The 54718-nt window shown below is 37.5% G+C and carries 72 protein-coding genes and 1 pseudogene (2 of these 73 only partly in view); 62 read left to right on the top strand and 11 right to left on the bottom strand.

Annotation, left to right across the window (positions count from 1 at the left end; genetic code table 11):
• Positions 1-272: the 3' end of a GGDEF domain-containing protein gene (locus tag A3223_RS08295; protein WP_084109903.1), read on the top strand. It extends 781 nt beyond the left edge of the window; only the last 272 of its 1053 coding nucleotides appear in the window; the start codon falls outside the window, past its left edge; it ends in the stop codon at positions 270-272.
• A 26-nt stretch (positions 273-298) separates the two neighbouring features.
• Here the strand turns inward: A3223_RS08295 and A3223_RS08290 are convergent, their stop codons facing one another.
• From A3223_RS08290 to A3223_RS08280, 3 genes are read right to left on the bottom strand one after another with little or no spacing between them, the layout of a single operon-like run.
• Positions 299-1582, bottom strand: a complete 1284-nt coding sequence (locus tag A3223_RS08290) for a TRAP transporter large permease (protein WP_084109902.1) — start codon at positions 1580-1582, stop codon at positions 299-301.
• A 10-nt stretch (positions 1583-1592) separates the two neighbouring features.
• A complete protein-coding gene (locus A3223_RS08285) occupies positions 1593-2135 on the bottom strand; it encodes a TRAP transporter small permease (RefSeq protein ID WP_021084026.1) in 543 nt (180 codons plus the stop codon).
• Positions 2135-3127 (bottom strand): DctP family TRAP transporter solute-binding subunit, encoded by a 993-nt coding sequence (locus A3223_RS08280; RefSeq protein WP_002941552.1) that lies wholly within the window; start codon positions 3125-3127, stop codon positions 2135-2137. The genes A3223_RS08285 and A3223_RS08280 overlap by 1 nt, the downstream gene beginning before the upstream one ends.
• 445 nt (positions 3128-3572) lie before the next feature.
• Here A3223_RS08280 and sodB point away from each other — a divergent pair, with 445 nt between their 5' ends.
• On the top strand, positions 3573-4190 hold the full coding sequence (sodB, locus tag A3223_RS08270; protein WP_021091088.1) for a superoxide dismutase [Fe]: 618 nt from the start codon (positions 3573-3575) through the stop codon (positions 4188-4190).
• A gap of 544 nt (positions 4191-4734) precedes the next feature.
• Here the strand turns inward: sodB and A3223_RS08265 are convergent.
• Positions 4735-5901 carry a MalY/PatB family protein gene (locus tag A3223_RS08265; protein ID WP_084109900.1) on the bottom strand — a complete coding sequence of 389 codons (1167 nt, stop codon included), beginning with the start codon at positions 5899-5901 and terminating at the stop codon, positions 4735-4737.
• Positions 5902-6000: 99 nt separating this feature from the next.
• On the opposite strand from A3223_RS08265, the gene A3223_RS08260 reads away from it, so the two are divergent.
• The 3 genes from A3223_RS08260 to tpx all read left to right on the top strand — a co-directional run bounded on the left by A3223_RS08260 (position 6001) and on the right by tpx (position 8352).
• Positions 6001-6456, top strand: a complete 456-nt coding sequence (locus tag A3223_RS08260) for a DIP1984 family protein (protein ID WP_084109899.1) — start codon at positions 6001-6003, stop codon at positions 6454-6456.
• 214 nt (positions 6457-6670) lie between these two features.
• Positions 6671-7813 (top strand): trans-sulfuration enzyme family protein, encoded by a 1143-nt coding sequence (locus A3223_RS08255; protein ID WP_084109898.1) that lies wholly within the window; start codon positions 6671-6673, stop codon positions 7811-7813.
• A gap of 14 nt (positions 7814-7827) precedes the next feature.
• Complete coding sequence (gene tpx / locus A3223_RS08250) at positions 7828-8352, top strand: thiol peroxidase (protein ID WP_084109897.1); 525 nt, start codon at positions 7828-7830, stop codon at positions 8350-8352.
• Between the two features lie 45 nt (positions 8353-8397).
• Here tpx and A3223_RS08245 read toward each other — a convergent pair whose 3' ends face one another.
• The 4 genes from A3223_RS08245 to A3223_RS08230 form a co-directional block, all read right to left on the bottom strand.
• A complete protein-coding gene (locus tag A3223_RS08245) occupies positions 8398-8949 on the bottom strand; it encodes a ribonuclease HII (RefSeq protein ID WP_084109896.1) in 552 nt (183 codons plus the stop codon).
• On the bottom strand, positions 8949-9803 hold the full coding sequence (locus A3223_RS08240) for an S-adenosylmethionine tRNA ribosyltransferase (protein WP_084109895.1): 855 nt from the start codon (positions 9801-9803) through the stop codon (positions 8949-8951). Before A3223_RS08240 ends, A3223_RS08245 begins: the two co-directional genes overlap by 1 nt.
• Positions 9804-9881: 78 nt before the next feature.
• Positions 9882-10976, bottom strand: a complete 1095-nt coding sequence (locus A3223_RS08235; RefSeq protein WP_084109894.1) for an ATP-binding protein — start codon at positions 10974-10976, stop codon at positions 9882-9884.
• Positions 10939-13995 carry an Eco57I restriction-modification methylase domain-containing protein gene (locus A3223_RS08230; protein ID WP_084109893.1) on the bottom strand — a complete coding sequence of 1019 codons (3057 nt, stop codon included), beginning with the start codon at positions 13993-13995 and terminating at the stop codon, positions 10939-10941. The genes A3223_RS08235 and A3223_RS08230 overlap by 38 nt, the downstream gene beginning before the upstream one ends.
• Before the next feature lie 257 nt (positions 13996-14252).
• Between A3223_RS08230 and rpsJ the strand changes: the two genes are divergently transcribed.
• The 43 genes from rpsJ to A3223_RS08015 all read left to right on the top strand — a co-directional run bounded on the left by rpsJ (position 14253) and on the right by A3223_RS08015 (position 40481).
• Positions 14253-14561 (top strand): 30S ribosomal protein S10, encoded by a 309-nt coding sequence (gene rpsJ, locus A3223_RS08225; RefSeq protein WP_009295257.1) that lies wholly within the window; start codon positions 14253-14255, stop codon positions 14559-14561.
• Positions 14562-14581: 20 nt separating this feature from the next.
• Entirely contained in the window at positions 14582-15160 is a 579-nt protein-coding gene (rplC, locus tag A3223_RS08220) for a 50S ribosomal protein L3 (RefSeq protein WP_002941563.1), read from the top strand.
• The gene (gene rplD, locus A3223_RS08215; protein ID WP_084109892.1) at positions 15157-15771 is read left to right on the top strand and encodes a 50S ribosomal protein L4; all 615 of its coding nucleotides are present in this window, start codon (positions 15157-15159) and stop codon (positions 15769-15771) included. Before rplC ends, rplD begins: the two co-directional genes overlap by 4 nt.
• 1 nt (position 15772) lies before the next feature.
• The gene (locus tag A3223_RS08210; protein ID WP_084109891.1) at positions 15773-16054 is read left to right on the top strand and encodes a 50S ribosomal protein L23; all 282 of its coding nucleotides are present in this window, start codon (positions 15773-15775) and stop codon (positions 16052-16054) included.
• A 1-nt stretch (position 16055) separates the two neighbouring features.
• Positions 16056-16889 carry a 50S ribosomal protein L2 gene (gene rplB / locus A3223_RS08205; RefSeq protein WP_084109890.1) on the top strand — a complete coding sequence of 278 codons (834 nt, stop codon included), beginning with the start codon at positions 16056-16058 and terminating at the stop codon, positions 16887-16889.
• A 2-nt stretch (positions 16890-16891) separates the two neighbouring features.
• Positions 16892-17173, top strand: a complete 282-nt coding sequence (gene rpsS, locus A3223_RS08200) for a 30S ribosomal protein S19 (RefSeq protein ID WP_002941639.1) — start codon at positions 16892-16894, stop codon at positions 17171-17173.
• An 11-nt stretch (positions 17174-17184) separates the two neighbouring features.
• Positions 17185-17517 carry a 50S ribosomal protein L22 gene (gene rplV / locus A3223_RS08195; protein WP_002941544.1) on the top strand — a complete coding sequence of 111 codons (333 nt, stop codon included), beginning with the start codon at positions 17185-17187 and terminating at the stop codon, positions 17515-17517.
• Position 17518: 1 nt separating this feature from the next.
• Entirely contained in the window at positions 17519-18217 is a 699-nt protein-coding gene (gene rpsC, locus A3223_RS08190; RefSeq protein ID WP_002941650.1) for a 30S ribosomal protein S3, read from the top strand.
• 2 nt (positions 18218-18219) lie between these two features.
• On the top strand, positions 18220-18645 hold the full coding sequence (gene rplP / locus A3223_RS08185; RefSeq protein ID WP_021091116.1) for a 50S ribosomal protein L16: 426 nt from the start codon (positions 18220-18222) through the stop codon (positions 18643-18645).
• Positions 18632-18826, top strand: a complete 195-nt coding sequence (gene rpmC / locus A3223_RS08180; protein ID WP_002941625.1) for a 50S ribosomal protein L29 — start codon at positions 18632-18634, stop codon at positions 18824-18826. The genes rplP and rpmC overlap by 14 nt, the downstream gene beginning before the upstream one ends.
• 1 nt (position 18827) lies before the next feature.
• The gene (gene rpsQ / locus A3223_RS08175; protein ID WP_021091107.1) at positions 18828-19079 is read left to right on the top strand and encodes a 30S ribosomal protein S17; all 252 of its coding nucleotides are present in this window, start codon (positions 18828-18830) and stop codon (positions 19077-19079) included.
• Entirely contained in the window at positions 19079-19447 is a 369-nt protein-coding gene (gene rplN, locus A3223_RS08170; protein ID WP_021091075.1) for a 50S ribosomal protein L14, read from the top strand. Before rpsQ ends, rplN begins: the two co-directional genes overlap by 1 nt.
• Positions 19447-19683: a 50S ribosomal protein L24 gene (gene rplX, locus A3223_RS08165; protein WP_084109889.1), complete on the top strand. Its 237-nt coding sequence runs from the start codon at positions 19447-19449 to the stop codon at positions 19681-19683. The genes rplN and rplX overlap by 1 nt, the downstream gene beginning before the upstream one ends.
• Before the next feature lie 5 nt (positions 19684-19688).
• On the top strand, positions 19689-20234 hold the full coding sequence (gene rplE / locus A3223_RS08160) for a 50S ribosomal protein L5 (RefSeq protein WP_002941643.1): 546 nt from the start codon (positions 19689-19691) through the stop codon (positions 20232-20234).
• Between the two features lies 1 nt (position 20235).
• Positions 20236-20421, top strand: coding sequence for a type Z 30S ribosomal protein S14 (locus tag A3223_RS08155; protein WP_002941532.1), 186 nt, complete (start codon positions 20236-20238; stop codon positions 20419-20421).
• Between the two features lie 9 nt (positions 20422-20430).
• Positions 20431-20826, top strand: coding sequence for a 30S ribosomal protein S8 (gene rpsH, locus A3223_RS08150; protein ID WP_021091129.1), 396 nt, complete (start codon positions 20431-20433; stop codon positions 20824-20826).
• A gap of 188 nt (positions 20827-21014) precedes the next feature.
• Positions 21015-21551, top strand: a complete 537-nt coding sequence (gene rplF / locus A3223_RS08145; protein WP_021091127.1) for a 50S ribosomal protein L6 — start codon at positions 21015-21017, stop codon at positions 21549-21551.
• Positions 21552-21561: 10 nt separating this feature from the next.
• A complete protein-coding gene (gene rplR, locus A3223_RS08140) occupies positions 21562-21918 on the top strand; it encodes a 50S ribosomal protein L18 (RefSeq protein ID WP_021091120.1) in 357 nt (118 codons plus the stop codon).
• Positions 21919-21933: 15 nt separating this feature from the next.
• Complete coding sequence (rpsE, locus tag A3223_RS08135; RefSeq protein ID WP_002941646.1) at positions 21934-22377, top strand: 30S ribosomal protein S5; 444 nt, start codon at positions 21934-21936, stop codon at positions 22375-22377.
• Between the two features lie 15 nt (positions 22378-22392).
• On the top strand, positions 22393-22794 hold the full coding sequence (rplO, locus tag A3223_RS08130) for a 50S ribosomal protein L15 (RefSeq protein ID WP_021089212.1): 402 nt from the start codon (positions 22393-22395) through the stop codon (positions 22792-22794).
• Positions 22794-24056 carry a preprotein translocase subunit SecY gene (gene secY / locus A3223_RS08125; protein ID WP_054197277.1) on the top strand — a complete coding sequence of 421 codons (1263 nt, stop codon included), beginning with the start codon at positions 22794-22796 and terminating at the stop codon, positions 24054-24056. The genes rplO and secY overlap by 1 nt, the downstream gene beginning before the upstream one ends.
• 1 nt (position 24057) lies before the next feature.
• Complete coding sequence (gene map, locus A3223_RS08120) at positions 24058-24816, top strand: type I methionyl aminopeptidase (protein WP_021091100.1); 759 nt, start codon at positions 24058-24060, stop codon at positions 24814-24816.
• A gap of 34 nt (positions 24817-24850) precedes the next feature.
• The gene (gene infA / locus A3223_RS08115; protein ID WP_002848031.1) at positions 24851-25069 is read left to right on the top strand and encodes a translation initiation factor IF-1; all 219 of its coding nucleotides are present in this window, start codon (positions 24851-24853) and stop codon (positions 25067-25069) included.
• Positions 25070-25258: 189 nt separating this feature from the next.
• Positions 25259-25372, top strand: a complete 114-nt coding sequence (rpmJ, locus tag A3223_RS08110; RefSeq protein ID WP_002941545.1) for a 50S ribosomal protein L36 — start codon at positions 25259-25261, stop codon at positions 25370-25372.
• A gap of 3 nt (positions 25373-25375) precedes the next feature.
• Positions 25376-25744, top strand: coding sequence for a 30S ribosomal protein S13 (rpsM, locus tag A3223_RS08105; protein ID WP_002941610.1), 369 nt, complete (start codon positions 25376-25378; stop codon positions 25742-25744).
• 22 nt (positions 25745-25766) lie between these two features.
• The gene (gene rpsK / locus A3223_RS08100; RefSeq protein ID WP_021091081.1) at positions 25767-26159 is read left to right on the top strand and encodes a 30S ribosomal protein S11; all 393 of its coding nucleotides are present in this window, start codon (positions 25767-25769) and stop codon (positions 26157-26159) included.
• A gap of 25 nt (positions 26160-26184) precedes the next feature.
• Entirely contained in the window at positions 26185-26811 is a 627-nt protein-coding gene (gene rpsD, locus A3223_RS08095) for a 30S ribosomal protein S4 (protein ID WP_054197275.1), read from the top strand.
• 14 nt (positions 26812-26825) lie between these two features.
• Positions 26826-27842, top strand: a complete 1017-nt coding sequence (locus A3223_RS08090) for a DNA-directed RNA polymerase subunit alpha (protein WP_084109888.1) — start codon at positions 26826-26828, stop codon at positions 27840-27842.
• An 11-nt stretch (positions 27843-27853) separates the two neighbouring features.
• Positions 27854-28210, top strand: coding sequence for a 50S ribosomal protein L17 (rplQ, locus tag A3223_RS08085; RefSeq protein ID WP_002941584.1), 357 nt, complete (start codon positions 27854-27856; stop codon positions 28208-28210).
• A gap of 282 nt (positions 28211-28492) precedes the next feature.
• Entirely contained in the window at positions 28493-29494 is a 1002-nt protein-coding gene (locus A3223_RS08080; RefSeq protein WP_084109887.1) for a hypothetical protein, read from the top strand.
• A gap of 122 nt (positions 29495-29616) precedes the next feature.
• Positions 29617-30225, top strand: a complete 609-nt coding sequence (locus A3223_RS08075) for a hypothetical protein (RefSeq protein ID WP_084109886.1) — start codon at positions 29617-29619, stop codon at positions 30223-30225.
• Positions 30222-30971, top strand: a complete 750-nt coding sequence (locus A3223_RS08070) for an ABC transporter permease (protein ID WP_084109885.1) — start codon at positions 30222-30224, stop codon at positions 30969-30971. The genes A3223_RS08075 and A3223_RS08070 overlap by 4 nt, the downstream gene beginning before the upstream one ends.
• Positions 30968-31660, top strand: a complete 693-nt coding sequence (locus A3223_RS08065; RefSeq protein WP_084109884.1) for an ABC transporter ATP-binding protein — start codon at positions 30968-30970, stop codon at positions 31658-31660. Before A3223_RS08070 ends, A3223_RS08065 begins: the two co-directional genes overlap by 4 nt.
• A gap of 76 nt (positions 31661-31736) precedes the next feature.
• Positions 31737-32654, top strand: a complete 918-nt coding sequence (locus A3223_RS08060; RefSeq protein WP_084109883.1) for an NrtA/SsuA/CpmA family ABC transporter substrate-binding protein — start codon at positions 31737-31739, stop codon at positions 32652-32654.
• A 207-nt stretch (positions 32655-32861) separates the two neighbouring features.
• The gene (locus A3223_RS08055) at positions 32862-33137 is read left to right on the top strand and encodes a NifU family protein (protein ID WP_021091089.1); all 276 of its coding nucleotides are present in this window, start codon (positions 32862-32864) and stop codon (positions 33135-33137) included.
• Positions 33124-33678: a histidine kinase gene (locus tag A3223_RS08050; protein WP_084109882.1), complete on the top strand. Its 555-nt coding sequence runs from the start codon at positions 33124-33126 to the stop codon at positions 33676-33678. The genes A3223_RS08055 and A3223_RS08050 overlap by 14 nt, the downstream gene beginning before the upstream one ends.
• Positions 33656-34939, top strand: coding sequence for a UDP-N-acetylmuramoyl-L-alanyl-D-glutamate--2,6-diaminopimelate ligase (locus A3223_RS08045; RefSeq protein WP_084109881.1), 1284 nt, complete (start codon positions 33656-33658; stop codon positions 34937-34939). Before A3223_RS08050 ends, A3223_RS08045 begins: the two co-directional genes overlap by 23 nt.
• 2 nt (positions 34940-34941) lie before the next feature.
• Positions 34942-35289: an aspartate 1-decarboxylase gene (panD, locus tag A3223_RS08040; RefSeq protein ID WP_002941539.1), complete on the top strand. Its 348-nt coding sequence runs from the start codon at positions 34942-34944 to the stop codon at positions 35287-35289.
• 3 nt (positions 35290-35292) lie between these two features.
• Positions 35293-35607 (top strand): YbaB/EbfC family nucleoid-associated protein, encoded by a 315-nt coding sequence (locus A3223_RS08035; protein ID WP_021091096.1) that lies wholly within the window; start codon positions 35293-35295, stop codon positions 35605-35607.
• Positions 35604-36713, top strand: coding sequence for a DUF7488 domain-containing protein (locus A3223_RS08030; protein WP_009295270.1), 1110 nt, complete (start codon positions 35604-35606; stop codon positions 36711-36713). Before A3223_RS08035 ends, A3223_RS08030 begins: the two co-directional genes overlap by 4 nt.
• On the top strand, positions 36710-37609 hold the full coding sequence (locus A3223_RS08025) for a polyprenyl synthetase family protein (RefSeq protein WP_084109880.1): 900 nt from the start codon (positions 36710-36712) through the stop codon (positions 37607-37609). The genes A3223_RS08030 and A3223_RS08025 overlap by 4 nt, the downstream gene beginning before the upstream one ends.
• Positions 37610-37718: 109 nt before the next feature.
• The gene (gene tkt, locus A3223_RS08020; protein ID WP_084109879.1) at positions 37719-39629 is read left to right on the top strand and encodes a transketolase; all 1911 of its coding nucleotides are present in this window, start codon (positions 37719-37721) and stop codon (positions 39627-39629) included.
• Positions 39630-39686: 57 nt separating this feature from the next.
• Positions 39687-40481: an undecaprenyl-diphosphate phosphatase gene (locus A3223_RS08015; protein ID WP_084109878.1), complete on the top strand. Its 795-nt coding sequence runs from the start codon at positions 39687-39689 to the stop codon at positions 40479-40481.
• Positions 40482-40581: 100 nt separating this feature from the next.
• Here the strand turns inward: A3223_RS08015 and A3223_RS08010 are convergent, their stop codons facing one another.
• The 3 genes from A3223_RS08010 to moaC are packed head-to-tail and all read right to left on the bottom strand — an operon-like array spanning position 40582 to position 42548.
• On the bottom strand, positions 40582-41820 hold the full coding sequence (locus A3223_RS08010; RefSeq protein ID WP_084109877.1) for a hypothetical protein: 1239 nt from the start codon (positions 41818-41820) through the stop codon (positions 40582-40584).
• A 10-nt stretch (positions 41821-41830) separates the two neighbouring features.
• Positions 41831-42097 carry an HP0495 family protein gene (locus A3223_RS08005; RefSeq protein WP_021091143.1) on the bottom strand — a complete coding sequence of 89 codons (267 nt, stop codon included), beginning with the start codon at positions 42095-42097 and terminating at the stop codon, positions 41831-41833.
• Positions 42072-42548, bottom strand: a complete 477-nt coding sequence (moaC, locus tag A3223_RS08000) for a cyclic pyranopterin monophosphate synthase MoaC (protein WP_178140250.1) — start codon at positions 42546-42548, stop codon at positions 42072-42074. The genes A3223_RS08005 and moaC overlap by 26 nt, the downstream gene beginning before the upstream one ends.
• Before the next feature lie 418 nt (positions 42549-42966).
• Between moaC and A3223_RS07995 the strand changes: the two genes are divergently transcribed.
• From A3223_RS07995 to A3223_RS07935, 14 genes and pseudogenes are all read left to right on the top strand, one after another.
• Entirely contained in the window at positions 42967-43785 is an 819-nt protein-coding gene (locus tag A3223_RS07995) for an ATP-dependent protease (protein WP_084109876.1), read from the top strand.
• Positions 43786-43797: 12 nt separating this feature from the next.
• On the top strand, positions 43798-46386 hold the full coding sequence (gene nosZ / locus A3223_RS07990) for a Sec-dependent nitrous-oxide reductase (RefSeq protein WP_084109875.1): 2589 nt from the start codon (positions 43798-43800) through the stop codon (positions 46384-46386).
• Positions 46387-46468: 82 nt separating this feature from the next.
• Positions 46469-47224, top strand: coding sequence for a cytochrome C (locus tag A3223_RS07985; protein WP_072595072.1), 756 nt, complete (start codon positions 46469-46471; stop codon positions 47222-47224).
• Positions 47217-48473, top strand: a complete 1257-nt coding sequence (locus A3223_RS07980) for a nitrous oxide reductase family maturation protein NosD (protein ID WP_084109874.1) — start codon at positions 47217-47219, stop codon at positions 48471-48473. The genes A3223_RS07985 and A3223_RS07980 overlap by 8 nt, the downstream gene beginning before the upstream one ends.
• Positions 48466-49143 carry a 4Fe-4S dicluster domain-containing protein gene (locus tag A3223_RS07975; RefSeq protein WP_084109873.1) on the top strand — a complete coding sequence of 226 codons (678 nt, stop codon included), beginning with the start codon at positions 48466-48468 and terminating at the stop codon, positions 49141-49143. Before A3223_RS07980 ends, A3223_RS07975 begins: the two co-directional genes overlap by 8 nt.
• Complete coding sequence (locus A3223_RS07970) at positions 49140-49688, top strand: c-type cytochrome (RefSeq protein WP_084109872.1); 549 nt, start codon at positions 49140-49142, stop codon at positions 49686-49688. Before A3223_RS07975 ends, A3223_RS07970 begins: the two co-directional genes overlap by 4 nt.
• Complete coding sequence (locus A3223_RS07965) at positions 49688-50149, top strand: c-type cytochrome (protein WP_084109871.1); 462 nt, start codon at positions 49688-49690, stop codon at positions 50147-50149. Before A3223_RS07970 ends, A3223_RS07965 begins: the two co-directional genes overlap by 1 nt.
• A gap of 2 nt (positions 50150-50151) precedes the next feature.
• The gene (locus A3223_RS07960; RefSeq protein ID WP_084109870.1) at positions 50152-51051 is read left to right on the top strand and encodes a NapH/MauN family ferredoxin-type protein; all 900 of its coding nucleotides are present in this window, start codon (positions 50152-50154) and stop codon (positions 51049-51051) included.
• A gap of 9 nt (positions 51052-51060) precedes the next feature.
• On the top strand, positions 51061-51714 hold the full coding sequence (locus A3223_RS07955) for an ABC transporter ATP-binding protein (protein ID WP_084109869.1): 654 nt from the start codon (positions 51061-51063) through the stop codon (positions 51712-51714).
• Positions 51707-52534: an ABC transporter permease gene (locus A3223_RS07950; RefSeq protein ID WP_084109868.1), complete on the top strand. Its 828-nt coding sequence runs from the start codon at positions 51707-51709 to the stop codon at positions 52532-52534. The genes A3223_RS07955 and A3223_RS07950 overlap by 8 nt, the downstream gene beginning before the upstream one ends.
• A gap of 135 nt (positions 52535-52669) precedes the next feature.
• Positions 52670-53077: a tetratricopeptide repeat protein gene (locus A3223_RS07945; RefSeq protein WP_084109867.1), complete on the top strand. Its 408-nt coding sequence runs from the start codon at positions 52670-52672 to the stop codon at positions 53075-53077.
• A 399-nt stretch (positions 53078-53476) separates the two neighbouring features.
• Complete coding sequence (locus A3223_RS07940; protein ID WP_257639278.1) at positions 53477-54271, top strand: PepSY-associated TM helix domain-containing protein; 795 nt, start codon at positions 53477-53479, stop codon at positions 54269-54271.
• 45 nt (positions 54272-54316) lie between these two features.
• Positions 54317-54577 carry a PepSY-associated TM helix domain-containing protein gene (locus A3223_RS09870; protein WP_307781517.1) on the top strand — a complete coding sequence of 87 codons (261 nt, stop codon included), beginning with the start codon at positions 54317-54319 and terminating at the stop codon, positions 54575-54577.
• Positions 54558-54718, top strand: a pseudogene (locus tag A3223_RS07935) (TonB-dependent siderophore receptor) (it continues 1953 nt past the right edge of the window). The gene A3223_RS09870 and the pseudogene A3223_RS07935 overlap by 20 nt, the downstream one beginning before the upstream one ends.

Genomic DNA, 54718 nt, shown 5'->3' with positions numbered 1-54718 from the left:
GCGGAGAAGAATTTTTAGCAGTCGTCTTGGGCGTAAAAAAAGATGCAGCTGTAAGTATCGTAGAGCGTGTGAGAGAGACTTTGAGTAAAAATATAGTTGAGTTTGAAAACATAAAGATCAACGCAACTATGACTTTTGGAGTAGTTGCTCATGATGGTACGGGAGAATTTAGCTTAGAAAAGATGATAAAACAAGCTGATAATCTACTTTATGCTGGTAAGCGAAGTGGTAAAAATATCGTTATGAGTGCGGATTACGACCCAAAAGTATAAATTTTAGAGGCAAGAGCCTCTAAAATTTAATTTCCATACATTATGTTTGGCAACCAAAGTGAGATTTGCGGTATATATGTAACCAAGATAAGGCCAAAGAACAAGGTTAGCGTCCATGGCAAGCATGCCATGATGACCTCTTTTAAGTTCATATTTGTAAGACCGCTTGCGACAAATAAATTTAGTCCAACAGGCGGGGTCACCATACCTATCTCCATATTTACAACCAAGATGATACCAAAGTGAATAGGATCGACGCCTAGTTGCGTAGCTATCGGAAGCAAGAGCGGCACCATAATCATGATAACGCTTGAAGGCTCCATAAACTGACCCATGATAAAGAGCAAGATATTTACAAATATCAAGAACCCTATCATGCCGATATTTGCATCAAGTATCATCGAAGCGATCGCTTGTGGGATCTGCTCGCTAGTTAGCAAATATGCAAAAACAACGGCGTTTGCGATGATAAAAAAAATCATAGCTGTTGTAAGGGCTGAGTCTAGGCAGATATCCCAAAGGTCTTTTATCTTTATATCTCTATATATGAAAAGTGAGATAAATAGCGCATAAACAGCACTTGCCGCAGCAGCTTCAGTCGGAGTGAATATACCTCCATAAATTCCGCCAATGACCACGACGACTATTAAAAGAGCCCAAAATGCTTTTGCAAATTTTTGCACTCTTACTTTAAATGGCTCAGCCTTAGTCGCTTTAAAGCCAAGCTTTTTTGCTCCGACATAGGTTTGCACGAGCATAAAAGCTCCAAGCATAAGACCAGGCACGACGCCCGCCATAAAGAGCTTGCCGATACTAACCTCAGCAGTTACGCCATAAACTATCATAACAACTGAAGGTGGGATCAAAATTCCAAGCGAGCCAGCCGTAGTTATGCCGCCCACTGCGTACTCTTTTGGATAGCCAGCCTCTTTTATAGCTGCAAACATAATTGAGCCAATAGCTACAACCGTCGCAGGTGAGCTTCCAGATACCGCTGCAAATATAATGCAGGCAAATATCGCACTCATAGGCAAGCCACCTGGCAAGTGTCCGACCATAGACTTTGCAAAGTCGATGATACGTCTTGCTGAGCCACCTTTACTTAGTAAATTTCCAGCCAAGATAAACATCGGTATCGCCATTAGCGAAAATTTATTGATGCCATCAAAAATTAGCTGTGGGATCGTAGCGATGTCGATATCTGTAAAAAATATCATTGTTAAAACGGTGCTTGTGCCTAGCGAAACCGCGACTGGCACACCTATTAGCATCAGTGCAAAAAGCAGGATAAATAAAAATGCTATTGTCATCTTTTTCTCCTTAGTCTTTGACTACGCTACCATGAGCTAGCTCGTGCGCTTCGTTGCTTACGACCTTTGCTGCAGGAGTTAGAGCTACTTTGATAGCTTTTTCAGCAGAGCGGTAGCTAGCTGTGACAAAGGCTATTGGAAGCACTAGCATAGGGACCCATTGAGGTATGCCAAGGTCTATTATCATCTGCTCGATCTCGTGTAAAATTTTAAGATAATCCACCGAATAAACCGCGATAAATATCAAAAAGACAGTTGTTAAGATGTGCGAAAAGAGCAGGCACGCTTTCGCAAGCGCTGGTGGAAATTTCTCCACCAAGATAGTTACGCTCACGTGGATGCCCTTGTTAAAGCCATACGCTGCGGCAAAAAACGCCGACCAAATGAAGAGGTAGTTTGATAGCTCGCTCGCCCATGACCAGCTTTTGTCGAAAAAGTATCTGGCCACGACGTTGGCAAAGGCTAGTAGCGTTCCACTAGCTAGCCCTAAAACGGCGATAGTCTTATTTAGCGATACTATCAATATATCAAGAGCGTTAATGAAATTTTTCATTATTTTGTCTCGATTGTTTTTTCTATAAGCTCTTTGCCGATGACATCGTAAAATTTAGGATAGATAGCCTGCATAGTCTTCTCCCACTCAGCTTTTTGCGCGTCGTCGATCTTGAAAATTTCTAGCTTTTTAGTCTCTGCTATATATTTTTCAAGCTCGGCTATGACGTGAGCGTCCTCTTTAGCTGTCTCTTCTCTCTCGTAAGCTGTAGCCTCGCTTAGAGCTTGTTTTACATTTGCTTTTAGATCATCTGGTAGTTTGTTCCAAAATTTATCACTCATAACGACTAGATAGCCTAGATATCCGTGGTGTGAAAGCGTAAGCGAGCTTTGAACCTCGTGAAATTTAGAGTTATAGAAATTTGATAGTGGGTTTTCAGTCGCATCAACTACGCCTTGCTGAAGCGCAGAATAAACCTCTGAAAATGGCAGAACTTGTGGATTGCCACCGATCGCTTTGATCTGCTCTTCAAGCACTTTTGAGCTTTGGATTCTAAATTTTTGTCCTTTTGCATCTTCTGGCACAAGGATCGGTTTTTTGCTTGAGCTAAAGTGCTTAAATCCAGCATCCCAGTAATCAAGCGCTACAAAGCCTTTTTTAGTCACAAGACCTTTTAGCTCCTCGCCAACTGCGCCATCTTGAACCTTGTGAAGGTGGTCTGCATCTTTAAAGATGAAAGGCAGGTCAAATAGCTGAAACTGCGGCACGATAGGTGTAAATTTAGAAAAACTTGGAGCTGCCATTTGAACGTTACCAAGCTTTAGCGCACCAAAAACTCTATCGTCATCAAGAAGCTGCGCTGATGGGAAGACTTGAACTTTTATCTTGCCGCCACTTAGCTCCTCAGCACGCTTTGCAAAAAAGTCTGCCGCCTTGCCCTTTGGCGTAGAAGCTGCGACAACGTGAGCAAATTTGATCGTATAGACCTTATCCGCACCAAATGCTAAGCCACTGATGGCACATGTAAAAAGTAAAGCTTGTAAGAATTTCATCTTTCATCCTTTGTAATAGTTTTGATAGGTGCATTATAAATTTCAAAAATAAAAATTTAGAAATTTTGTTTCGTAAATTCACAGCTATTTATTTTTATATGTGTATTTTAGTAACAAATATACTTCAAAAAGCTAATTTATATTTTCAAAAAATTTTTATAGTTTTTCTATAACTAAACTTTTAAAGTATACTTGTTACTTTTTTACACATAAAATTTATTTTATTTTTACTTTTAATAATTTTCTTGAATCTATTTAACCAAATGTATGGGTTATTTTGCTTTAAATTTTTCTTTTCTATAAGTTTAAAAGCCAGCCAAAAAAATGTAAGTTTAGATTTGCTTAAATTTAGCCTATATTTTATGGCTAAATTTAAAAGATTTTTATTTATTAATTTTTTATGGCTATAATGCAAAACAACAAATTTTATTATTAAGGAATTATTATGTTTGAACTTAGAAAACTTCCATTTGATGCAAATAGCAATGCAGTAGTTAGCGCAAAAACCTGTGAATACCACTACGGCAAGCATCATGCAACTTACGTAGCAAATTTAAACAATCTTATAAAAGATACAAAATTTGCTAACGCATCTTTTTATGAAATTCTAACAAATAGCGAAGGTGGGCTTTATAACAACGTTGCTCAAGTTTACAACCACGACTTTTACTGGGACTGCATCGCTAAAAAAAGCGAGATGTCAAGCGAGCTAAAAGCTGCGATCGAAGCAAATTTTGCAAATTTCAAAGAGGAATTTTTAAAAGCAGCTACAACGCTTTTTGGCTCAGGCTGGGCGTGGCTTGTATTTGATCCAAGCAGCAAAAAGCTAGAGATCGTACAAACTAGCAATGCAAAAACTCCAGTGAGTGACGGCAAAGTACCACTTCTAGTCGTTGACGTTTGGGAGCATGCTTACTACATCGACAACTTCAACGCTCGTCCAAAATACCTAGAGACATTTTATGAGAACATAAACTGGGAATTTGTAAGCAAAGCTTACGAGTGGGCGCTAAAAGAGAGCCTTGGCTCAGTTGAGTTTTACACAAAAGAGCTTCATAAATAATATCTGGCGGGGGTTCCCGCCTTTAAATTTCTGCATTATCTAAATCAAATTTATTAGCAAAAACTACCTTGTTTTAAAAAAAGTGTAACTTCAAAAATGGCTCAAAATTTTGTTTTAGCAAACAATTTCTCTTAAAATTAAAACCAGCATAAGCTATCTTAACTTCAAATTTCTACTTTGTTGAAAATTTTAAAGCCACTGCTAAATTTATGAGCCAAAGCCACGTTAATGTTTAAAAAAGAATGCGTTTTGCAACTTTAAAATAACTCCCAAGTGCCCATGGTACTCTTTTGGCACTCTAACGCGTGCTGATGAAATAGAAAAATGGCAAAAGTTAGATTTATAGCTTGCTCTATTGCAACCAAGCAGCATTCTATTTAATTTACAAAAGTGAGAGTGAAATATTTTGGTTTTAAGATTCAAACCGCCACAATATTCAAAAAAGTGGGGGCAATATTTACTGCTTCAAAAATTCCCCGAGCTGTATTAATATTAGGCAGGAGTAGCTTAAAATTCAAAAGCCACCCAGCCAAATTTACTCAATTTATTTTTTTGAAGTGTATAAATTTATACCATTTTGTAAGCGTTTTAGCCCTTCAAGCACTCTGGCTCTTTGGGTTGCGATATTCATACGGAGGAAAAATCTATCTCCCCTGTAAGCATTGCCATCATTTAGCCAAAGTCCAGCTTTGTCACGCAAGAAATTCATAAAGTCGCTCGAATCCTCGCAAAACGCGCTGCAATCAAGCCATAAAAGATAAGTCGCATTTGAAGGCAGAAGCTTTACTGGCAAATTTTGCTCTTTTATGAAATTTATAACGATTTTTTTGTTTTCAAAGAGATAATCCCTAAGTTCATCAAGCCATGTTTGGCTATCGTTAAATGCCGCTATTGTCGCAGTTATTGCAAATGCGTTTGCCTCACCTATCTCATCATAATTTACAGCCGCATTTATTCTGGCACGTATCTGCTCATTTGGCGTGATGATGGCTGAGCTTTGAAGTCCAGCTATATTAAAGGCTTTTGTAGGTGAGACGCATGTGATTGAGTTATTTTTGCACTCTTCGCTAACGCTGATAAATGGCACGTAGCTTAGCCCAGGATCAGTTATGTCGCAGTGGATCTCATCGCTGATAACCAAAACATCATGCTTATAGCAAAGCTCACCTATCTTTTTAAGCGTCTCTTTGTCCCAAATTTTTCCTATTGGATTGTGAGGATTGCAAAGGAGCATCATAGTTGTTAGCGGCTGCGCTAGCTTTGCTTCAAGGTCTTCAAAATCAATCTCATAAGAGCCATCTTTATAGATAAGGTCATTTGATAAAATTTCACGGCCATTATTTTTAATGCAGTTAAAAAATACGTGATAGACAGGAGTTTGAACTAAAATTTGATCTCCTGGATTACTAAATCTTCTAATAGCAGTTGAAATCGCTGGTATAACACCAGTGCAAAAGCACATCCAATCGTTTTCAAAGCTAACGTCATGACGCCTCTTCCACCAGCCTTTGATCGCTTCGTTCCACTCTTTTGGAATAAATGAGTAGCCAAAGACGCCATTATCAAGACGCTTTTGTAGGGCATTTAAAATTTCAGGTGCAGCCTTAAAATCCATATCAGCAACCCACATTGGCAAAATGTCATTTTTCATTCGCCACTTCGATGAGTTAGTGCCATCTCTGCTAATAAGCGTATCAAAATCGTACTTCATAGCTTTTCCTTAAAATAAAATTTTAAATCAATTATAACCCAAAAGATACTAATATAATTTGAAATTTTCTCTCAATTTAATATTTCAAAAGGAAAAATGATGAAATTAGCTCAGGCTCTCATTTTAAGGGCCGATACACAAAAACGCTTAGAGCAGCTAAAAGGTAGGTTGCTTGATAATGCAAAAATACAAGAAAATGAAAGACCTAGCGAAGATCCAAAGCTTCTTTTAAAAGAGCTTGATAGGCTAAGCGATGAGCTATTTAGGCTGATCTTGGCTATAAATTTAACAAACTCAAGTGCAAAATTTGAAGGCGTGAGTCTAACTGAAATGATCGCTAAAAAAGATACACTAAGCCAAAAAGCAAGCGTGCTTAGGGAATTTGCCAAAAGTGCAAGCCAAAAGGTCGATCTTTACTCAAATAGTGAGATAAAAATTTTAAGTAGTGTTGATGTAGCCACGCTCCAAAAGCAAATAGACGAGCTATCAAAAGAGATCAGAGAGCTAGATATGAAGCTACAAGAGGCAAACTGGCAAGTTGATCTTGTAGAGTAAAATTTATGGTGAAAATTTAGCTAAAGGCGAGTAAAAAGAAAAATTTATTAGGCTTGCGGGGAGAGCAAAAGTTTAAATTTATCCCAGCAATTTAAAAAATGCATTCTTAAAAATAAACGTTACTACCACTTACTGATTTAGCTACGTTTTGGGTGGGTTTGGGGAAGATTAATCTTTATTATGTAAGATTTCACAAATTTTTAAAAGGAAATTTATGAAACTTGACACATTGATCGTAAAAGGCATCGAAGCTAAAAATAATCCAAATAAAGCTGTCATTCCGCCTATTTTTTTAGCAAGTACATTTGTGCAAGATGATCTTGAGAATTTTCAAGAATTTGCATATTCGCGTGGCAACAACCCTACAAAAAAAGCATTTGATGAAATTTTTGCAAAGGTTGAAGGCAGCAAATACGCTTTTAGCTTTGGTTCAGGCATGGCAGCAACAGCCGCGGCACTTAGCCTTATAAAAACTGGGCAAAAGGTCCTACTAAATAGTAACGTCTATGGCGGCACTTATAGATATGTCACGACCGTTTTTGAAAGCCACGGCATAAAGAGCGAATTTATAGACGATCTAAATTTTTTAAGCGAAGATGACATAAGCGACGATGTGGCGGCGATATTTATCGAAACTCCGTCAAATCCTCTCTTAAGAGTGACAGATATCGCTAGAATTTCAAAGATCGCTCACAAAAAAGGCGCTCTAGTCATCGTGGATAACACATTTTTAACGCCTTATTATCAAAGAGTACTTGATCATGGAGCTGATATCGTGGTTTATAGCGCTACAAAGTATATCGGCGGACACGCTGACGTGATCGCTGGTATCGTCACGCTAAACGACGATGCTTTGGCTGAGAAGATAAAATTTGCTAAAAACACGCTTGGTGGCATCATCAGTCCGATGGACGCATACTACCTAATACGTGGGCTTAAAACACTTAGCGTTAGGTTTGACAGACAAACACAAAATGCACATAAAATCATCAAATTTTTGCAGAATAATGACGCTGTTAGCGTTGTGCATTTTGCTGGCTCATATAGCGAGCAAGAGGCAAAAATGCAAGCAGCTCAAGCAAGCGACATTGGCGCGCTCATCTCATTTGAGCTTGATGAAAAATATGATGTAAATAAATTTGTAAAATCGCTAGAAATTTTTGATCTAGCAGTGAGCCTTGGTGGCGTAGAAAGCCTTATCTGCAGGCCTGCGACGATGACGCATGAGGCATTTCCAAAAGAGGTACTAGATAAGATCGGTATAAAGCAAAACTTGCTTCGATTAGCCATCGGTATCGAAAACGCTGATGATCTAATAGCGGATCTTGATCAAGCATTTAAAAAAGCAAAAAAATAATAAAGGAGATAGATATGGCAACTACAAAATTTAAAGGTAGTGAGGTAAATTTAAGTGGAAACGAGGTCTTTGTAGGCTCTTATGCGCCTGAAGCAAAAGTCGTAGCGCAAGATCTTAGCGAGTTTAGTGTAGGCGGAAATAATGGCGTAGAAGTACTTGTTTGCTTACCATCACTTGATACTGGCGTTTGTGCAGCAGAGGCTCGTAAATTTAACGAAAAAGTAGCTGGCAAACATGGTGTAAAACTTAGCATCATCTCAAATGATTTGCCATTTGCGATGGGTAGATTTTGCACGACTGAAGGCATAGCAAATTTACATGTTGGAAGCGACTTTAGATACGGAGAATTTGCTAAAAACTATGGTGTCTTAATGAGCGATGGCCCACTAAAAGGGCTACTTGCAAGAGCGGTATTTGTCATCAATGATGGCGTAATAATTCACAAACAAATCGTCCCTGAAGTGACAGAAGAGCCAAACTACGATGCAGTATTTGATGCTATTAAAAGTAGTGGTAGTTGCGGTTGTGGCTGCCATTAAAAAAGGCGTTATCTAAGCATCTATTTGATGCTTAGATAATTAATTTTAGTCAAATAGAGATTTTTCAAAAGACTTTACTACAAAGCTTTTTCTATGAAGGCCTGAATAGCCAAACTTGGCAATGGCTTCTAAATGTGCTTTTGTGCCGTATCCTTTGTGCCTAGAAAAGCCATATTTTGAGTAAATTTTATCCCAGCCTTTCATTAAACTATCGCGGCTAACCTTTGCTAATATGCTAGCAGCGCTTACCCCAGCGACCTTGCCGTCAGCTTTTATCATCGTTGTGATACCTACGCCATAGTCTAAATTTCCATCATAAATGATCTCAAAGCCCTCAAAATGCACCTTAAAAATTTTGAGCGCTCGTCTTAAGCACTCGCTTAGCCCAAGTTCGTCTATTTGCGCATTTGAGAAGTAGATGATGAGAAAGTTGGAGCTTTTTATAATCTCTTTAAAAAGCTCCTCACGCTTTTTTGCGGTTAGTTTTTTGGAGTCGTTTAGGCCTGAAATTTCTTTATTTAGCACGCAGGCCGCTACGCTTAAAGGCCCAGCTAAAGCCCCACGTCCAGCCTCATCTATGCCACAAATTTTTGCCATTAAAGCCCGATTTCATCGCTAAAGTAAGGTCTTAGCTCATCAAGTGGCACGCTAATTTGCTCCTCGTTTAAAAAGGTAAGCCCAAGTGGCGAAAGCACAAAATTTTCGCTAACGCCTGCTGTTGCAAGGATTGCTTTTAGATGAGGATCGTTCATATCTTTAAAAATCTGCTTTAACTTTAGCTTTTTGTTGGTTTTAATTAAGACGACATCGCAGCTAGTTTTATTGTTTTTATAGGTGCAGATACTTTTTATTTTGTCATTTATATAGTAGATGTTATCTAGGCTTTCAAATTGGTTATTTGGCCATTTTTTACGCTCGCTTTTTAGGTCATAAAGTGTCGAGAGTAATTTATTTTTATTTTTTTTAGCCGATTCTTTGGCAAATATATCGTTAATTATAGCTTCGTATCTTGTGCCATTTGCTTCGGTCATTTGGATGCCAATATTTAGCATTTCATACTCTTTTTCTTTTTTGATAGTCGCATTATAGGCTTTGTTTTTAACGATTATTTTGCCCTTTAGCTCGCCATTTTCATTTTTAACGTCTAAATTTATCTTATCAGATACAGCATTTAGCGATGAAATTTCACTGCTATTTTGCTCAAGATTACCTTTTTCGTAGTCGTATTTTGTGCCATCAAAAAAGATATGCCCGCTTATCTTGGCTGGCACTTTAAAGCTCTTACTTTGCTTAAAATTTTCAAATTCATCTTTAAAATAGTTCATATACACTTCAAATTTTATACCATTCGCCTCACCAATAAATTTATAAAATTTTGCCCAGTTTTCGTGATTTATCTCATAGCCAAATAGGCTTACTATAAGTATAAAAATCCCAATAAATGCTCTCATGTCCGTCCTTCATAGTTTTGTTGATTATAGCTTCTTTACTTTAAGCTTTTAAAACAATAATCAAATAAAGGTTTAAATTTATAAACCTAGACTCCACCTAGAAAATGGCAAAATTTCGCATTTTATGCCCTCAAAGCTAAGCTCAGCTTGGTTTGCGACGCTGATTATCTGAAGCTTGCTTACACCCAGCTCTTTTAAGCTTGCGTGGAGTTTTTTAAATTTCAAGAAGATGATCTCTGGTGCAGAAAACGGCACACAGATGATTGCGATCTTCCTTTTATTAAGGAAGAAATCAATCTCTTTTGTGTAGTAAATTTCATCTTTAAATTTAAGCAACTCGCAAAAAACTACATTTGCAAAGACGGCCAAAAAGTCCTTTTTTAGGTATAAAGCGTTACGAAGTGCAAAATTTGTAAAGTAGAGCTTTTTGCTCGTGCTACTCTCATCTAAATTTGGTACTAATTCTATAAAGCCATTTTCATTAAGGCTGGTTACTGCGTTATAGACACTATCTTTTGAGATTTTCATCTGCTCTTTTAGGTTTTTGTAGATACCAAAAGTACTAAGCACATCGTGGCATTTTGGAGTACATTCTTTTAAAATCGCAATGCTTTGCTCGCTTAAATTTGCTCTTAAGAGCTGTTGCAAGTGCGCTGTGACCTCGCTGGAGTCTAAAAAAGCACTTGCTATCTCATTGCCATGAGCCAAAAAGTAGCTAAAAAGCAGGTCTTGGTCCAAATTTTTCTTAAAAAATAGTATAAATTCCTCGTAGTCGAGATAGTTTAAATTTATGCGTGCAAAGCCGTCAATCGTGAGTGAAAATTCCTTGCTTGTAAGGATGATATTTTCAAGTGTTGCGCCCTTTAAAAAGTCTAAATTTGCAAGGTCAGCAGCTTGTAAATTTTCAACTGCGATCACCTTTATCTGGGTATTTTTTTCTAAAAATTCTTTTAAATTTGCTAAAAGCAAGGCTCTGTCTATCCTTAGATCGTCTAAATTTACATAAAGTCTCTCCTCGCTTTTATAATGGCTCAAAAACTCATAAACAAGGGCTGTTTTGCCACTTGAAATGGCGCCTATTATAAGCGTCTTTGGCGAGATGATTTCGTATTTCCTGGGGATAAATTTACTTGATTTAAGCGGCTGATTGTAATAAAGCTCTAATTGGTTCATTTTCTCCCCTTTGTAAGATGTATATGTAAATTTTTGCTATACCTTCAGAACCCCCCCCCGTTATAAGTGCGATCTCGTCGCTCGTTAGCTCATAAAGCTCAAAAACAAGTTCGTCTATTTTTTCGTTACTTGCCTTGATTTTGTTATTTAGCGCGTCGATATTTTCTTTAGCTTCTAGCTTTTCATAAAGAGTTAAAGTAGGCATGTGCTTCTCGTAAAGCTTGATTTTTTCATTGGCTTTTAAAATTTCATCAATCAAATTTATTATCTCGTTTGCTAAATTTTCATTTTGTGGCGTTATTTGGGGGATAGGCAAAATTTCTAAGCGATTTATTTTTATTTCGCCTTCAAGTCCGCCTCCAGCATAGAAAAAGTTGAAAATTTTATAAACAGCTGTTGAATTTAAAAAGGCTAATAAAAATTTTAGATTTTCGCCAGTTATGCAATATGCAGTATTGTCTGGAATATTATTATTTGCATCGTAAGCAAATTTTGGGCTTTGCACCATTCTGGCGCATAAAATTTTCTCTTTTTCGAATTCTTCATAATAAGCGATATTGTCTTGCGCCTCAAACCATTTATTTGATGTTTTTTTACGGCATTTTTTACCATTTATAGTTTCGCCACTTTGTGCTATATAAGGCAAGAAATTTTGTAAATATCCCTTAAGACTTGGAAAATTTTCAATATCTATCTTTAACGCCGGAAATGTGCAAATGAGCCACAGCCCAGCCCACTCATAGTCATAACGCTTTATATCTCGACCTCGTAAGATCGGTCTAATGAGCTTTTGCGTCCGCCCTCTTTCTTCTCCAGTACAGTTATTTAAAATTTTATCACGAGCGCTATCGTCGATGATAAATGCTTCGTTTAGTCCAGTTTTGACACCATAATTGATATTCACACCCCAATCTTTTAATGGCTTTGCGACTTTTTCGATCTTGCTTTTTAGCTCAAATTTGCTGCTATCTAGGAAAGTGAAATTTGTTTCGTTTAGCGTGGATTGTGGTATTTGGATAAATTTTTGCGTTTTTAAATTTATGCTGTTTGAAGCTAGGAAATTAAATTTTGAATTTTCACCGGCTCTTATTTTTTTAAAAATAGTAATCGCGCTATCTACGCTCGCGTCTTCAAAAACTTTAACCCCAGCAAAATCAATAATGTGCGTTATTTGCGTATTTTCTAATATAAATCTACGTAAATTTTCACCATAGCTGGCACGGAAAAATTTATTTGAACATATAAAACCTAAAAGCCCATTTTCTTTTAGATGTGTAATGCCAAGCTCATAAAAATAGACAAACAAATCAGCCGTTCCGCTATAAACTTTATATTTTTGTAGGGCTGGTTTTTGCTCTTTTATCGCCTCTTGTCTGACATAGGGAGGATTGCCGATAACGACATCAAATTTAAAGTCAAAAGGAAATTTTAAAAGTGAGTTTGCTGCTACTAAATTTTTACTAAGATCTGTTAAAACTCGTCCTTTTGCAGCTGTGCGGAGCCAAAGAGATAGTCTGGCGATCTCGACCGCATCGGCATTTATATCTACGCCGTAAAGATTATTTTCTAAAATAGTGCTTTCTATATCGTAAAGCCCCAAGCCCTCGCCCTCATATACTTTGCGGTAAGTGTCTAATGCGCCATGCTCGCTAATGAGAAATTCTAAAGCTTGGTTTAAAAACGCACCAGAGCCACAAGCTGGATCAAGTATCTTAAGGGATAAGAGCCACTTGCGGTAAGCATAAATTTTGTCTTTGATCTCACTTTCTGCTTTGGTTAATTTTTTGGGATTTTTTGGTGCTAATAGCTCATTTAGATCAAGCCCTAGCTCATCTTTTTTGGCTTTACAAAGCGTACCAAGCGAATTCTCAATTATAAATTCTGTTATAAATTCTGGCGTATAAAATATGCCATCTTTTTTGCGTTTGCTCTGTTTGGCATCAAATTCATTACCATTTATTTGCGCATTTAGCTCTTCAAGGTCGTTTAGTGAGCTTTCAAAGATATGTCCTAGGATATTTACACCGATGTCGCTTAAAAAATCATAGTCGCTTAAAAACTGCGCTTCAAGCACGCTATCGTCTATCTTTAGCGCATCAAGCTCAGTATCTGTGGCAAAAAGCCCGCCATTGTAGCGTTTGATATCAAGACGTTCACTACCTTCATCAATGGCTTTAAAGTAAATTTTGTAAAAGTCATAAAAACTAAGCTCAGTAACTTGGTTTTGAAATTTATCTTTTATCTCGGCTATCGTGCGAAGTCTTAGTAGTCCGCGGTCTTCAGCAAATAGTATAAAGACAAATCTATCACATAGTTTTTGAGTCAGGCTTAAAAGCCTATTTTTATCAATGCTGGCATTGTTTTTGCAAATATTTTTAAAAAGAGCAAGTCTAAATGCGCTAAAGTCTTTATAAAATTTGTTTGAAATTTCGCGCTCGTGAGTGGCAAATTTCTCTTTTAGCTTTAGTGGCAGATCCGTGCTAATACTCTCAAAGCTAAGCAGCAAATGAAGTCTTTTAAACTCGTCAAAGTTTGCTGTAAAAAGGTCAAATTTTTCAAATGTTGTTTTATTGCCGATGTAAAAGCGCAGTTCATTAAAATTTGAAACAACGACATATTTGGCATTGTCGTGTGAGACAAAATAGCGAAAAGCTTGATCTACCGGGCTAAGCTCGCGGTTGGACGGAGTTTTATCAAGATATTGCGTGGTTTGATCTTTTAGCTCGATCACGCATCTAACTTCGCCATTTATAAGTATCGCCCCGTCTGTCTTTTTGCCGTCAGTTTCGTTCTTTTTCTCGCGCTCAAGGTTAAAAGTTGTAGGGTTAGTAGTGTCCAAAGTGTAGCCAAGGCAGTCTTCAAAGATATCTTTTAGAAACTGCGTCTGAAATTTTTCTTCTTTGAAGCTCTTAATGTCACTAGCTTTTACCTGATACATTTGCAAATTTGCATAACGCTTTTTAAGCTTCTCCTCGTCTTGATCTTGGGTTAGTAAGAATTTTGTATTAAAGATCGGCATCTTTTCTCTTTAAAATTTTAATTTCTTGGAATCTTATCTTTTTAAATTTTATATTTTCCTTATTAAAAGGAAATAATTAATCAAAATTCATCAAAAAATAACGTTTTTCTTGACAACTATAATAGCTTTTTTGTAAAATCGCGTTCTCTTTACGAAAAGACAAGCGTCTTTGCTCGTACGATCGCTTGATCCTATGCGAGTTATTTTGATGTAAAGAGGTCGCGAGTTTGCGACAAGTTCTTTTTAAAGGAAAACACATGGAAAGAATCAGGTTAAAGCTAAAAGCTTACGACCATAGAGTTCTAGACCGCACTGTTGCAGCAATCGTAGAAGCTGTCAAACGAACAGGTGCCGACGTTCGTGGCCCGGTACCAATGCCTACAAAGATCAAACGCTATACAGTCTTAAAATCTCCACACATCAACAAAGACTCACGTGAGCAGTTTGAGATGAGAATACACGCTCGTATGCTTGACATCGTAGCTGCTACTCCAGAAACTGTAGATAGCCTAACAAAACTCGACCTAGCTCCAGAAGTTAATGTCGAAGTTCGTGCGATGAAATAAGCGGACAAAAGGATAAGAGTATGGAATATATTGTAGAAAAAATAGGCATGAGTAGAACGATTGCCACGAAGAGTACGCCAGTTACACTACTTAAGCTAGTTGAGGCTAAAGTATGTGAGATCGACGAAAACAAACGTGCTATCGTAGCGTATGCCCACACTAAAGCAAACAACAAAGCTATCGCTGGTCAGCAAAAGAAATACAATCTGACTGCAGAATTTAACAAATTTGCTACGCTTGAAGTAGCTAATAGCGAAGTTGGAAACCTAGACTTTACACCATTAAACGAGGCTAAAATTTTAAAAGTTAGCTTTAACTCAAAAGGTAGAGGCTACCAAGGTGTGGTAAAAAGACATGGTTTTGGCGGTGGTCCAAAAAGCCACGGCTCACGTTTCCACAGACGCCACGGTTCAATTGGTAACTGCGAATGGCCAGGTCGTGTTCAACCAGGTATGAAAATGGCAGGACACATGGGCAATGAGAAAGTTACTGTTAAAAACGAGCTAATAAGCTTTGACGCTCAAAATGGCATCGTAGTTGTAAAAGGTTGCGTTCCTGGTCACAATGGTGCAATGGGTAAAATAAGGATTGTAAAATGAGTAAAATTCACGTATTAAACGATAAATTTGAAAATTCAGGCGAGTTAGAGCTTCCTGCAAGCTACGCTGAAGTAAATCCGCACAACCTATATCTTTATGTAAAATCTTACCTTGCTGGTATAAGAGCAAATACGGCTCACACTAAAAGCCGTGCTTTTGTAAGCGGTGGTGGTAAAAAACCATGGAGACAAAAAGGACGTGGTGGTGCAAGAGCAGGTTCAACTAGAACTAACGTTTGGGTAGGCGGTGCAGTTGCATTTGGTCCAACAAACGAGAAAAACTATTTTCAAAAAGTCAATAAAAAACAAAAAAGACTAGCTCTTGAGTACGCTTTGGCAGTAAAAGCACAAGATGGTAAAATTTTCGCAGTAGATAGCATCTCAATCGAGTCTGGAAAGACAAAAGATGCAGCTAATATCATCAAAAATTTAAAAGTAAAAGACGCGCTTATCGTTAAAGATTTACTAGACGATAAAACACTACTTGCTTTTAGAAATTTAGCAAACTGCTATGTAGTAGATGCGAATGAGATAAATGCTTATCTTGTCTCTACATTTAGTTCGGTTATCATTGAAAAAGCTGCACTAAAAACTATAACAAAAGAGGGCTAAAATGGCGGATATAACTGATATCAAAACAATTATTTATACAGAAAAAACTCTAGGCCTTCAAGAACAAGGCGTTGTTGTTATCCAAACTTCACCAAGAGTTACAAAAAACAGCTTAAAAGTGGTTTTACAAGAGTATTTTGGAGTAACGCCTGTTCGCGTAAATTCACTTAGAATTAGCGGCAAAGTTAAGCGTTTTAGAGGAAGAGCAGGTCAGCGTGACGAGATAAAGAAATTCTACGTTAAGTTACCTGAAGGCGTAAGCCTAGAAAATACGGAGGCGTAAGATGGCTATAAAATCATATAAACCATATACACCTAGTCGCAGATATATCACTGGACTAAGCTCTGAAGATATAACAGCTAAACCAAGCGTTAGAAGCTTGCTTGTTAAAATACCTGCAACTGGTGGTAGAAATAACAATGGCCGTATAACTTCAAGACATAAAGAAGCAGGTGCAAAAAAACTTTATCGTATCATCGACTTCAAACGTCGTAAATTTGGTATAGAAGGTAAAGTTGAAGCGATCGAATACGATCCAAATAGAAACTGCCGTATCGCTCTTATAGCTTATAAAGATGGTGAAAAGCGCTATATCATTAGACCAAATGGCCTAAATGTTGGCGATGTTATCGCGTCTATCGATGAGGGTTCACTAGATATTAAACCAGGCAACGCTATGAAACTAAGATTTATCCCAGTTGGTACTATCGTTCATAACGTAGAGCTAAAACCTGGTAAAGGCGCTCAGATAGCTCGTTCAGCTGGCGGTTATGCTCAGCTAATGGGTAAAGAAGAGAAGTATGTTATCTTAAGAATGCCAAGTGGCGAGATGAGACAAGTACTAGCTGAGTGTATGGCAAGTATCGGTGTAGTTGGCAACGAAGACTGGGCTAACATCACTATCGGTAAGGCCGGACGTAATCGCCACCGCGGTATCCGCCCACAAACACGTGGTTCTGCTATGAACCCAGTTGATCACCCACACGGTGGTGGTGAAGGTAAGAAAAATTCAGGCCGTCACCCAGTTACTCCATGGGGTAAACCAACTAAAGGTGCTAAGACTCGCCGTAAAAAAGCTAGCGATAAGCTTATAATTTCAAGAAGGAAAGGAAAATAGAGATGGCAAGATCACTCAAAAAAGGTCCTTTCGTAGATGATCATGTAATGAAAAAAGTTATTGCCGCAAAAAATGCAAACGATAACAAACCAATCAAGACTTGGTCAAGACGTAGCACGATTGTACCTGAAATGATTGGACTAACATTTAACGTTCATAATGGCAAGAGCTTTATTCCTGTATATGTTACAGAAAATCATATAGGCTATAAACTTGGCGAATTTGCTCCAACACGCACATTTAAGGGTCACAAAGGCTCAGTGCAAAAGAAAATCGGCAAGTAAGGGGAAATGATATGAGTAGAGCAATTATAAAATTCGTAAGACTTTCTCCTACAAAAGCAAGACTTATAGCAAGAGAAGTTCAAGGCATGAATGCCGAGCTAGCACTTGCAAGCTTGCAATTTATGCCAAATCGTGGTGCTAAATTTATAGCAAACGCTATTAGCTCAGCAGTAGCAAATGGCGGATTTGAGCCAGAAGAGGTTGTAGTAACTAGTTGCCGCGTTGACGCTGGTCCTGTATTAAAGAGATTTAGACCAAGAGCAAGAGGAACAGCGAGCAAAATTCGCAAACCTACTTCTCATGTAATGGTAGAAGTATCTAAACCTGAAAAGAAGGAAGCATAATATGGGACAAAAAGTAAATCCAATAGGTCTTAGACTAGGAATTAACCGCAACTGGGAATCTAGATGGTTTCCAACCAAACAAAGTCTTCCTGAAAATATCGGTGAAGATTACAAAATTCGTGCATTTTTAAAGAAAAAACTTTACTATGCAGGAATTAGCCAAATTCTAATCGAAAGAACGGCTAAAAAACTTCGTGTAACCGTAGTTGCAGCTCGTCCTGGTATCATCATTGGCAAAAAAGGTCAAGATGTTGAAAACCTAAAGAACGAAGTTAGCAAACTTATCGGTAAAGAAGTAAATGTAAATATCAAAGAAGAAAGAAAAGCTCAAGCTTCAGCTCAACTTGCTGCTGAAAACGTAGCTATGCAACTTGAAAAGCGTGTCGCATTTAGACGTGCTATGAAAAAAGTTATCCAAGGTGCTCAAAAATCAGGCGCTAAAGGTATCAAAATTTCAGTTGCTGGTCGTTTAGGTGGTGCTGAGATGGCAAGAACCGAGTGGTATCTAGAAGGTCGCGTTCCGCTTCATACTCTTAGAGCAAAGATCGATTACGGTGTAGCTGAGGCTCATACGACTTATGGAAACATAGGTATTAAAGTATGGATTTTTAAAGGTGAGGTTCTTCAAAAAGGTGTTCAACCTGAGAAAACTGAAGAAGAAGCACCTAAGAAAACACGTAGAGCAAGAAGAGGTAAATAATTATGTTGATGCCTAAAAGAACGAAATTTCGTAAGCAAATGAAAGGTCGCAACCGTGGTTATGCGACTCGTGGAGCATCTTTAGCAACTGGCGAATTTGCACTTAAGGCTGTTGAAGCTGGCAGAATAAATTCTCGCCAAATAGAAGCTGCTCGTCAAGCTCTAACTCGTCACGTAAAAAGACAGGCTAAAATTTGGATTAGGGTTTTCCCTGATAAGCCACTTACTAAAAAACCTCTACAAACTCGTATGGGTAAAGGTAAGGCTGGAGTTGAAGAGTGGGTTATGAATATCAAACCTGGTCGTATAATATTTGAAATGGCTGGTGTTAGCGAAGAGTTGGCTCGTGAAGCTCTAACTTTGGCTTTACACAAACTTCCTTTCAAATCAAAATTTGTAACGCGAGAGAGTGAAAATGAAATATACTGAGTTAAAAGATAAGAGCGTTGCAGAATTAAACGCGTTGCTAAAAGAGAAAAAGGTGCTTTTATTTACTTTAAGACAAAAGCTAAAAACTATGCAGTTAAGCAACCCTAATGAGATTAGTGCTGTTCGCAAAGAGATAGCTCAGATCAACACTGCAATTAGTGCAACAAGACAAGGGGCGTAAAATGGCATTAAAAAGAGAAATTCAAGGTGTTGTTTTACAAAAAGCTGGAGATAAAACAGCTACTATTTTGGTAGAAAGACGCGTTATGCACCCAAGATACCATAAATTTGTAAAACGCTTTAAAAAATATTTAGTTCACGATGAGAAAAATGAGACAAGAGCAGGCGATACAGTTGTTGCGATCGAGTGCAGACCACTTTCAGCTCGCAAGAATTTTCGCTTAAAAGCTGTATTGGCAAAGGGAGTTGAGTAATGATTCAAAGTTTTACAAGACTTGCAGTTGCTGATAATAGTGGTGCAAAAGAGTTAATGTGTATAAAAGTTCTTGGCGGCAGCAAAAGAAGATACGCTACACTTGGCGATATCATAGTTTGCTCTGTTAAAAAAGCTCTTCCAAATGGTAAGATCAAAAAAGGACAGGTTGTAAAAGCTGTTGTTGTAAGAACTAAAAAAGAGGTTCAAAGAGATAATGGTTCGCTAATCCGCTTTGACGAGAACGCAGCTGTTATACTTGATAGCAAAAAAGAGCCAGTCGGCACTCGTATTTTTGGACCAGTTGGACGTGAAGTTAGATATGCTAACTTTATGAAGATTGTTTCGCTAGCTCCGGAGGTTTTATAATGGCTAATGTAAAATTTAAAGTCAAAAAAGGCGATACTATTAAGATCATCGCTGGTGACGATAAAGGCAAAACTGGTAAAATTTTAGCAGTTCTTGCAAAAAAAGGTCAGGTTATAGTTGAGGGATGCAAAATAGCTAAAAAAGCTATCAAACCAAGCGAAAAAACTCCAAATGGTGGTCACGTAAATAAAGAGATGCCAATTGACATATCAAATGTCGCGAAAGTTGAAGGATAAGAGATATGAGTAGATTAAAAGATAAATTTAACGAAACTATCAAGCCAGCTCTCGTAAAAGAATTTGACATCAAAAATCCAATGCTTATCCCTGCACTCGAGAAAATTGTGATCAGTGTAGGCGCTGGAGACTCTGCTAAAGATCAGAAAGTGCTTCAAAATATGGCTGATACCATTTCACTTATCGCTGGACAAAAAGCAGTTATCACTGATGCTAAAAAATCAGTTGCTGGCTTTAAAGTTCGCGAGGGTTTCCCTGTTGGTATCAAAGTAACTTTGAGAAAAGAGCAAATGTATGCTTTCTTAGATAAGCTAATCAGCGTTGCTCTTCCAAGAGTTAAAGACTTCCGTGGTCTTCCAAAAAATGGTTTTGACGGACGTGGAAACTATAACTTCGGTCTTAGTGAGCAGCTAATGTTTCCAGAGGTTGAGTATGATAAAATTTTACGAACTCATGGTATGAATATTACGATTGCTACTACGGCTAAAAATGATAAAGAGGCATTCAAATTGCTAGAGCTATTTGGTGTGCCGTTTGCAAAAGGAAAGTAAAATGGCAAAGAAATCAATGATAGCAAAAGCTGCACGCAAGCCAAAATTTGCGGTTCGCGGCTATACTAGATGCCAAATTTGCGGTCGCCCGCACTCTGTTTATAAAGATTTTGGAATTTGCCGTGTTTGCCTAAGAAAAATGGCTAACGAAGGCCTAATACCTGGTCTTAAAAAAGCAAGTTGGTAAGGAAGAGAAATGTTAAACGATTTAATATCAGATGGATTAACACGCATTAGAAATGCAAGTATGAGAAAGCTTGAAACTGCGAAATTGCTTCATTCTAAGGTTGTTGAGGCTACTCTTTCTATCCTTGCAGCAAAAGGCTATGTAGAGAGCTACAACGTTATCGAAGAAGGTAACAAGAAATTTATAAACGTAGTTTTAAAGTATGATGAGTACGGCAGAAGCGTTATAAACGAGCTTAAAAGAGTTTCAAAACCTGGTCGCCGTGTTTATCAAGGCAAAGACGACATTAAGCGTTTTAAAAATGGTTACGGAACAGTTATTGTTAGCACAAGCAAAGGCGTTATGAGCGGTATTGAAGCAAGTAAAGCTGGTGTTGGCGGCGAAGTTCTTTGTACAGTTTGGTAATAAACTGCATTAAACGCTATTTAATCTTATGATTTTAAGGTTAAATTTTTAGCTTGGTAAAATTTAGATTTTGCCAAGCTAAATTTAGAAATTCAAATGAAGGTTTCGTCAAATTTGACGATAAAATTTACGGCATTGTGGTGTTTATTCGTAAATGTAGGAACACCCTAGACAAGTAAAGGAAAAAAATGTCACGTATTGGAAAACAGCCTATCGCTATCCCAAGTGGTGTAGACGTTAGTGTTGAAAATAATGTCCTAAAATTTAAAAAGGGCAATCATATAAAAGAGCTTGACACAAAAGGTCATGTTGATGTCAAGATAGAAAATGGTCATATAGTTTTTGCTCCAAAAGGCGAAGATCGCCAAAGTAGAGCTTACTGGGGAACATATAGAGCACTTGCTAATAACATCGTAACTGGTATCACTGCGGGATTTACTCGCCAGCTTGAGATCAACGGCGTTGGTTACAAAGCAGCTGCAAAAGGTAAAATTTTAGAGCTTTCTCTTGGTTTTTCACACCTTATCAACTATGAGCTACCAGCAGGCGTTGAAGCTAGTGTTGAGAAAAACGTTATTACTATCAAAGGTGATGACAAACAAGTAGTAGGTCAAGTGGCTGCTCAAGTTAGAGGATTTAGACCACCTGAGCCATACAAAGGCAAAGGCGTTAAATATCTAGAAGAACGCATCATCCGCAAAGCGGGCAAGACATCTAAGAAGTAAGGAGCGGTAAATGACAGCAAAAGTACTAAAAAGAAAAATCGCTCTTAGAATTAAGAGAAAAAGAAGAATCAGAGGTAAAATTTCTGGTGTTGCAACTTGTCCAAGAGTTTCTATTTTCAAATCAAACAGAACTCTTTATGTTCAAGCAATTGATGACGTTACAGCTACTACACTAGCTGCGGTTGATGGCAGAAAGATAGGCATAAAAGCAAATAAAGAAGGTGCGGTCACTTTAGCTAAAGAATTTGCTAAGGCTTTAAAAGCTAAGAAGATAGATGTTGCAGTTTTTGATAGAAATGGTTATTTGTATCATGGCGTTATCGCAGCATTTGCTGAAGCTTTAAGAGAAAATGGCATCAAGCTATAACCCAAAGGAAAATCGATGGAAAAATATAATAGAGAAGAATTTGAAGAAGTAATCGTCGATATCGGTCGGGTTACAAAGGTTGTTAAAGGTGGCCGTAGATTTAGATTTACGGCTTTAGTTGTTGTTGGTAATAGAAATGGTCTAGTTGGCTTTGGTTATGGTAAAGCTAAAGAGGTACCAGATGCGATGAGAAAAGCAATTGACGACGCATTTAAAAATATTATCCATGTTAAGATCAAAGGCACAACTATCCCTCACGACGTAGAGGTAAAATATAACGCAAGTAGAATGCTACTTCGCCCAGCTAGTGAGGGTACTGGTGTTATCGCTGGTGGTAGTGCACGTCCTATTATCGAGCTTGCAGGTATTAAGGATATCCTTACTAAATCACTTGGCTCAAACAACTCAGCAAACGTCGTTCGTGCTACTATAAAAGCACTTAGTTTGCTAAAAAGCTAAGAGAAAGGAGTTAAGATGGCATTAGAAAAATTAACACCTGCTGCAGGTTCAACTCATGCAACCAAAAGAATAGGTCGTGGTCAAGGCAGTGGCAATGGCAAAACTGCTGGTAAAGGTAACAAAGGTCAAAGAGCAAGAAAAGGCTACAATGAGAAAAGAGGTTTTGAGGGCGGACAGCAACCACTTCAAAGACGTCTTCCAAAAGTAGGTTTTACTTCTAAATTTGAAAAACCTTATGTTATTAATGTTGAGAAAATTGCAGCTATAAAAGAGCTTGCTGAAATTTCAATAGCAACAATAGCTAGCGTTCATAAAATTTCAAAGAGCGTTACTAAGATAAAACTAATCGGTGCAAGCGCAAAAGCTCTTGCTTCTAAGATTAAAGACGAGAACGTTAGCGTTAGCGGAACAAAATAATGGATAAAACACTGACCAACAAGATTTTAATCACGTTGGCATTTTTGTTCGCATACAGGATACTGGCTTATGTGCCAGTTCCTGGTGTTAATGTCGACGTAATTAAAGAATTCTTCAATTCAAACAATAGCAATGCCTTGGGTCTATTTAATATGTTTAGTGGTAAAGCCGCTGAGCGTTTAAGTATCATATCTCTAGGTATCATGCCTTACATCACAGCTTCGATTATTATGGAGCTTCTAGCAGCGACATTTCCAAAGTTAGGTCAGATGAAAAAAGAGCGCGACGGTATGCAAAAATATATGCAAATTATACGTTATGCAACTATCGTTATCACTCTTGTACAATCAATCGGCGTTTCTATTGGACTTCAAAGCTTAAGCGGTCGTGGTGGCGAACAAGCTATCATGATAGATATAAATTTATTTATCGCGATATCTGCTGTATCTATGCTAACTGGAACTATGCTGCTTATGTGGATAGGTGAGCAAATAACACAGCGTGGTATAGGCAACGGTATAAGTCTTATCATCTTTGCTGGTATCGTCTCTGGCATACCTAGCGCGATCGGTGGAACTGTAAATTTGGTAAATACTTCTGAGATGAATTTCCTAACAGTTATCGCTATTTTGGTGATTATCTTAGCTACTATTGGTGCTATTATATTTGTCGAGATGGGCGAAAGGCGTATTCCTATTTCTTACTCAAGAAAAGTGATAATGGAAAATCAAAACAAACGTATAATGAACTATATACCGATCAAAGTAAATTTAAGCGGCGTTATCCCACCGATATTTGCTAGTGCGATTTTGATGTTTCCTAGTACTATTTTACAAGCTAGTACAAATCCGATCATCCAAGCTATCAACGACTTTTTAAGTCCAAATGGCTATATGTTTAACTTTTTAACGTTTTTATTTATCATCTTCTTTGCGTTTTTTTACGCATCGATCGTATTTAACACAAAAGATATAAGTGAAAATTTAAAGAAACAAGGTGGATTTATACCTGGTGTTAGACCAGGCGAGAGTACGGCTAGCTATCTAAACGAAGTAGCTGGCAGGTTAACTTTGGGCGGTGCTTTATATCTAGGCATCATCTCAACTTTGCCATGGGTACTTGTAAAAACTATGGGTGTACCATTTTATTTTGGTGGCACGTCAGTACTTATCGTGGTTTCTGTCGCTCTTGATACCATGAGGCGTATAGAAGCTCAGTCTTATACAAACAAATACCAAACTCTAAGTGCAGTAGGTCTATAAAATGGCTATCACGCTAAAAAGACCGGTTGAGATAGAGAAAATGAGAGCGGCGAACAAGATCGTCGCTCGAACTCTTGATCACATTTCTACGATTATAAAGCCTGGAATTTCCCTTCTTGAGATAGATAAAATTTGTGAAGATATGATAAGGGCTGCTGGGGCAAAACCTGCTTTTAAAGGTCTTTATGGCTTTCCAAATGCAGCTTGCATAAGCGTCAATGAAGTGGTGATCCACGGAATCCCAAATGAATACAAACTAAAAGAGGGTGATATCGTTAGCGTTGATATCGGCTCAAATTTAGATGGTTATTTTGGCGATTCGGCTAGGACATTTGGAGTTGGTAAAATTTCAAAAGAAGACGAGGCTTTGATCGCTTGCTCAAAAGATGCACTATATTTTGCGATTGACTATATAAGAGCTGGTATGCATTTTAAAGAAATTTGCTATGAGCTTGAGAAATTTATACTAGGCAGAGGCTATGTGCCTTTACGTGGATATTGCGGTCACGGTATAGGAAAAAGGCCACACGAAGAGCCAGAAATTCCAAACTATCTTGAGGGGCATAACCCAAAAGCTGGACCAAAGATAAAAGAAGGAATGGTATTTTGTATAGAGCCAATGATCTGCCAAAAAGACGGCACGCCAGTTTTAGGAAGCGATAACTGGAAAGTAACCTCAAAAGATGGTTTGAGAACTAGCCATTATGAGCATTGCATGGCGATAGTTAATGGCAAAGCCGAAATTTTAAGCCAAGCATAAAATTTATAGTAAAAATTTAAAGAAAGGAGAATTTGTGGCAAAAGACGATGTCATTGAGATTGATGGAAACGTTGTTGAGGCACTACCAAATGCAACTTTTAAAGTTGAGCTTGACAACAAACATATAATTTTATGTCATATCGCTGGAAAAATGAGAATGCATTATATAAAGATAATGCCTGGCGACCGCGTAAAAGTAGAACTTACGCCATATAGCCTAGACAAGGGCAGGATCACTTATAGATATAAGTAAATTTAGCCCCTTGGCAAATATGCTAAGTAAATTTAAAGCTGGTTTTGGATAAAATCCAAGCTTTGCGAAAAGCTGTATGAAGAATTATTTTCAAAGTTCCCCACTTATTTTGAAAATAGTTGGTTTAAATTCTTTCTTTAGACCTGATGCAGCCCCTAAAAAAGTGGAATAAATTTTTAGGAGACTAAAATGAAAGTTCGTCCTTCTGTAAAGAAGATGTGTGACAAATGTAAAATTGTCAAACGTAGTGGCATAATTCGTGTTATCTGCGAAAATCCAAAACATAAGCAAAGACAAGGATAAGGCATGGCACGTATTGCAGGTGTAGATTTACCAAACAAAAAGAGAATCGAGTATGGTTTGACTTATATTTATGGTATAGGTCTTTATAAATCTCGTCAAATTCTTGACGCAGCTGGAATTTCTTACGACAAGAGAGTTTATGAGCTTAGCGAAGACGAAGCAGCAGCTATCCGTAAAGAAATTCAAGAGCATCATATCGTTGAGGGTGATTTGAGAAAACAAGTTGCTATGGATATCAAAGCTCTTATGGATCTTGGAAGTTATAGAGGTCTTCGCCACAGAAAAGGTCTTCCTGTTCGTGGTCAAAAGACTAAAACTAATGCTAGAACCAGAAAAGGCAGACGTAAAACTGTCGGTGCAGCTACTAAGTAAGGCAAGGGTTAAAGGATAATAAATGGCGAAAAGAAAAATTGTTAAGAAAAAAGTAGTTAGAAAAAGCATAGCCAAAGGTATCGTTTATATCAGTGCAACATTTAATAATACTATGGTAACTGTAACTGATGAAATGGGAAATGCTATTGCATGGAGTAGTGCAGGTGGCTTAGGCTTTAAAGGTAGTAAAAAATCAACTCCTTATGCAGCTCAGCAGGCAGTTGAAGATGCTCTAAATAAAGCAAAAGAGCATGGTATAAAAGAAGTTGGTATTAAGGTTCAAGGTCCAGGTAGCGGACGTGAAACGGCTGTTAAAAGTGTAGGAACTGTTGAAGGAATTAAAGTATCTTTCTTTAAAGACATTACACCTTTACCACACAATGGTTGTAGACCGCCAAAACGCCGCCGCGTATAATTAGAGAAAAATAGGAGAAATTATTATGGCTAGATATACAGGACCTGTTGAAAAATTAGAAAGACGTCTTGGTGTGTCTCTTGCGTTAAAAGGCGAAAGAAGACTTGCTGGTAAAAGTGCTTTTGAAAAAAGACCTTATGCGCCAGGACAACATGGACAAAGAAGAGCAAAAATAAGCGAATATGGCTTACAACTTCGCGAGAAACAAAAAGCTAAATTCATGTATGGTGTTTCAGAGAAACAATTTAGAAGATTATTTCAAGAAGCAGCACGCCGCGAGGGCAACACTGGTGCCCTTTTGGTTCAACTACTAGAGCAAAGATTAGATAATGTTGTTTATAGAATGGGCTTTGCAACAACTCGTCGTTTTGCTCGTCAGCTAGTAACTCATGGACATATTTTAGTAAATGGCAAAAGAGTAGATATACCATCTTACAGAGTTGAACCTGGCGCAAAAGTAGAGATTGTCGAAAAATCTAAAAACAATCCACAAATTGTTCGTGCGATAGATCTTACAGCACAAACTGGTATTGTTGCTTGGGTAGATGTTGAAAAAGAGAAAAAATTTGGAATTTTCACTAGAAATCCAGAAAGAGAAGAGGTTATCATTCCTGTTGAGGAAAGATTTATAGTAGAGCTTTATTCAAAATAATAGAGGGTATAAAGATGAGAAAGATTACTACATCAGCTTATATGCCAACTGAAATTGAAGTTAAAAGTGTTAGTGAAAATGTTGCTAACATTACAGCATATCCTTTTGAGGCGGGCTATGCTGTTACCTTGGCTCACCCATTGCGTCGTCTTCTTTACACAAGTACAGTAGGTTTTGCTCCTATTGGTGTAAAGATAAAAGGCGTTAGTCACGAATTTGATAGTATGCGAGGTATGCTAGAGGACGTAGCTTTTTTTATTATAAATTTGAAAAAGATCAGATTTAAATTAAAAAGCACCAGTGAGCGCGAAGTTATAGAGTATAGCTTTAAAGGACCAAAAGAGATAACTGGGGCTGATCTAAATAATGATCTAGTTGAGATCGTTAACCCAGACGCATACCTTGCTACAATAAACGAAGATGCTGAGTTAAATTTTTCAGTTATCATTCAAAAAGGTATCGGATATGTTCCTAGTGAAGAGATCAGAGAAGAGATTGAAGACGACTATATCGCACTTGATGCTTTCTTTACACCTGTTAAAAAAGCAGTTTATGATATACAAAATGTCTTGGTTGAGGATGATCCAGACTATGAAAAGATCGTATTTACTATAACAACTGATGGTCAAGTTAGTCCGATAGAGGCTTTTAAAAATTGTTTAGAAGCTATGTATCAACAAATGTCAGTATTTAAAGGAATTTTAGATATTGATGTTAGTACTCCAGTTGCTAGCTCAACTGCAGGTGGCGAGTTTTCAAAGTTACTTTCTAGCGTAGAAGATCTAAATTTAAGTGCTAGAAGTTTTAACTGCCTTGACAAAGCTGATATTAGATTTATCGGCGAGCTTGCATTAATGGACGAAAATGAGCTTAAAGAGCTTAAAAATTTAGGTAAAAAATCTCTTGAAGAGATTAAAGCGGTTATGGAAGAGATAGGCTATCCAGTTGGTGCCGATGTGTTAAAAGATGGCAAAGAGCAACTAAGAAAGAAAATAACCGAGCTTAAAGCACAAATGAGTGTAAAAGAATAAAAGGACAATAGATGAGACATAAACACGGATATCGTAAACTTGGTAGAACATCATCTCATAGATCTGCATTGCTTAAAAATTTGGCGATAGCTATCATCAAAAGCGAAAAGATAGAGACGACTTTACCAAAAGCAAAAGAGCTTAGAAGCTATGTTGAAAAGCTAATCACAAGAGCTAGAAAAGGTGACTCTAACGCTCACAGAGCAGTATTTGCTTCTTTACAAGATAAAGAAACAACAAATAAATTAGTCACTGAAGTAGCTCCAAAATTTAAAGAGCGTAATGGTGGCTATACAAGAATCATCAAGACTCGTGTTCGCAGAGGCGACGCAGCAGAGATGGCTTATATAGAGCTAGTAGCTGAATAATTATTAGAGAGCTTCGGCTCTCTTTTTTTAATTTCTTGAATATAAAATTCTCTTACCTTTAAAATAAAATCCTTCTTTCAAAAGCTTTCTAAAGTATAAATTTCTTTAATTGTTTATCAAATTTTATTAACCAAAAAATCATAAATTTAATAGTTAAAAATTGTAAATCCTTTAATCTAAAATCATATATTTTAAATTTTTACCTTTGAACTCTATGCTAAAATTTTATTTTATTAAGACGATATTTGTTTCAGGTATCTAATAAATTTCAAAGGATTTGAGATGATAGGTAGTGTAAATGGAGTTGGGACAAATTTTTATATTGGCTCGCAAAGTAGTAGAGCGCAAGAGCTTGATACTAAAAATACTAAATCCAATATAGACAAAAATTCTTTAAATGATTTATCTAGTAGTTTGGTTGATGAGCAAAAAAGTCATACCGATACTAGAGGTGAGCCAATAAATTTAAATGAAACAAATACGACAAAATTTCAAAAAAATAGTGAGAATCTAACATTTGCTAGCAATTTCTCGCTATCAGGCATAGCTGCTAATGGCAAGATAAGCATCTGGGGCAAGCTCATGGGATATGACAAACAAGTCAGCCAAGATGAGATAAATGATCTCAAAAATTTTATCAACCAGACCAAAGCACTTGGCTTTGGCAGAGCTCACGAAGAGATCATAGGATATTATCCAACAGATGTCGATCTCTTTGCAAAAGAATACACATCAAAACTTGATAACACACTTCTTGGGCTTGGTCACAAGAGCCACGTGGAAGGGTTTGAGATACTCGATAAGGACCTAAGCATAGATGAGTTTAAAGATAAGTGGATTGATTATGCACTTAGGCAATATCTTGGCGAAAGAGTCGGCGTGGAGAGCATTACAATAGGCAAAAAGGCTATCTCCATGCTAACTAGCACTAACAAGCCACCAATCGAGTATCAGACGCTACAAAATATAAATTTCACTGACGAAGAGAGCAGACAGAGATTTCTTACGCTCATGAAAGCTGGCATGAAGAGTGGGGCGGATTTTAAAGAGGTGGTAGAGGGCGTGCTCTCGCTTTATAATGTACAAAATACGGATAAACTTGATGGCAACAAAGTCTATGCTTCAGTGATCGGACGAAGTGAGAAACTGGCTACTTACGACATCAATAAAGATGAGAAATTTGCCTATCTTAAGGAGCTAATTCAGCTTGAGAAAAACGGAGTTGATATACTAAAACTAATGGAAAAAGTGGAGCAAAAACAGAAATTAGATATAAAAGTATAGGCTAAATTTAGTTTTTTGCACCGCTTATCTTTATGATTTTAGTCATAAGAGGCTCTTTTTACTTGGTTTAAATTTTTAAATGATAGAATCTTGATTTCTATTATTAAAATTACGGAGAACTCGTGAGAAAGCTACTTTGGCTAAATCCGGTTGTAAAAAATATGTATGACTTCTCTGCGTTAAAAGAGCTCTTGCAAAATAAGGGCTTTAACATAGTAGAGTGCGAAAAAGATCATGTTCGTGATGTCAAAAATTCATATAAAAATTTATGCTCTAAAGGCATGGTTTTAGACAGTCGCTGTCCAAGAGCTGTAAATTTTATAAGATCAAATTTTAAAGAATTTTCAAACAATATTTCAAGCTTAAATCCCATTTTAATTGAAAGCGCCATCGAGCTTAGCTCAAATCTAAAAGAAGATGAGTGGCTTTATATAACAACGCCTTGTGAGGACTTGGCTGAGCTTGGAAATTCTTTAAAATTAGATCAAACTACATTTTTAACATGGAAAAATTTTAAAGAGCTAAACGATATAAATTTACAAATAAGCAAAATAGAATCAAGCCCGATCCCACCTGGATTTTTTGAAAATTTAGGCATAAAAACACTAAGCTTATGCAGTAAAGAAAAGATACAAAACGCATTTTCATATAAATTTAGCGAGCTTAAAAACTATCAGATCATCGAGCTTTTATACTGCGAAAACGGCTGTCACAATGGAGATGGGCTGTGATAGAAATTTTTAAAAAGAGCATTTTGATCCTAGTGATCTTTGCTCTCTGGCAGGTCGTTTGCGAGCTAGAAATTTTCACGCCCTATATCTTGCCAAGTCCTATTACGACACTTAAAACGATGTTTGACATGAGCTTAAGTGGCGAGCTAATAACGCATGTGATGATCAGTTTTAAGCGTATATTTGTTGGCTATGCTTTTGCTTTTGTTTTGGCATTTACTTTTGGTGGAGTGGCGGCGCTATTTCCAAAAGCTAGTATTTATTACGAGTGGATACTAGAGTTTTTTAGAAATGTTCCACCACTTAGCCTTATTGCTATTTTGGTACTTTGGTTTGGTATAAACGAAACACCAAAAATTATTATTATCATACTAGCATCGTTTTTCCCAATGTTTTTAAGTATTTCAAAAGGGCTAACTAGCTGCGATGTGAAGCTTATTGAGGTTGGTAAAATTTTTTGTTTTAGTAAATTTGAAATTTTTTACAAGATCATCTTAAAAAGTGCGCTAAAAGATATCTTTGTCGGTATGCGCATAGGTTTTGGCTACGCGATGCGAGCGATTGTGGGAGCGGAGATGATCGCAGCTTCTAGCGGACTAGGCTATCTCATACTTGACGCTGAGGAGCTTTCGCGTGCAGATAGGATATTTGTCGGCATATTTACGATCGGCATTTGCGGCGTGCTCATAGATAGGATATTTTTATTTTTGATATCTAAATTTAGCCTTTTGCGAAGTGAAAAATGATAGAAATTTTAAATTTATCAAAGCATTTTTTTATTAATAACAAGCGCATTGATGTTTTAAAAGAGCTAAATTTAACTATAAAAAAAGATAAGATCACTGTAATACTTGGCAGAAGTGGTTGCGGTAAAACGACTCTTTTAAGGCTTATTGCTGGGCTTGAGAGCGTAAGTCTAGGCGAGATAAATTTTAAAGAGCAAGCAAAGATTGGTTTTGTATTTCAAGAGCCTAGGCTTATGCCTTTTTTAAATGTCTATGAAAATATCGTATTTGCGCTTAAAAAGCATGAGATAGACGAGGTAAAGATAGATAGACTCATATCAATGATAGGACTTAATGACTTTAAATTTGCCGCTGTTTCGCAGCTATCTGGCGGTATGAGCTCGCGCGTTTCGCTTGCAAGAGTGCTTGCATATGAAGCAAATTTGATCCTTATGGATGAGCCATTTGCAGCACTTGATGCTTTTACGAGAGCCAGCATGCAGGCTGAAATTTTAAAGCTTCAAGCTGGTAAAACCATCATTTTTGTCACTCATAATGTCGATGAAGCCCTATATTTAGCAGATGAGATAATTTTGCTTGAAAAAGGTGGGATGAAATCAAGCTATGATCTATCAAATCTAGCTAAGCCAAGAGATTTGCTTTGCGATGAGCTAATAAACTTAAAGCGTAAAATTTTGAGCGAAATTTAGCATTTTATAAAATGATAATTAAAACCAAAACGAAGCAAAAAGTTATATAATTTGGAAAATTTTTAAAGGAGCAAATATGAGAAAGTTTTTTAAGATTTTGTGTGCAGCCTCTTTGCTTTGTCTAGTCGCAAATGCAAGCGAGCTAGATAAGATCGGCATGACCTACGTCAAATCGCCGCTAAATGTCCCTTCAATCGTCGATAAATTTAAAGGCTTTTATGCTAAATCTTTTGGCATACCGGTCGAGTACTCTGAGATAACATCAGGTGCGAAACAAACGCAAGCACTCGCTTCAAATTCGCTCCAGTTTCTAAACTGCGTGGGCGGAACTTCAGTCATACTTGCCGCGGCAAATAAAGCCGACATAAAGATCATAAGTGCATATTCAAGAGCACCCGAAGCTTTTGCAATATTTGCTAAAGATAAAGGTATAAAAACCGCTAAAGACTTAAAAGGTAAAAAAATAGCAGGCCCAAAAGGCACGATATTAAATGAGCTTTTGGTTAGGTATCTTGCTCTTGGCGGTCTAAGCATAAATGACGTAGAGTTCGTTTCTATGGGCATTCCAGCTGCACAAGCTGCACTTGAAAATGGTAGCGTCGATGCAGCGCTTCTTGCTGGACCAGCTGCTTATAATGCTAAAAAATCAGGACTTAGTGTCGTAACAACAGGCAAGGGCGTCATCACTCCAGTCATCGTTACTGCCACAAGCGGAGAATTTTACAAAAAGCATAAAGATCTAGTTGAAAAATTTAAAAAGGCTCAAGATGAAATTTTGGCTTTTATGAAAGTAAATGAGGAAGAGGCATTAAAATTTACAGCTGAAGAGACCGGGCTTAGCATAGAGGCGGTAAAGAGTATGTATCCGCAGTATGACTTTAGTCCAAAGATCATGTCTGAAGATATAAAAGCACTTGAGGCTACGCAAGAATTTATGCTTGAGAGCAAGATGATCGAGCAAAAAGTAGATATAAAATCACTTCTAATAGATTAAACAAAAGGGCAAAATTTGCCCTTTTATCCTAAAACTAATAATCAAAAATTTACTAAATTTTAGCTCACGCATTTAATAATCAAAACTGACTAGGTGTGTCAAAAAGGTTTAAATTATAAAGCAAAATTAGCGCTAAGCAAAAATATAGCCATTATTTTTTGCATTTTTATTTTGCTATAATAGCCCAAAAATTTAATAGGAAAAAATATGATCCCATTTAGCGATGAAGAACTTTTAAAACCAGTCAGTGCGAGTTTGCAAAAGGTATTACCGATGCTTGAAAATGATGGCGGTGGTATGGAGCTACTTGGCATAAAAAATGGCAAAATTTATGTAAGACTTACCGGGCATTGCCATGGATGTGCAGCTAGTACAACTACACTAAAATATGGACTCGAAAGACAACTTCGTATGGATATTCACCCAGAGCTTGAGGTAGTAAATATCCCGATTGGCGAGGAATTTGACATTGATAGATTATAAAAAAATAGGCATTAAACACTTCAAACGTTCTAAATTTAAAGAAGCGATCTTTTACTTCTCTCTAGCTTACGAAAAGACACAGGATAAAAATTTACTATTTTTGATACAAATTTGCTCCCTTGGCGAGAAAAATGCAGAGGAAGCAAAGCTTTTATTTGACTATTTTATGGATAAACTAAGAGCTGACGAAGATGATGAAGGAATGGATGAAATTTTAAAAATTTTAGAATCAAGATTGGCTAGCGATGAGTATTTTGAAGAGCAAGACGCGATCAGCTATGAGGACTTTAAAAAGGCTGTTTATAAGGATGGGAGCTTCAAAAAGGTCTTTGAAAATATCATGTTCTCAACCAAGGTTATGATCTCAAACAAAGATGATTTTTTAGAATTTTTGGGAAATTTGATAAAAAATGACTTCATCGAAATGAGTATAAACTATCTTGAGAGTGCAGCGGTGATGTTTGGCGGTGATGAGCGCATAGATCAGCTTTTTAAAGAGATACAAAAAAGACAAAACGATGAAAATATCAGTAGAAAATAGCTTTATAACAGATGACTCAAACGAGTGCGAAGAGGGCTCGTTTTTTGTACAAACTACTGCAAATACGAGATTTGCAGAGGCAGCGGTAAAAAATGGCGCTAAAATAATCAGCCTTGAAGAGTGTAAGAAGCTTTTAAAAATCGATGAAAGCTTAAAGATAGTTGGCATCACAGGCACCAACGGCAAGACCACAACGGCTGCTGCTATTTATGAAATTTTGCGAAATTTAGGCAAAAAATGCGGGCTAAGTGGCACAAGAGGGGCATTTATAGAGGGTGAGCAGATAGATGACAAGGCGCTTACTACAAGTGCTATTTTAAAGACACTTTCTTATCTCAAAGCAGCCAGCGAGCAAGGCTGCGAGTACTTCGTGATGGAGGTTAGCTCGCATGCGATCGCTCAAAAACGCATAGAGAGCTTGAAATTTGTTCTAAAAATTTTTACAAATTTGACTCAAGACCACCTCGACTACCACAAGAGCATGGAGGAGTACGCTAGGGTAAAGTCGAGCTTTTTTGATGATGATGGCATGAAGCTTATAAATGCTGATGATAATGGCATTAAATTTAATCCAAAAAACGCTTATACGTATTCGCTTAAAAAGCCAGCTAGCTTTGCGCCGATAGTTTATGGGCTAAAAGACGGCATAGACGCAGTTATCAAGACGCCAAATGGCGATGTGGAGATAGACTCAAGCCTTCAAGGCGAGTTTAATCTTTACAACCTAATCGCAGCCCTTGGCGCTGTTTGCCTGCTAGAGCGTCCAGAGGCAGCCGCACTTTCAAAGGCGATAAGTAAATTTAAAGGCGTGAGCGGCAGGATGGAGGTCGTTAGCACCGATCCGCTAGTCATTGTGGATTTTGCCCATACGCCTGATGGCATCGAAAAGGTGCTAAACTCGCTTAGACATCTAAATTTGATAGCTGTATTTGGCGCAGGCGGTGATAGAGATAGGACAAAGCGTCCAAAAATGGGAGCAATAGCCCAAAAATACGCAAGAATTTGCATCGTCACAAGTGACAATCCAAGAAGCGAAGAGCCAGAGAGCATAATAGATGAAATTTGCGCTGGCATGAGCCAAAATGAAAATTTGATACGAAACGCCAACCGCAAAGAGGCGATCGCGCTAGCCATTAGCAAGCTAGAACCCGGCTGGGCGCTTGTCATACTTGGCAAAGGCGACGAGCCATATCAAGAGATAAATGGCGTCAAGCACCCATTTAGTGACAAAGAAGTAGTAAAAGAGCTTTTAAAGAGGTAAAAATGAATATAGAAATTTTAGCTAGTAAGATCCACAGAGCCGTCGTAACAGACGCAAATTTAAACTATGTTGGCTCGATCAGCATAGGCGAGGAGCTTATAAAGGCTGCAAATTTGATAGAAAATCAAAAGGTTGAAATTTTAGACGTAAATAACGGCGAGAGATTTGCCACATACGTGATAAAGGGCAAAAAAGGCGAAATTTGCCTAAACGGCGCAGCTGCTAGAAAGGTCTGTGTTGGCGACGTGGTCATCATCGTGGCATACGCTAGTATGAAATTTAAAAAGGCTAAGAAATTTAAGCCAACCATCGTGCATGTAAATAACAAAAACGAGATCATAAAGGAGTAGGCGATGTTTGAGGGATTTGACTTTTCAAAGATGGGGCAGATGCTTGAGGATGTGCAAAGGCAGGCCAAGCAGATGGAAGAAGAGAGCAAAAATAAAGAATTTGGCGCAAAAAGTGGCGGCGGGCTGGTGAGCGTGAGAGCAAACGGCAGCGGCGAGATACTTGATATCAGCATAGATGATAGCTTGCTTGAGGATAAAGAGAGCATGCAAATTTTGCTAATAAGCGCCGTAAATGACGTGCTAAAATCAGTTGAGGCTGACAAGAAAAACACCGCTTCAAGGATGCTTGGCGGCCTTGCTTCGATGGGGATAAAATGAGACTAAAATATAAATTTGCCCTTGCATTTTTGCTATCAGCGCTTTGCCTAAACGCCGATCCTAGGCCTACGCAAGAGGACTTTAACGCCTGCTTTGAAAAGAACAAAAACTCAATCGTCTCGGTAAATAAACACTTTGGCGTGGCTATCACTAAAAATTTGATCGCAGTGCCAAAAAGCGAGGGAGCTCCGCTTGGCGAATATGTCAAATTTGACCCATATTTGCAGCTTTTCTTAGTCCGCTCTAGCAAGGAGCTAAGCCCTGTCGTGATGGCTGATGAGACCAACGAGGAGCGCATCAAAAAGAGCACTTGGGTTGGCATATTAAACGACTCTAATAACACCGTCATGGGTCACATCAAGTCTTTGGGACAAAATTTAGGCGACTTTGACACGCTAAGCTTCGAGTATAACGCAACTGGCGAGATAAATACGCCTTGTTGCAAGATGATAGGCATAGCTGTTGGAGCTGATAAATTTATACCAAATCGCTATTTAAAGCACTTTGTATCTTACGATGACGTATATTACGGCGATATCGGCGTGAAATTTTTGCAAAAAGAGGATAAATTTTTTGTGGGTCTTGTTGATCCACTAGGCCGCGGCAAGATGATGATGGTTGATGATGAGCTTGTTAGTGTAAATGGCATCAAGCCAAAGAGCCTAAGAGAGCTAAATGAGATGGTGCTTTTTGCTCCAAAGGGCGCAAAACTGGACATCATCGTGAAGCGTGATAGGCAAGAGCTACTCTTTCAAGTGCCAGTAAGCGGGGATGTGAAATTTAACCAAAGCCTCGACATAGACGCCCCTTCGAGCCTTGATCTACCAAATTTAAACGTCATGCCAAAGTCGCCTGAGAGCTTGCTAGATGATAAAGTTTTGGTTGATTATGGTATCACGGTTGATAAAAATTTAGTAGTTACAAAGGTCGAGCCAAAGTCAAATGCCGACATCTTTGGCATCAAAATAGGTGATAAAATTTTAGGCTACAACAAAGAGAGCGTGAATAGCCGCGAGGAGCTTTTAGAAAAGATAAGCGACCTGCAAAATTTCGTGCTTTTATTTACTAGAAATGACTTTCAGTTCTTTGCAAGAGTGCCAAAATGAGCCTACTTGAGGACTTCGTAAAATTTCTAAATGCAAATTTGCCAAAAGCGCCTAGCTTTCACCCTTACTACGAGGAGGCGCTTGGGGTGATGCTAAAGGCTGGAGGCAAGCACTTTAGGGCGCTTTTGCTTCTAGGTGTGGTCGAAAATGTCGATAAAAGCCTCACGCAAAAGGCGATGAGAGTGGCTTTGGGCCTTGAGATGATGCATACATACTCGCTCATCCACGATGATCTGCCGTCTATGGATAACGCAAGTCTAAGGCGTGGCACGCCAACGCTTCACGTCACATACGACGAGACGACTGCTATACTTGCGGGAGATGCGCTAAACACGCATGCTTTTTATGAAATTTCACGTGCTGAGTTGCCAGCTGACACTCGTATAAAGTGCGTTGAAATTTTAAGCCAGAATGCTGGCGTTAGCGGCATGGTGCTAGGGCAGGCGCTGGATTGTTTTTTTGAAAATACAAACAAAGAGGACATCAAAAGAGCAAAGGCTAAATTTGGCCTCTCTGGCAAGATGCTAAGCCTTGATGAGCTAGTCTTTTTACACATCCACAAAACCGCAAAGCTCATCGCTGCAAGCCTAAAAATGGGCGCTGTGATAGTAAATTTAAGCAAAACAGAGTGCGAGAAAATTTATGATATCGGTTTAAAGCTTGGGCTTGCTTTTCAGATACAAGATGATATCATCGATCTTACAAGCGACGAAGCGGCCGCTGGAAAGCCCGTGCATAACGATCTAGCTAAAAACTCATTTACAAATTTACTTGGTCTATCTGGCGCAAAAAAGAAAAAAGATGAGCTTATTAGCGAGATAGAAGAGGCACTAAAACAGATAGATATAAATATCGCAAAGATGATCTTGGAGCTTACAGACAAGCACCTAAGATAAGTGCGCAAATTTCGTAAATTTATATCACTTTTTAGACATTTTGGGCAAAAATGCAAGGCAAGTTTTAATCACTTTTTTGTATAATCTGACGCAATAAAAAGGAGATCATATGCTAAAAAAACAAGCCGATACTATAAGATTTTTGTGCGCTGATATGGTGCAAAACGCTAACAGCGGACACCCAGGTGCTCCTATGGGCCTAGCCGATATCATGGTGGTTTTAAGCAACTTTTTAAAACACAACCCTAAAAATCCAAAATGGCTAAACAGAGATAGGCTCGTTTTTAGCGGTGGTCACGCATCAAGCTTGGTTTATAGCTTCTTACATCTAAGCGGCTACGATCTAAGCTTAGATGAGCTTAAGAAATTTCGCCAACTTGGCTCAAACACCCCAGGACACCCAGAGATTCACACTCCAGGCGTTGAGGTGGCTACTGGCCCACTTGGTCAAGGCGTAGCAAATGCAGTTGGTCTAGCCATGGCAGAAAAATACGCTGCAAACGTGCTAAATGAGCCAGATAATAAAATAATCGATCATAAAATTTACTGTCTTTGCGGCGACGGCGATCTTGAGGAGGGCATAAGCTACGAGGCATGTTCAATCGCAGGAAATTTAAGACTAGACAACCTTGTGCTCATTTATGATTCAAACAACATCACGATCGAGGGCGACACAGCGATCGCATTTAGCGAGGATGTCAAGGCGAGGTTCGAGGCACAGGGCTGGGAGGTCGCACGCATCGACGGACACGACTACAACCAGATCGAATTTGCACTTGAGCAAGCAAACGAGAAAGAGTCGCCATATCTCATCATCGCAAACACACACATAGCACGTGGCGCAATGGAGCTTGAAGGCAGCCATCACAGCCACGGCGCACCACTTGGCGAGGAGATCATCAAAAAGGCAAAGGCCGCAGCTGGTTTTGATCCTGAGAAGAAATTTGCCATCGACGAGGACGTGCTTTTAAGGTTTAGAGGCGCGGTAGAAAAGGGCGATCTTGAAGAGGCTATGTGGAATAAAAAGGTCGAGGCACTAAGCATTGAAGGTAAAAATTTACTAAACTCACTTCTAAATCCAGACTTTAGCAAGCTCGAATTTCCAGACTTTAGCGACAAAAAGCTAGCTACAAGAGATACAAACCACGTTATTTTAAATGAGATAGCAAAAAAACTTCCTGGCTTTATCGGCGGTAGCGCTGACCTTGCTCCGTCAAACAAGACCGAGCTAAAGGGCATGGGTGACTTCCCAAATGGTAAAAATATCCACTACGGCATCAGAGAGCACGCCATGGCGGCCATCAATAACGGCATCGCTAGATACGGCCTTTTCTTGCCATTTTCAGCGACATTTTTCATCTTTAGCGACTATCTAAAGCCAAGTGCAAGAATAGCGGCACTCATGGGCATCAAGCACTTTTTTATCTTCACGCACGATAGCATCGGCGTTGGCGAAGATGGTCCGACACATCAGCCGATCGAGCAGCTTAGCACATTTAGAGCGATGCCAAATTTCTACACTTTCCGCCCAGCTGATGGCAACGAAAATGTGGCTAGTTGGCAAGTGGCTCTAAATTTAAATGCTCCAAGCGCATTTGTACTTAGTCGCCAAGGGCTTGAGCCACTTACTAAAGGCGAATTTGGCGATATTAGCAACGGCGCATATCTATTAAGCTCGGCAAAAGATGCGAAGATAACATTTATAGCAAGCGGTAGCGAGGTCTCACTCTGTGTAAAAGCAGCTGAAATTCTAGCTGAGCAAGGTATTGGCGCAAACATCGTGTCAGCACCTTGTTTTGACCTACTTTGCGAGCAGCCAGATGAATACGTGGCTAAAATTTTAGACAAAAATACAACCATCATCACAGTCGAAGCCGCAACTGGCCTTGAGTGGTATAAATTTGCCGACGCGGTTTATGGCATGAGCGGCTTTGGCGCCAGCGGAAAGGCGAATGAGCTATTTGATCACTTTGGATTTACTCCGCAAAAGCTTGCAAATTTTGCTAGCGAACTTATATAAATTTAATCTTGGGGAGTAAAATCCCCAACTGCAATCTAAAATCAAAAAAGGCATTTTATGGAAATTTCTCACGTTATTGTTTTGGCCTTGGTGCAAGGTATAAGCGAATTTTTGCCGATATCTAGCTCAGCTCATCTCATCTTGGTGCCAAAGCTACTTGGCTGGCCAGATCAAGGGCTTGCTTTTGACGTGGCAGTGCATGTTGGTACGCTAAGCGCGATACTTTTTTATTTTAAAGATACGATTTTTAAGCTACTTCGCGACTTTTTTACCTCGATAGCACAAAGAAAGATGGTGGGCGATAGCTTGCTTGTTTGGTGTGTCGGCTTTGCTACCATTCCAGTTGGGATCTTTGGGCTTTTATTTAACAACATTATCGAAGAGTACGCAAGAAGCGGCGTTGTGATCGCTATTACTACGATCGTCTTTGGCATAGCACTTTACTTTGCAGATCTTCGCTCGACAAATAAAAGCGAATATGAAATGACCATAAAATTTGCGCTTATTATCGGCCTTGCTCAAGCTGTGGCGCTCATTCCTGGCGTCTCAAGATCAGGCATAACGATGACGGCAGCCTTATTTTTAGGATTTAGCCACAAGGGAAGTGCGAATTTCTCATTTTTGATGTCGATCCCAGTCATTATCCTAGCTGGTGGGCTTGAGAGTATCAAGCTTATAAAAGACCCAAATGCTCTGCCATGGAGTGACATCGCCCTTGGTGTCATTATAAGTGCTGTTAGTGCTTATCTCTGCGTTAAGCTATTTATGGAGATCATCTCAAGAATCAGGATGCTTCCTTTTGTCATCTACCGCTTGATTTTAGGAGCATTTTTACTTTATCTATTTTTGTGATTTTAAAGCTTTAAAAAGTAAAAGCCAAGTGTGGAGAAATTTTTCACACTTGGCAAGAATATGTAGTGCGAGCATCTTTCAGGAAAAATTTCTTGATAATTTAATCTTCTTTTTTATCTTTTTTAATAACATTTAACAGATCTTTTGCAGCTTGATAAGCCCTATCTCCAAATTTCTTGGCTTCTGATTTGATGTCAATTTGTTTGATGTCTTCAAATTTTTCATTGGCTTTTTTCTCAAGATTAGCGATCTCTTGTTTGATCTCTTCTATTTTGTCGTTTGTATCAAAATTTAGTTTTAGCTTTTTACTCTTGTCGTTTAGCTCTTGCTTTAAGGCTTCAAATTTATTATTTGCCTCACTCATAAGCTTTGCCATGCCGTTTGACTTTAACTCTTCTATCCTTGAAATAATCTGTTCTCTTGCTTGATCGCTAATGCGTTTAAATTTTGCTAGATTTGTATCTAGCTCGCTATTTATCACATTTTCGATCTCATTTCTTGCTACACCTTCAAATTCTTTTTCAAGTTCCCTAAGCAAGGCTATAAATTCTTCATCAATATTTTTTAAGTTTAGTAGCTGCGAGTTTAGCCTAAGCTCATCTGGAGCAAATTTCGCCTCATCTTTAAGCTTTTCTATGGCTCTTAAAATGCCATCTCTTGTGCCACTTATCGCTCCACTTATCAGCTCTTTTGCAAAGATATGACCCTCATCTGCTAAATTTGCCGCTGCTATGATGATGTTTTTTGAAATTTCAAGTATTCGCTCTTTACTAAACTCACCTCCAATTATCGCAACATAAGTCATATTTTTAGCTATAGCACCAGCTGTTTCCTCGACATCTTTTGCACCTTCAAGAGTTGTCAAAAATGCGATTTGAGCGCTCTCTTTTAAGATACCAAGAAGTCTTGTTTCTCTAATGATCGCATTGTTTAAAAGCTCTAAAATTTCCTCTTTTTCACTAAAATTTCTATCTTTTACGACTTCTTCAGCTGCTTCAAATGAAATTTTGAGCCTATTTTTTATCTCTTCACGTTTTGCTTCTATTGCACGGTTTAGCTCATCTTTTTTATCAAGTAGCTCGTAAAGTACCTTTTCTTCAGTGCCGACAATGGCTTGATTTATTCCCTCCATGGCACTTTTTAGATTTTTTGCATTTATAAGATCTTCTTTGTTCATTTTGTCATAAAGCTCATTCATTTTAGCCTTTAAAATTTCTGGCAAAGCATTTATATCTTTGTTTGCAGTATCTTGAAAGAAGTTATTGCAAAGAGCTTTTATGCTTATTAATAAGCCATCACTGTTTTTATAATCATGTAAATTTTGTTCTAAATTGTTCATAACTTTTACCTTATAAAACGTATTTTGCTTCGTGTTTTAGTGCTGAAAATATCTCTAGCCTCTCTTCTTCGCTCAAAACTAGTACGGCTAGGTCATAGCTTGCGTACTTTTTATCTTTGCTAAATTTTGAAAAGACCAGCTTAAATTCTCTATCTTTTACTATCTCTTTTACCTTTTCTTCTACATTGACATCTGCGTCAAATATTATTTTGTATTCCCAATGCGTTGGGTAATCAATTTTTGCTTTTTTGTTATTTAGATCGCATATACTCGCCACTTTTTCCTCCTGTTTTACTCTCTAATACGATATTGCTTATTTCCATGCTTTTATCTATAGCTTTTACCATATCATAAATGGTCAAAAGTCCCACGCTTACGCCAGTTAATGCTTCCATCTCAACGCCTGTTTTACCCTCTATTTTTACGCTCACATAAAGCTTAAAAGCGCAAATTTCAGATAGCTCTTCGATATCACAATCCACGCCTAAAATAGCTAGTGGATGGCACATTGGAATTAGCTCGCTTGTCTTTTTTGCGCCCATTATCGCAGCAACGACAGCTGTTTGGATGACTGGGCCTTTTTTGCCAGTATTTTCTTTTATCGCTCTAAAGGCCTCTTTGCTCATCTTGATGATCCCGCTAGCAGTTGCTACTCTTTTTGTAGGATCTTTTGGGCTTACATCGACCATTTTTGGACGATCTTTCTCATCTAAATGCGTTAGCATTATCTCTCCTTTTTTGGCGGATTATAGCCTATTTAAACAAATTTAAATTACCAATGGCTTTAAGCTAAAAATATATCAAATGCATAAATTTTAGCTTTTTATTTAAATACTGAGAGAAATTCTCATTACTTAATATAATTATTTAATTTAAATAATTTTTTTAATAAATTATTTATAATTTAATTTTTAATGCATAAAATACCTAAAATGAAGAGTTTTATGGATAATAAATTTTATTAAAACTATATTAGTATTGATTAAATCATAATGTCTATATAATGTAAATAATAAAATTTAAAAAAATTTACTGATATTTTTCTTTAAAAGCTTAAAAAAATAAATTAATCGCTAATTTGCTTTTAAGAGTTAAGTATGTATAGTTTTTTTACTTAATAAATTTATGATGAAAGTGCCTTGGATTATGAGATTTCTGCTTTGTATAAGTTTGTTTTTGATAACAGCTTTTGCCCAGCAATTAGGCTGCTTTATTAATGAAAGCAACCAAAGCATCGTCTTTATAAAAGATGGACAGATTAAAAATTTGGATATAAAAGAGACGATTTATAAAAATCAAGAGTGCGGAAATGATGGAGAATCCTTTTATATCGCAAATTTAAACAATGAGATTATTGAAGTGGCAAATGAGAGAAATTTTTTATTTGCCATGCCAAATGTTGGCTGTAAAATTTCGCAAATTATGGCAATTAAAAATAAAATTTACGTAGCTTGCGATATGGCTAATGAAGTAAGCATAGGCGTTTTTGATAAAAATCTAAATAAACTTTTAACTAAAAATTATAAAGATGTTTATAAAATTTCGAGCCTTTTGCCAATTGATGATGAGCTATTTTTTACGAGCTTTAATGGCAAAGCATTTTTGCTTGATAAAGAGCTTAATTTAAAAGAGAAAAAGCGTGTTGGCTTTGCTCCGCTTAGTGCCTGTAAATTTAAAGGGAATGATATTTTGCTTGGCTTTAGAGATGGAGAAATTTTAGATTTTAAAAGTGGAATTAAAAAACAAGTTTTAAAATCTAAAATTTCAGCTCTTGCGTGCATAGAGGATGAAATTTTTATAGGTGATGGGGATGGAGTAGTCTATAAATTTGACAAAGATCTTAAGCTAAAAGGGCAAAAGGCTCTTTTTGGCAATGAGATAAAAAGAATTTTTATAGATAAAGGCGTCTTAAATGGCGTAAATTTAGACAATGAGATAAAGAGTTTAGAGATAAATTCATTTTAAAAAGGAGAGTAAATGCAAAAGTTATTTTGTGTCGCAAGTGCTGCTTTGCTTGGGCTATCTTTAACGACTGCTTGTGCTGCTAGTAGTGACCTTGAAAAAGTCATGAAAGAGCGCGGGCTAAGCGAAAAAGATGTCCTTGCAGCTGCTAAAACTTATCAGCCTAGCGGTAAAAAAGATGATTTCATCGTCTTTTCATCTGGTGGGCAAAGCGGTCAAGTGCTAGTTTATGGCGTTCCGTCGATGAGAATTTATAAATACATCGGCGTTTTCACACCAGAGCCTTGGCAAGGATATGGCTATGACAATGAGTCAAAAGCTGTTTTAAAACAAGGCAACATCAGGGGCAAAGAGATAACATGGGGCGATACACACCACCCAAATTTCAGTGAGAAAAATGGTGAGTATGTTGGTGATTATCTATTTATCAACGATAAAGCTAACCCAAGAATCGCGGTTATAAATTTGCATGACTTTGAGACAACTCAAATCGTTGTAAACCCTATCATGAAGAGTGAGCACGGCGGTAGCTTCATCACCCCAAATAGCGAGTATGTTATCGAAGCTAGCCAATATGCAGCTCCACTTGATAACAACTACCACTCAATAGACGACTATGAAGCAGTCTATAGAGGTGCTGTAACATTTTGGAAATTTGACTATCCAAAAGGTAAGATCGACGAGAAAGAGTCATTTTCTCTTGAGCTTCCACCATACTGGCAAGATCTAAGTGATGCTGGTAAAGGCGAAAGCTACGGCTGGGGCTTTACAAACTCAATAAATACTGAGATGTATACTGGCGGTATCGAAAAAGGTCTTCCTCCATTTGAAGCAGGTGCAAGTAGAAATGATACTGACTTCTTACACGTTTATAACTGGAAAATTTTAGAAAAACTTGTTCAAGACAAGAAAAACTACAAAGTTATAAATGGTCACAAGGTAGTTACAATAGACGCTGCTGTAAAAGCAGGTGCGCTATTTTTGATCCCAGAGTCAAAGAGCCCACACGGTTGTGACGTAAGCCCAGATGGTAGATATATCATTATTGGCGGTAAGCTTGATACTCACACATCAGTTTATGACTTTAGAAAGATCAAAGAGCTAATCGATAAAAAAGAGTATGCCGGCACTGACCCATACGGAATTCCTATCTTAGATAGAGAAAAGTCAATGCACGGACAAGTCGAACTTGGCCTTGGACCACTGCATACATCATTTGACTCACAAGATGGCGTACTTTATACTTCACTTTACGTTGATAGTCAAATCGTAAAATGGGACTATAAAAATTTAAAAGTGCTTGATAAGATAAATGTTCACTACAATATCGGCCACCTTGATACAATGGAAGGCAAATCAGCAAAACCAGTTGGCAAATATGCAATCGCTCTTGATAAACTTTCAATCGATCGCTTTAGCCCAGTTGGCCCACTTCATCCACAAAATCACCAGCTAATAGACATCACTGGTGCAAAAATGGATCTAATCTATGATATGCCAATCCCACTTGGTGAGCCACACGATGTTGTTTCAATAGCTGCTAGTAAACTAAGTCCAGCGCTTACTTACAATATGGGTACAAACTCAAGAACAGGTGAGGCTAGCCCATATGCAACTCTAGCTGGTCAAGAAAGAGTTGAGAGAAACGGCAAAAATGTAACTGTCTATGCAACAATGATCAGAAGCCACATCAATCCAGAGCACATCGAAGTAAATAAAGGTGATAATGTAACAATTCACTTAACAAACCTAGAGCGCGCTCAAGATGAGACTCATGGATTTGGTATCGACCTTTACAACATTCACGCTTCACTAGAGCCTGGCAAAACTGCTTCAGTAAATTTTGTAGCTGATATGGAAGGTGTCTTTCCATACTACTGCACCGAGTTTTGTTCAGCACTTCACCTAGAGATGATGGGTTATTTGCTTGTTAAAGATCCAAGTAAAAAATATGAATCTGCAAAAAATAACAAGCTAAAAACTCTAAGCCCAGAAGCTTTAAAAGCCGAATACGACAAAGTAATCGCAACTAATAAGGCAACTGACGATGTTATCCAAGAGGTTGTTAAATACCTAAAAGAGAAACATTATGAGAAATATCCAAAAGTAAAAGCTTTGGTTGATGACGCACTTGATCAATACGGCCACATCAAAGAGGTAAAAGCTAAAGCTGACGAAGCTTATAAAAAAGGTGACGTAAACGGCGCTATCCTTTGGGAGTACCAAGTATGGCAATACATGGTTAAAACAGCTGACGTTGGCTTAAGAGCTAAAAATAACCTAGCTAAAGAGATCGCAACTCCGATGAGTCCAGCTGCCGCAAAAGGTGAAGAGGCTTATCTAAAAGGCGGTTGTAATGGTTGCCACGTTATCGGTCAAGTAAGCTCAGGTCCAGACCTAACAGGCGTTTTACTAAGACATGAAAATGGTGAAAAATGGGTAGCAGAATTTATCAAAGATCCTGCTAAGTTCTATAATGACGACTACATTAAATCAATGATTGATTACTTTAACCTTAGAATGCCAAATCAGCATATGAGTGATGAAGAGATCAAAAATATCATCGAATACCTAAAATGGGTAGATGAAAACGCTGGTATGTAGTTTTAAAGGGGCGTTTTGCCCCTTTTTAAATTTTAAAATTTTATTTTTAGCAAGTGAAATTTTAAAATTTAAAGGAGAGATCATGAGTAAATATAAAATTTATACCATTGTTGCACTTGTCTTAATGACTGTTTGTTTTACTTTGCCTGTTCTTGGTTGGCACGGAGCAAAAGAGCGTATAGCTGATGGTGATGAACTACCATCTTATACTTACGGTATCTATAATCTTTATAGCTCATTTCAGTATAAAAATCACCTTTTATCAAAAGATGTAGCAAGCGATCTTCATAAGATGATCGAACAAAAAGCAGAGATTGGTACGCCATCTTTTCCTATCTGGTACGTCTCTCTTGAAGCTCCAAATTATCCAAAATCAGCCTTTCCTGATGGAATTCCTGTATATTTTCACGTAGATGGATATAGTGGCGATGTGCATGAGATGAATACGATAAATCACTACATTGGTATGTATCCTATGGAGCATGGTGGAAATTTAGAGCGAGCGATAGCGCCTTATTATTTGCTTATTTCAACGCTTTGTATGCTTGCATTTTTGTATTACAACGGCAAATTTAACTCACTTCTTATGGTTCCAACCATTATCGCGCCTGTGCTATTTATGAGCGCATTTGCAGGATGGCTTTACTGGTATGGACACAATATGCAAGAGTGGGGTGCATTTAAGATTAAACCATTTATGCCAACAGTTCTAGGCGATGGTAGCGTTGCACAATTTACAACACACTCTTATCCAAGTATCGGGTTTTGGGTTATGATTGCTATGAGTGTATTTTGCATACTTGCAGTATTTTCAAAGAAAAAAGAGCTAAATGCGTAAAATTTTCAATTTTGCCCTTGCTTTCTTGCCTATTTTTAGCTCTGCAAATATCCTTCAAGATGCAATAAATAACGCTAGCCCTGGCGATGTTATAAAGCTAGGGGACGGCATCTATGAAGGAAGCATAACTATAAATAAGCCACTTAGTATCGTTGGCGAGGGCAAAAACGCTCACATAAAAGGAAATGGTAAAGGCACAGTTGTAAAGATTATTGCCTCAAATGTTACGCTTAGAAATTTAAAGATAAGCGGTAGCGGAAATGACCTTGGTGAGCTAGATGCTGGCATTGGCTGTGATAAAGCAAATAATGTCGTGGTTACGCAAAATGACTTGAGTGATGTGCTTTTTGGGGTTGATTTTAAAGAGTGCAGCAGCTCAAAGATCACTGAAAATAACATCACTTCTAAAAAAGGGGCCAGTCTTGGCTTTAGAGGTGATGCGGTTAGACTCTGGTATAGCCATGAAAATTTAATAGAAGGCAATTATATTTATGATAGCCGCGATATGGTTGCATGGTATGCAAGTCACAATAAATTTTTAAAAAATAAAGCGATTCGCGGGAGATACTCGCTTCACTTTATGTATGCAAATCAAAATTTAGTCGAAAACAATGATTTTATCGGCAATGCGGTCGGAATGTTTTTTATGTATTCAGCTGGCTCAAATATAAAAAATAATCTTGTTATGGATAGTGACGGTGCTTTTGGTATCGGTATTGGTCTAAAAGATGTTTCAAATTTTACTATCGAAAACAATACACTTATCTATAATGCGAGAGGAATTTTGCTCGATAACTCGCCGTTTCAGCCAAGCTCAACTATAAATTTCTTAGGCAATAAAATTTTACACAACGTAGTTGGCGTATATTTTCACGCTACTCAGGGGACAAGCATCTTTGAAAATAATGATTTTATAGGCAATATGGACATCGTTGCGAACGACACTCCAGGCGATAAAATGGCATTAAATCAGTGGAGTAAAAATTATTATGATGAGTATGAGAGCTTTGATAGAGATAAAGATGGCTATGGCGATACGCCATTTATGCACCTATCGTATGCCGATCAGCTTTGGCAGTATTATCCGAATTTGCAGTTTTTCTATGGCTCAAGTGTCTTTAGTATCTTAAATTTTTTAGCCAAACTCGCACCATTTTCTGAGCCAATAAAGCTACTTGAAGATAGCACGCCAAGGATAAAACCACTTGATGCTTCAAATTTTAACGCATTAAGGGCAAAACGTGGATAGAAGAAAATTTATAATCTTAGGCTCAGTCGCAGCTGCCGCAGGATATGGCATAGGTAAAATTTTGCCAAAAAGTAGCGGTGATAAACTCTATCTTAGACCACCAGGCGCGGTTGATGACTTCGATGATCTTTGTGTCAAATGTGGTCAGTGTGTGCAGGTATGCCCTTATCACAGTATAAGTTTGCTTGATATAAAAGATGGATATTCAAATGGTACAGCATACATCGATCCTAAAAAGAGAGGTTGCTATTTATGTGATCTTTTCCCATGTGTGCTCGCCTGTCCAAGCGGTGCGTTAGATCATGCTACAAAAGTTGTTGATGATGTGAAAATGGGCGTTGCTGTCTTGAGTAATGCAAATGCCTGTATGTGCCTAAAAAGAGAAAAACTAAGCGAAGATAGCGTTGAAGATTTGCTTGTTCGCAAAGTTTATAATGATAGAGAAGAGGCAGAAAAAGATAAGATAAAAGGCAAAATCGGTCAAATTTGTGACCTTTGCGCCAGCATTTGCCCAGTTGGCGATAGTGCAATAGTAATGAGTGAAGCAAATTTACCACTCATAAAGCATGGCTGCGTTGGGTGTGGGGTGTGTGCTGAGGTTTGCCCTGTAAAAATTATAAATATTGCCCAAAAAATGAGTTATGATGAAATTTATAAGGAGAAAGAATGAGATTAATAATGTCTTTAGTGGCTGCTGCTTTGCTATTTGTCGGCTGTGAAAAGAGCGATGACAAAGCGCAAAAAGCAGCTAGCGAGCAACCAATAAATGTAGCCACGAGTGCTAGCATAAAGGTTGAAAAAAAAGAAAATAATCAAAGTACAAATAAACAAAATGATTTCATAAAATACGATATGCACGGCGAAAAGAGCGTAAAATTTGGACTTGAAGATAATAACGTAAGCCGTCAAATCGGTGCTTTAGCAATGGTAAGAACCCCTCTTCAAACTATAAATTTAAGACTTATAAAGGGCAGGCTTAGCAAAAATTTCATTACAAAATGCTCAGCTTGTCACGATGATTACGCAAATGGCATCATCGGGCCATCACTTTTAACAAAAAGTGAAAATGAAATTTATACAATGATAAATGCTTATAAAAATAAAGAAAAAGTCAATGTCTTGATGCGAGATCTTGTTAAAAAAATGGATGATAGTGAAATCAGAAATTTAGCTAAAGAAATCAGTGATTTTAATACACAATTTAGGAGCAAATAATGAAAGTAGGAAAGATTATAACCATTATTTTAGCGGTAGCAATTTGCGGTATCATGGTATTTATGTTAAGCCAGACTCCGCCTAAAAAGGAAAAAGTAGCAACTAATGCTCAGCCAAAAGTAGAGCAAAATTTTACAAAAGAGCAGCCAAAGTCTAGTGAAGAATTTGCCAGCGAAGATGAGCTAAAAAAGGTAAAAGAGCTAAGTCTAAGCGTGGCTAAAGTGCACAATGAAGGCGTTAGCAAGCAGTATCTAACAACTTGTGCCCCGTGTCATGGTGCAAATGCAAAAGGCGTCGTAGCTCCTGATATAACGCATCTAAGTAAGGATGAATTGCTTAAAAAGCTAGCTGATTATAAAGCTGGCAAGGTGCAAAACTCGCTTATGAAGGGGCTACTCACAAATGTTAGTGATAGCGAGCTTGAAAGCCTTGCAGATGAAATTTCTAAATTTAAAAAGTAAAAATGGACAAATATAACACTCGTGCGACGATTAGAAATGTAAGCTTTCTAAGCACGTTAATCACAACTACAAAAGATGGGAAGAAGCGTCCTAGCATACGATTTTGGCGTATATTTAGCATTATTCTAGTCCATCTTTTATTTGTGCTTTCATATAGAGTTGATATACAAATTTTAGAAGGCGATATCAGTGCGTCAAGGATATTTGGCTTTCACTTAGCAGATGCTTTTATGAGCCTGCAAGTCTTTTTGGCGACACATGAAATCCATGTAAATTTAATAATTGGCTCACTTAGTATCTTGGCCTTTTATATCATTTTTGGCGGTAGAGGCTTTTGCTCTTGGATCTGTCCATATTCATTAATAAGTGAAATAGCTGAGAAGATCCATGAAAATTTACGCGCCAAAAAGATAGTGAAACCACGAGTTTTTGACACAAAGTGGCGATATGTTTTTACCATTTTATTTTTAACCCTTAGCTTTGCTAGTGCAAGCCTTACATTTGAAATTTTTAATGTTGTTGGGATTTTTTCAAGATTTATTATCTATGGCTATTTTCATGCTATTTGGTTCGTTGTGGCTATGCTTATGGTTGAAATTTTCTTCTCACGTAGAGCTTGGTGTAGGTATGTCTGTCCTATTGGAGCTACTTACTCAGTGCTAGCTAAACCAAATGCTATAAAAGTTAGCTGGGATAAAGAGAAGTGCGATCACTGCTTAGTTTGCACTGATGTTTGTCTAGTGCCTCACGTACTTTTTATGACAAAAAAAGGAGCAAAACTTGACGAGAATAAAAATATCTTTAGGATAGCTGGTGCTGATTGTACGCTTTGTGGTAGGTGTATTGATGTGTGTCATCAAGATGCACTAAAATTTGACAACGGCTTTAAAAAACTCATATAAGGAAAATTTTTGATAGATATAAAAGAAGTAACTAAAATTTTTGGCTCGCAAAGGATACTTGACAATGTTAGCCTAAACGTAAAATCTGGCGAAAAAATAGCAATACTTGGACAAAATGGAGCTGGTAAAAGCTCGCTCATGCGTATCATTTTAGGCGAATTTATCCCAAATAGCGGAAGCATAGCAATAAATGGTGTAAATACTCTAAAAGATAGAAAAGGGGCTTTGAAATTTATCTCATTTGTGCCACAAACTCCACCACCGCTTAAATTTAATCTACGCGAGCTTTGTGAGTTTGTTTGCAAAAGCTCAAATGTAAAATTTGAAGAGATTGAGAAATTTAGCAAGCTTTTAGAGCTTGATCTGCATGCAAATTTAAATAAGCCATTTTATAAGCTCTCTGGCGGCATGAAACAAAAGATGCTAATAGCCATTGCATTTGCCAAGGATAATGAAATTTTGATGTTTGATGAGCCAACAGCAAATCTTGATGTAAAAGCAAGGCTTTCTTTTAAAAATTTACTTGATAACTTCACGCAAAACAAAACACTTGTTTTTATTTCACACCGTATCGATGAGATAGCAAATTTATTAGATAGATGCGTCTATATGGATCTTGGCAAGATAATCAAAGAAGAAAATTTAAGGGGCAAGAGTGAATAATCTTTTTTTAATAGCAAAGCTTGATGTAAAAGAGTCTTTTCGCTCAAGATGGTTTGTGATATATGCTGCGCTTTTTTCTGCTTTGATGATAGGATTTTTATTTAGCGGCGTGACCGACTCACGTGTGCTCGGCTTTTCTGGGCTTACTAGAGCACTGCTTTTGTTTATTCAAATTTGCGTCATCATTGTGCCTATTTTTATTCTCATCTCAACCGTAAGAAGCATAAATCAAGATAGAGATACAAATTTGCTTGAATACATCCTTAGCTTCCCGCTAAGCCTTAGAGAGTATTACTTTGGTAAGGCACTGGGCCGTACATTTGTTGTTTTTGTACCACTTTTGTTTGCTCTTTTGCTTTGCGTGATCGTTGGTCTTATAAAAGGTGTTGCGATACCTTGGAGTGTATTAATACTTTATTTTGGACTACTTTTTAGCTTAAGTATCATTTTTTTATCGCTTGGATTTTTTATCTCAAGCGTGATTAAAAATCAAGAGACAGGCCAAGGCGTAGCGTTTTTACTTTGGCTTATAATGCTAGCATTTATTGATCTAGCATTAATTGGACTTCTTATGCGAAGTTCAGTCGATGAGTATGTCATTTACGCTATTGCCATACTAAATCCGATAGAGCTTTTCAGGATAGCAGCGCTTAGTCTTTTTGATCCAAATTTGGCAGTTATCGGTACTGCATCTTATTTTATTTTAAGCACCTTTCCAAAAGCGACATTTGTAGCTTACGCGATTATTTATCCGCTCGTACTAGGCATTATTTTGCTAGTTTGTGGCTATTTCGCCTTTAGTAAAAAAGATTTGGTTTGAGATTGTTTTTTGTTAAAGAAAAGTTGGTTTTAAATTTAGACGAAACTTGTATTATTCCACTTGTCCAACAAGAAACCTCCTTTTTGTAATAGCTCCCTTTCCCCCAAAGGGAGCTAACTTCTTCCAAGGAAATTTATGAAAAAATCCATTTTGTTTTTAGCATTTACACTTCTATCTTTGAATGCAAACTGGGATATAAATGTGCAAGAGTGCATTAATAAAAGTAACGCTAAAGCTTGCGAGAGTTTTACAAAAAAGCTTTCAAGTGAATGTGAAAATAAAGATAAAATTTCTTGCTTTATCTATGCAGATATGCTAGGGCGTGGTCTTGGCATAGAAAAAGATACGCAAAAATCTTTTGAGATATTTAAATCGCTCTGTGATAACGGTAGTAGTGAGGCTTGCTATGAGCTAGCGACAAAGTATCTTCAAGGAAATGGCACTGAGCAAAGCTTTGATCTTTCTGCAAATGCTCTTGATAAGGCTTGCAAGTTGGGCAGCAAGCGAGCTTGCAGTGTATTAGAGCTTGTGCCTAAAAATTAGCTATTTTAATTTTGTACTTGCACTAATTAAAAGAAATTTCTTAAATGCAGCTTCTTTAAAGTTAAATTTACTTTAGTATTACTTGGAATTTCTTTTTTATTAACTAAAAATTTTATTAAAATTTATGCTTAAATAATACTATTTCATCGTCCTAAATGGACCCTCCTTTTTGTAACTGATAAGTCTTTGCTTCCCCCTTTTCTGGCTTTTCGTATACACAAAGAGGAGTTGTTTATTCTTTTGAAAATCAAATCTATTTATTTTTTTCAATTTACATTCTATAAAAATTTTTCTTTTTTGAAATCATAATTGATAATAGTTTTAAATATTATCAAAGTAAATTTTGTGTAAGATTGCGAGCCATTATCAAAACCTACTATTAAAAGACTTCAAAACAAAGTGAAATTTCTAAATCAAAAATTTTTTTATAAATTGCACACTTATTTATCTATATTATTTTTCATTCCACTTGCAGTAGTTTGTTTTAGCGGTGCTATTTTGGTTTATAAAAATGAGATAAACAGCCTTCTTGCCCCAAATGTCGTAAATGTAAATTTAAACAAAGAAAATTTAAGCAAAAGGATCAGCTTTGATGAGCAAAGAGAGATCATCGCAAGCGAGATTGACGGCTACGAGATGGTCGGCATCAACATCGATGCAAATCCTAAAAGATGCGACAAAATTTGGTTAATCGAGCACAATGATAGTCAAAAAGAGTGGAAATTTATCTATTTTGACGCTTTTAGCGGTAAGATAAAGAGCGAGCCACTCGCACATGATGAGGGATTTTTTGGAGTTTTAACAAAGCTTCATGAGTCGCTATTTTTAGAAAAGAGCGGTCATATTATCCTTACTTTAACCGCTATTTTCACGTTTTTTATCTGCATAAGTGGTTTTGTGATTTATAGAAAATTTTGGCTGACACTACTTAGGCTTCGTGTAAATAGGCTAAATGTTTTTATGAGCGACATTCATAAAATGATAGGAATTTTTTCTACGCCTATTTTACTGCTCATTTGCGTAAGCGGTGTTTGGTGGGAATTTCAGATGGCACGCATGCCAGAGTTTAAAAATGACTTCGTTATAGATGCAAAAATTTATAACAAAAGCCTATCTCTTGACGAGCTAGTGGCCCGCTCAAAAAATGATCTTGTTGGCTTTGAGCCACACTTCATCTCACTGCCTTTTATGTAAGGAACAAATATACGCCTTTTTGGCTACGTAAAAGATCAAAATTTCTTGCATAACGAATATTCAAGCATATTAACTTACGATAAAAATAACGGCGAATTAGTAAGTATTTTGGATATAAAAAATGCAAATCTAAGTGAAAAAATTCTCTCAGCATTTAGAAAATCGCACTTTGGCAACTACAACCAATTCACAAAATTTATCTGGTTTTTAGTCGGCATTTCACCGCTTATTTTAAGTATCTCAGGACTTTATTTGTGGATTAAAAGAAATTTTAAAAGGAGAAAAAATGAAAAAAATTTTAATTAGTTTGGTTGCATTAAATTTGATGCAACCTCAAATTTTTGCTAGCCAAAGCGATAAAATTTTAGAGGCAATCGATGTCGTAGAAAGCGAGCGAAGAGACGATGCAAACTACTTTGCAAAAGAGCTTGTAAAGAGCACAACAAG

Origin of the sequence: Campylobacter concisus, assembly GCF_002092855.1 — a bacterium.
GTDB classification, from domain to species: domain Bacteria; phylum Campylobacterota; class Campylobacteria; order Campylobacterales; family Campylobacteraceae; genus Campylobacter_A; species Campylobacter_A concisus_AI.
Note: the sequence above shows the minus strand (reverse complement) of the source record. Positions and strands in the feature narration are given on the sequence as shown.

What these genes read in the sequence shown, in the direction of transcription:
- rplP (WP_021091116.1), top strand. Translation starts at nt 18,220, where the DNA reads ATGTTGATGCCTAAAAGAACGAAATTTCGTAAGCAAATGAAAGGTCGC.
- A3223_RS08260 (WP_084109899.1), top strand. Translation starts at nt 6,001, where the DNA reads ATGAAATTAGCTCAGGCTCTCATTTTAAGGGCCGATACACAAAAACGC.
- A3223_RS08080 (WP_084109887.1), top strand. Translation starts at nt 28,493, where the DNA reads ATGATAGGTAGTGTAAATGGAGTTGGGACAAATTTTTATATTGGCTCG.
- rpsQ (WP_021091107.1), top strand. Translation starts at nt 18,828, where the DNA reads ATGGCATTAAAAAGAGAAATTCAAGGTGTTGTTTTACAAAAAGCTGGA.
- rpsM (WP_002941610.1), top strand. Translation starts at nt 25,376, where the DNA reads ATGGCACGTATTGCAGGTGTAGATTTACCAAACAAAAAGAGAATCGAG.
- A3223_RS08090 (WP_084109888.1), top strand. Translation starts at nt 26,826, where the DNA reads ATGAGAAAGATTACTACATCAGCTTATATGCCAACTGAAATTGAAGTT.
- A3223_RS08290 (WP_084109902.1), bottom strand. Translation starts at nt 1,582, where the DNA reads ATGACAATAGCATTTTTATTTATCCTGCTTTTTGCACTGATGCTAATA.
- rplE (WP_002941643.1), top strand. Translation starts at nt 19,689, where the DNA reads ATGAGTAGATTAAAAGATAAATTTAACGAAACTATCAAGCCAGCTCTC.
- rplB (WP_084109890.1), top strand. Translation starts at nt 16,056, where the DNA reads ATGGCTATAAAATCATATAAACCATATACACCTAGTCGCAGATATATC.
- rplF (WP_021091127.1), top strand. Translation starts at nt 21,015, where the DNA reads ATGTCACGTATTGGAAAACAGCCTATCGCTATCCCAAGTGGTGTAGAC.
- rpsC (WP_002941650.1), top strand. Translation starts at nt 17,519, where the DNA reads ATGGGACAAAAAGTAAATCCAATAGGTCTTAGACTAGGAATTAACCGC.
- A3223_RS08010 (WP_084109877.1), bottom strand. Translation starts at nt 41,820, where the DNA reads ATGAACAATTTAGAACAAAATTTACATGATTATAAAAACAGTGATGGC.
- A3223_RS08065 (WP_084109884.1), top strand. Translation starts at nt 30,968, where the DNA reads ATGATAGAAATTTTAAATTTATCAAAGCATTTTTTTATTAATAACAAG.
- rpsH (WP_021091129.1), top strand. Translation starts at nt 20,431, where the DNA reads ATGTTAAACGATTTAATATCAGATGGATTAACACGCATTAGAAATGCA.
- rplD (WP_084109892.1), top strand. Translation starts at nt 15,157, where the DNA reads ATGAGTAAAATTCACGTATTAAACGATAAATTTGAAAATTCAGGCGAG.
- A3223_RS08280 (WP_002941552.1), bottom strand. Translation starts at nt 3,127, where the DNA reads ATGAAATTCTTACAAGCTTTACTTTTTACATGTGCCATCAGTGGCTTA.
- A3223_RS08055 (WP_021091089.1), top strand. Translation starts at nt 32,862, where the DNA reads ATGATCCCATTTAGCGATGAAGAACTTTTAAAACCAGTCAGTGCGAGT.
- A3223_RS08155 (WP_002941532.1), top strand. Translation starts at nt 20,236, where the DNA reads ATGGCAAAGAAATCAATGATAGCAAAAGCTGCACGCAAGCCAAAATTT.
- A3223_RS08210 (WP_084109891.1), top strand. Translation starts at nt 15,773, where the DNA reads ATGGCGGATATAACTGATATCAAAACAATTATTTATACAGAAAAAACT.
- rpmC (WP_002941625.1), top strand. Translation starts at nt 18,632, where the DNA reads ATGAAATATACTGAGTTAAAAGATAAGAGCGTTGCAGAATTAAACGCG.
- A3223_RS08240 (WP_084109895.1), bottom strand. Translation starts at nt 9,803, where the DNA reads ATGAGAGCATTTATTGGGATTTTTATACTTATAGTAAGCCTATTTGGC.
- tkt (WP_084109879.1), top strand. Translation starts at nt 37,719, where the DNA reads ATGCTAAAAAAACAAGCCGATACTATAAGATTTTTGTGCGCTGATATG.
- rplX (WP_084109889.1), top strand. Translation starts at nt 19,447, where the DNA reads ATGGCTAATGTAAAATTTAAAGTCAAAAAAGGCGATACTATTAAGATC.
- A3223_RS07980 (WP_084109874.1), top strand. Translation starts at nt 47,217, where the DNA reads ATGCGTAAAATTTTCAATTTTGCCCTTGCTTTCTTGCCTATTTTTAGC.
- A3223_RS08230 (WP_084109893.1), bottom strand. Translation starts at nt 13,995, where the DNA reads ATGCCGATCTTTAATACAAAATTCTTACTAACCCAAGATCAAGACGAG.
- rpsK (WP_021091081.1), top strand. Translation starts at nt 25,767, where the DNA reads ATGGCGAAAAGAAAAATTGTTAAGAAAAAAGTAGTTAGAAAAAGCATA.
- A3223_RS08255 (WP_084109898.1), top strand. Translation starts at nt 6,671, where the DNA reads ATGAAACTTGACACATTGATCGTAAAAGGCATCGAAGCTAAAAATAAT.
- rplC (WP_002941563.1), top strand. Translation starts at nt 14,582, where the DNA reads ATGGAATATATTGTAGAAAAAATAGGCATGAGTAGAACGATTGCCACG.
- tpx (WP_084109897.1), top strand. Translation starts at nt 7,828, where the DNA reads ATGGCAACTACAAAATTTAAAGGTAGTGAGGTAAATTTAAGTGGAAAC.
- A3223_RS08015 (WP_084109878.1), top strand. Translation starts at nt 39,687, where the DNA reads ATGGAAATTTCTCACGTTATTGTTTTGGCCTTGGTGCAAGGTATAAGC.
- map (WP_021091100.1), top strand. Translation starts at nt 24,058, where the DNA reads ATGGCTATCACGCTAAAAAGACCGGTTGAGATAGAGAAAATGAGAGCG.
- A3223_RS08030 (WP_009295270.1), top strand. Translation starts at nt 35,604, where the DNA reads ATGAGACTAAAATATAAATTTGCCCTTGCATTTTTGCTATCAGCGCTT.
- A3223_RS08265 (WP_084109900.1), bottom strand. Translation starts at nt 5,901, where the DNA reads ATGAAGTACGATTTTGATACGCTTATTAGCAGAGATGGCACTAACTCA.
- rplV (WP_002941544.1), top strand. Translation starts at nt 17,185, where the DNA reads ATGAGTAGAGCAATTATAAAATTCGTAAGACTTTCTCCTACAAAAGCA.
- rpsE (WP_002941646.1), top strand. Translation starts at nt 21,934, where the DNA reads ATGGAAAAATATAATAGAGAAGAATTTGAAGAAGTAATCGTCGATATC.
- A3223_RS07995 (WP_084109876.1), top strand. Translation starts at nt 42,967, where the DNA reads ATGAGATTTCTGCTTTGTATAAGTTTGTTTTTGATAACAGCTTTTGCC.
- A3223_RS07945 (WP_084109867.1), top strand. Translation starts at nt 52,670, where the DNA reads ATGAAAAAATCCATTTTGTTTTTAGCATTTACACTTCTATCTTTGAAT.
- rplQ (WP_002941584.1), top strand. Translation starts at nt 27,854, where the DNA reads ATGAGACATAAACACGGATATCGTAAACTTGGTAGAACATCATCTCAT.
- A3223_RS08025 (WP_084109880.1), top strand. Translation starts at nt 36,710, where the DNA reads ATGAGCCTACTTGAGGACTTCGTAAAATTTCTAAATGCAAATTTGCCA.
- A3223_RS07960 (WP_084109870.1), top strand. Translation starts at nt 50,152, where the DNA reads ATGGACAAATATAACACTCGTGCGACGATTAGAAATGTAAGCTTTCTA.
- nosZ (WP_084109875.1), top strand. Translation starts at nt 43,798, where the DNA reads ATGCAAAAGTTATTTTGTGTCGCAAGTGCTGCTTTGCTTGGGCTATCT.
- A3223_RS08245 (WP_084109896.1), bottom strand. Translation starts at nt 8,949, where the DNA reads ATGGCAAAAATTTGTGGCATAGATGAGGCTGGACGTGGGGCTTTAGCT.
- rpsD (WP_054197275.1), top strand. Translation starts at nt 26,185, where the DNA reads ATGGCTAGATATACAGGACCTGTTGAAAAATTAGAAAGACGTCTTGGT.
- A3223_RS07965 (WP_084109871.1), top strand. Translation starts at nt 49,688, where the DNA reads ATGAAAGTAGGAAAGATTATAACCATTATTTTAGCGGTAGCAATTTGC.
- A3223_RS07985 (WP_072595072.1), top strand. Translation starts at nt 46,469, where the DNA reads ATGAGTAAATATAAAATTTATACCATTGTTGCACTTGTCTTAATGACT.
- panD (WP_002941539.1), top strand. Translation starts at nt 34,942, where the DNA reads ATGAATATAGAAATTTTAGCTAGTAAGATCCACAGAGCCGTCGTAACA.
- rpmJ (WP_002941545.1), top strand. Translation starts at nt 25,259, where the DNA reads ATGAAAGTTCGTCCTTCTGTAAAGAAGATGTGTGACAAATGTAAAATT.
- A3223_RS08035 (WP_021091096.1), top strand. Translation starts at nt 35,293, where the DNA reads ATGTTTGAGGGATTTGACTTTTCAAAGATGGGGCAGATGCTTGAGGAT.
- sodB (WP_021091088.1), top strand. Translation starts at nt 3,573, where the DNA reads ATGTTTGAACTTAGAAAACTTCCATTTGATGCAAATAGCAATGCAGTA.
- A3223_RS08060 (WP_084109883.1), top strand. Translation starts at nt 31,737, where the DNA reads ATGAGAAAGTTTTTTAAGATTTTGTGTGCAGCCTCTTTGCTTTGTCTA.
- A3223_RS08285 (WP_021084026.1), bottom strand. Translation starts at nt 2,135, where the DNA reads ATGAAAAATTTCATTAACGCTCTTGATATATTGATAGTATCGCTAAAT.
- A3223_RS08045 (WP_084109881.1), top strand. Translation starts at nt 33,656, where the DNA reads ATGAAAATATCAGTAGAAAATAGCTTTATAACAGATGACTCAAACGAG.
- A3223_RS07970 (WP_084109872.1), top strand. Translation starts at nt 49,140, where the DNA reads ATGAGATTAATAATGTCTTTAGTGGCTGCTGCTTTGCTATTTGTCGGC.
- rpsS (WP_002941639.1), top strand. Translation starts at nt 16,892, where the DNA reads ATGGCAAGATCACTCAAAAAAGGTCCTTTCGTAGATGATCATGTAATG.
- secY (WP_054197277.1), top strand. Translation starts at nt 22,794, where the DNA reads ATGGATAAAACACTGACCAACAAGATTTTAATCACGTTGGCATTTTTG.
- rplN (WP_021091075.1), top strand. Translation starts at nt 19,079, where the DNA reads ATGATTCAAAGTTTTACAAGACTTGCAGTTGCTGATAATAGTGGTGCA.
- rpsJ (WP_009295257.1), top strand. Translation starts at nt 14,253, where the DNA reads ATGGAAAGAATCAGGTTAAAGCTAAAAGCTTACGACCATAGAGTTCTA.
- rplR (WP_021091120.1), top strand. Translation starts at nt 21,562, where the DNA reads ATGACAGCAAAAGTACTAAAAAGAAAAATCGCTCTTAGAATTAAGAGA.
- rplO (WP_021089212.1), top strand. Translation starts at nt 22,393, where the DNA reads ATGGCATTAGAAAAATTAACACCTGCTGCAGGTTCAACTCATGCAACC.
- A3223_RS08235 (WP_084109894.1), bottom strand. Translation starts at nt 10,976, where the DNA reads ATGAACCAATTAGAGCTTTATTACAATCAGCCGCTTAAATCAAGTAAA.